Source organism: Acetobacter sp. P5B1, assembly GCF_018811985.1.
In the GTDB taxonomy this organism is placed as follows: Bacteria; Pseudomonadota; Alphaproteobacteria; order Acetobacterales; family Acetobacteraceae; genus Acetobacter; species Acetobacter cerevisiae.
Window position 1 is genome coordinate 115,344 of sequence record NZ_JACRVS010000001.1, and the last position, 57,671, is coordinate 173,014.

Annotated in this window: 50 protein-coding genes (2 of these 50 cut by a window edge); 24 read left to right on the forward strand and 26 right to left on the reverse strand. The window is 60.3% G+C overall.

The genetic code is table 11. The features are described 5' to 3' along the window. The 3 genes in view from KP703_RS00515 to KP703_RS00525 are tightly spaced (each overlapping or abutting the next) and all read right to left on the reverse strand, a layout consistent with a single transcriptional unit that may run on beyond the window. Positions 1–1,219, reverse strand: partial view of an ATP-binding protein gene (locus KP703_RS00515; RefSeq protein WP_215753463.1) — the 5' portion only. 152 nt of this gene lie to the left of the window's left edge; only the first 1,219 of its 1,371 coding nucleotides appear in the window; its start codon is at positions 1,217–1,219; its stop codon lies beyond the left edge, outside the window. Further along, complete coding sequence (locus tag KP703_RS00520) at positions 1,206–1,958, reverse strand: response regulator transcription factor (RefSeq protein WP_062272527.1); 753 nt, start codon at positions 1,956–1,958, stop codon at positions 1,206–1,208. Before KP703_RS00520 ends, KP703_RS00515 begins: the two co-directional genes overlap by 14 nt. Then, on the reverse strand, positions 1,955–3,235 hold the full coding sequence (locus tag KP703_RS00525) for a DNA recombination protein RmuC (RefSeq protein ID WP_215753464.1): 1,281 nt from the start codon (positions 3,233–3,235) through the stop codon (positions 1,955–1,957). The genes KP703_RS00520 and KP703_RS00525 overlap by 4 nt, the downstream gene beginning before the upstream one ends. Positions 3,236–3,410: 175 nt before the next feature. Between KP703_RS00525 and KP703_RS00530 the strand changes: the two genes are divergently transcribed. From KP703_RS00530 to KP703_RS00540, 3 genes are all read left to right on the forward strand, one after another. Next, the gene (locus KP703_RS00530) at positions 3,411–4,703 is read left to right on the forward strand and encodes a dicarboxylate/amino acid:cation symporter (RefSeq protein WP_215753465.1); all 1,293 of its coding nucleotides are present in this window, start codon (positions 3,411–3,413) and stop codon (positions 4,701–4,703) included. Between the two features lie 71 nt (positions 4,704–4,774). Next, entirely contained in the window at positions 4,775–6,037 is a 1,263-nt protein-coding gene (locus tag KP703_RS00535; protein ID WP_062249865.1) for an MFS transporter, read from the forward strand. Positions 6,038–6,166: 129 nt separating this feature from the next. Continuing rightward, complete coding sequence (locus tag KP703_RS00540; RefSeq protein WP_062272520.1) at positions 6,167–6,571, forward strand: hypothetical protein; 405 nt, start codon at positions 6,167–6,169, stop codon at positions 6,569–6,571. A 40-nt stretch (positions 6,572–6,611) separates the two neighbouring features. On the opposite strand, the gene bcp is transcribed toward KP703_RS00540, so the two are convergent. Next, positions 6,612–7,103, reverse strand: coding sequence for a thioredoxin-dependent thiol peroxidase (gene bcp / locus KP703_RS00545; protein WP_215753466.1), 492 nt, complete (start codon positions 7,101–7,103; stop codon positions 6,612–6,614). 70 nt (positions 7,104–7,173) lie between these two features. Continuing rightward, on the reverse strand, positions 7,174–10,320 hold the full coding sequence (locus KP703_RS00550; protein WP_215753467.1) for a bifunctional [glutamine synthetase] adenylyltransferase/[glutamine synthetase]-adenylyl-L-tyrosine phosphorylase: 3,147 nt from the start codon (positions 10,318–10,320) through the stop codon (positions 7,174–7,176). Between the two features lie 38 nt (positions 10,321–10,358). Between KP703_RS00550 and KP703_RS00555 the strand changes: the two genes are divergently transcribed. Continuing rightward, complete coding sequence (locus KP703_RS00555; RefSeq protein WP_252353718.1) at positions 10,359–13,616, forward strand: AsmA-like C-terminal region-containing protein; 3,258 nt, start codon at positions 10,359–10,361, stop codon at positions 13,614–13,616. Here the strand turns inward: KP703_RS00555 and KP703_RS00560 are convergent. Genes KP703_RS00560 through aat form a run of 4 tightly spaced genes read right to left on the reverse strand, consistent with a single transcriptional unit; the run spans position 13,574 to position 16,586 of the window. Then, positions 13,574–14,218: a hypothetical protein gene (locus KP703_RS00560; protein ID WP_215753468.1), complete on the reverse strand. Its 645-nt coding sequence runs from the start codon at positions 14,216–14,218 to the stop codon at positions 13,574–13,576. The two genes, KP703_RS00555 and KP703_RS00560, sit on opposite strands and share 43 nt — an antisense overlap. A gap of 34 nt (positions 14,219–14,252) precedes the next feature. Next, on the reverse strand, positions 14,253–14,948 hold the full coding sequence (locus KP703_RS00565) for a hypothetical protein (protein ID WP_215753469.1): 696 nt from the start codon (positions 14,946–14,948) through the stop codon (positions 14,253–14,255). Beyond that, the gene (locus tag KP703_RS00570) at positions 14,945–15,853 is read right to left on the reverse strand and encodes a hypothetical protein (protein ID WP_062270838.1); all 909 of its coding nucleotides are present in this window, start codon (positions 15,851–15,853) and stop codon (positions 14,945–14,947) included. The genes KP703_RS00565 and KP703_RS00570 overlap by 4 nt, the downstream gene beginning before the upstream one ends. Before the next feature lie 55 nt (positions 15,854–15,908). After that, positions 15,909–16,586, reverse strand: a complete 678-nt coding sequence (aat, locus tag KP703_RS00575; RefSeq protein WP_062270840.1) for a leucyl/phenylalanyl-tRNA--protein transferase — start codon at positions 16,584–16,586, stop codon at positions 15,909–15,911. Positions 16,587–16,746: 160 nt separating this feature from the next. Here aat and KP703_RS00580 point away from each other — a divergent pair, with 160 nt between their 5' ends. After that, positions 16,747–17,721 carry a D-glycerate dehydrogenase gene (locus KP703_RS00580; protein WP_215753470.1) on the forward strand — a complete coding sequence of 325 codons (975 nt, stop codon included), beginning with the start codon at positions 16,747–16,749 and terminating at the stop codon, positions 17,719–17,721. Positions 17,722–17,734: 13 nt separating this feature from the next. Next, a complete protein-coding gene (locus KP703_RS00585; RefSeq protein WP_062143259.1) occupies positions 17,735–17,917 on the forward strand; it encodes a hypothetical protein in 183 nt (60 codons plus the stop codon). A gap of 80 nt (positions 17,918–17,997) precedes the next feature. Here KP703_RS00585 and KP703_RS00590 read toward each other — a convergent pair whose 3' ends face one another. Next, positions 17,998–18,834 (reverse strand): EcsC family protein, encoded by an 837-nt coding sequence (locus KP703_RS00590; RefSeq protein WP_043552205.1) that lies wholly within the window; start codon positions 18,832–18,834, stop codon positions 17,998–18,000. Positions 18,835–19,204: 370 nt separating this feature from the next. On the opposite strand from KP703_RS00590, the gene KP703_RS00595 reads away from it, so the two are divergent. Further along, entirely contained in the window at positions 19,205–19,909 is a 705-nt protein-coding gene (locus tag KP703_RS00595) for a hypothetical protein (RefSeq protein WP_062270843.1), read from the forward strand. Between the two features lie 123 nt (positions 19,910–20,032). On the opposite strand, the gene KP703_RS00600 is transcribed toward KP703_RS00595, so the two are convergent. Next, complete coding sequence (locus KP703_RS00600; protein ID WP_252353719.1) at positions 20,033–21,061, reverse strand: threo-3-hydroxy-L-aspartate ammonia-lyase; 1,029 nt, start codon at positions 21,059–21,061, stop codon at positions 20,033–20,035. Between the two features lie 102 nt (positions 21,062–21,163). Between KP703_RS00600 and KP703_RS00605 the strand changes: the two genes are divergently transcribed. Continuing rightward, complete coding sequence (locus KP703_RS00605; protein ID WP_215753471.1) at positions 21,164–21,499, forward strand: TIGR01244 family sulfur transferase; 336 nt, start codon at positions 21,164–21,166, stop codon at positions 21,497–21,499. Positions 21,500–21,598: 99 nt separating this feature from the next. Here the strand turns inward: KP703_RS00605 and KP703_RS00610 are convergent, their stop codons facing one another. Continuing rightward, the gene (locus KP703_RS00610; RefSeq protein ID WP_215753472.1) at positions 21,599–22,015 is read right to left on the reverse strand and encodes an EVE domain-containing protein; all 417 of its coding nucleotides are present in this window, start codon (positions 22,013–22,015) and stop codon (positions 21,599–21,601) included. A 2-nt stretch (positions 22,016–22,017) separates the two neighbouring features. Further along, a complete protein-coding gene (locus KP703_RS00615) occupies positions 22,018–22,311 on the reverse strand; it encodes a YciI family protein (RefSeq protein ID WP_215753473.1) in 294 nt (97 codons plus the stop codon). A gap of 170 nt (positions 22,312–22,481) precedes the next feature. Between KP703_RS00615 and KP703_RS00620 the strand changes: the two genes are divergently transcribed. From KP703_RS00620 to KP703_RS00660, 9 genes are all read left to right on the forward strand, one after another. Beyond that, positions 22,482–23,270 (forward strand): heme ABC transporter permease, encoded by a 789-nt coding sequence (locus tag KP703_RS00620; RefSeq protein ID WP_061492022.1) that lies wholly within the window; start codon positions 22,482–22,484, stop codon positions 23,268–23,270. Next, entirely contained in the window at positions 23,267–23,428 is a 162-nt protein-coding gene (locus KP703_RS00625; protein WP_167347358.1) for a hypothetical protein, read from the forward strand. Before KP703_RS00620 ends, KP703_RS00625 begins: the two co-directional genes overlap by 4 nt. Next, positions 23,425–23,973 carry a cytochrome c maturation protein CcmE gene (ccmE, locus tag KP703_RS00630; protein ID WP_062143234.1) on the forward strand — a complete coding sequence of 183 codons (549 nt, stop codon included), beginning with the start codon at positions 23,425–23,427 and terminating at the stop codon, positions 23,971–23,973. The genes KP703_RS00625 and ccmE overlap by 4 nt, the downstream gene beginning before the upstream one ends. A gap of 121 nt (positions 23,974–24,094) precedes the next feature. Further along, positions 24,095–26,080, forward strand: coding sequence for a heme lyase CcmF/NrfE family subunit (locus KP703_RS00635; protein WP_215753474.1), 1,986 nt, complete (start codon positions 24,095–24,097; stop codon positions 26,078–26,080). Further along, positions 26,077–26,652, forward strand: a complete 576-nt coding sequence (locus KP703_RS00640; RefSeq protein WP_215753475.1) for a DsbE family thiol:disulfide interchange protein — start codon at positions 26,077–26,079, stop codon at positions 26,650–26,652. Before KP703_RS00635 ends, KP703_RS00640 begins: the two co-directional genes overlap by 4 nt. Continuing rightward, the gene (locus KP703_RS00645) at positions 26,646–27,122 is read left to right on the forward strand and encodes a cytochrome c-type biogenesis protein (protein WP_215753568.1); all 477 of its coding nucleotides are present in this window, start codon (positions 26,646–26,648) and stop codon (positions 27,120–27,122) included. Before KP703_RS00640 ends, KP703_RS00645 begins: the two co-directional genes overlap by 7 nt. 4 nt (positions 27,123–27,126) lie before the next feature. Further along, on the forward strand, positions 27,127–27,858 hold the full coding sequence (gene ccmI, locus KP703_RS00650; protein ID WP_062270848.1) for a c-type cytochrome biogenesis protein CcmI: 732 nt from the start codon (positions 27,127–27,129) through the stop codon (positions 27,856–27,858). 158 nt (positions 27,859–28,016) lie between these two features. After that, a complete protein-coding gene (locus KP703_RS00655; protein ID WP_215753476.1) occupies positions 28,017–28,457 on the forward strand; it encodes an N-acetyltransferase in 441 nt (146 codons plus the stop codon). A gap of 227 nt (positions 28,458–28,684) precedes the next feature. Beyond that, a complete protein-coding gene (locus KP703_RS00660) occupies positions 28,685–31,477 on the forward strand; it encodes a DUF4132 domain-containing protein (protein ID WP_252353721.1) in 2,793 nt (930 codons plus the stop codon). A gap of 9 nt (positions 31,478–31,486) precedes the next feature. Here the strand turns inward: KP703_RS00660 and KP703_RS00665 are convergent, their stop codons facing one another. Next, on the reverse strand, positions 31,487–32,743 hold the full coding sequence (locus KP703_RS00665) for a dicarboxylate/amino acid:cation symporter (RefSeq protein WP_215753477.1): 1,257 nt from the start codon (positions 32,741–32,743) through the stop codon (positions 31,487–31,489). Between the two features lie 324 nt (positions 32,744–33,067). Between KP703_RS00665 and KP703_RS00670 the strand changes: the two genes are divergently transcribed. Continuing rightward, positions 33,068–34,045: a hypothetical protein gene (locus KP703_RS00670; RefSeq protein WP_252353722.1), complete on the forward strand. Its 978-nt coding sequence runs from the start codon at positions 33,068–33,070 to the stop codon at positions 34,043–34,045. On the opposite strand, the gene KP703_RS00675 is transcribed toward KP703_RS00670, so the two are convergent. Further along, on the reverse strand, positions 34,046–34,573 hold the full coding sequence (locus KP703_RS00675) for a hypothetical protein (RefSeq protein WP_062140857.1): 528 nt from the start codon (positions 34,571–34,573) through the stop codon (positions 34,046–34,048). 115 nt (positions 34,574–34,688) lie between these two features. After that, positions 34,689–35,063: a YidB family protein gene (locus KP703_RS00680; protein ID WP_215753478.1), complete on the reverse strand. Its 375-nt coding sequence runs from the start codon at positions 35,061–35,063 to the stop codon at positions 34,689–34,691. Positions 35,064–35,317: 254 nt separating this feature from the next. Here KP703_RS00680 and KP703_RS00685 point away from each other — a divergent pair, with 254 nt between their 5' ends. Continuing rightward, a complete protein-coding gene (locus tag KP703_RS00685) occupies positions 35,318–37,501 on the forward strand; it encodes an FUSC family protein (RefSeq protein WP_215753479.1) in 2,184 nt (727 codons plus the stop codon). Between the two features lie 137 nt (positions 37,502–37,638). After that, positions 37,639–39,807: an FUSC family protein gene (locus KP703_RS00690; RefSeq protein ID WP_373687409.1), complete on the forward strand. Its 2,169-nt coding sequence runs from the start codon at positions 37,639–37,641 to the stop codon at positions 39,805–39,807. A 21-nt stretch (positions 39,808–39,828) separates the two neighbouring features. Here KP703_RS00690 and KP703_RS00695 read toward each other — a convergent pair whose 3' ends face one another. From KP703_RS00695 to KP703_RS00740, 10 genes are all read right to left on the reverse strand, one after another. Further along, complete coding sequence (locus tag KP703_RS00695; RefSeq protein ID WP_231866215.1) at positions 39,829–40,701, reverse strand: ion channel; 873 nt, start codon at positions 40,699–40,701, stop codon at positions 39,829–39,831. 256 nt (positions 40,702–40,957) lie between these two features. After that, entirely contained in the window at positions 40,958–41,893 is a 936-nt protein-coding gene (locus KP703_RS00700) for a hypothetical protein (protein ID WP_215753481.1), read from the reverse strand. Further along, positions 41,890–42,840, reverse strand: coding sequence for an MlaD family protein (locus KP703_RS00705; RefSeq protein WP_215753482.1), 951 nt, complete (start codon positions 42,838–42,840; stop codon positions 41,890–41,892). The genes KP703_RS00700 and KP703_RS00705 overlap by 4 nt, the downstream gene beginning before the upstream one ends. Continuing rightward, positions 42,840–43,541, reverse strand: a complete 702-nt coding sequence (locus tag KP703_RS00710) for an ABC transporter ATP-binding protein (RefSeq protein ID WP_215753483.1) — start codon at positions 43,539–43,541, stop codon at positions 42,840–42,842. Before KP703_RS00710 ends, KP703_RS00705 begins: the two co-directional genes overlap by 1 nt. 1 nt (position 43,542) lies before the next feature. Next, positions 43,543–44,436: an ABC transporter permease gene (locus KP703_RS00715; protein WP_062249818.1), complete on the reverse strand. Its 894-nt coding sequence runs from the start codon at positions 44,434–44,436 to the stop codon at positions 43,543–43,545. Further along, the gene (locus tag KP703_RS00720) at positions 44,433–46,757 is read right to left on the reverse strand and encodes an adenylate/guanylate cyclase domain-containing protein (protein ID WP_062270857.1); all 2,325 of its coding nucleotides are present in this window, start codon (positions 46,755–46,757) and stop codon (positions 44,433–44,435) included. Before KP703_RS00720 ends, KP703_RS00715 begins: the two co-directional genes overlap by 4 nt. Before the next feature lie 178 nt (positions 46,758–46,935). Beyond that, positions 46,936–48,426, reverse strand: a complete 1,491-nt coding sequence (locus tag KP703_RS00725; protein ID WP_062270858.1) for a Ppx/GppA family phosphatase — start codon at positions 48,424–48,426, stop codon at positions 46,936–46,938. Positions 48,427–48,517: 91 nt separating this feature from the next. Beyond that, entirely contained in the window at positions 48,518–50,788 is a 2,271-nt protein-coding gene (locus KP703_RS00730) for an RNA degradosome polyphosphate kinase (RefSeq protein ID WP_215753484.1), read from the reverse strand. A 268-nt stretch (positions 50,789–51,056) separates the two neighbouring features. Then, the gene (locus KP703_RS00735) at positions 51,057–53,156 is read right to left on the reverse strand and encodes a S46 family peptidase (RefSeq protein WP_215753485.1); all 2,100 of its coding nucleotides are present in this window, start codon (positions 53,154–53,156) and stop codon (positions 51,057–51,059) included. 85 nt (positions 53,157–53,241) lie between these two features. Then, positions 53,242–54,009, reverse strand: coding sequence for a chromosomal replication initiator DnaA (locus KP703_RS00740; protein ID WP_252353723.1), 768 nt, complete (start codon positions 54,007–54,009; stop codon positions 53,242–53,244). Between the two features lie 102 nt (positions 54,010–54,111). Here KP703_RS00740 and purM point away from each other — a divergent pair, with 102 nt between their 5' ends. From purM to rpe, 4 genes are all read left to right on the forward strand, one after another. Next, positions 54,112–55,194: a phosphoribosylformylglycinamidine cyclo-ligase gene (gene purM, locus KP703_RS00745; protein ID WP_215753486.1), complete on the forward strand. Its 1,083-nt coding sequence runs from the start codon at positions 54,112–54,114 to the stop codon at positions 55,192–55,194. Further along, positions 55,191–55,817: a phosphoribosylglycinamide formyltransferase gene (purN, locus tag KP703_RS00750; protein ID WP_215753487.1), complete on the forward strand. Its 627-nt coding sequence runs from the start codon at positions 55,191–55,193 to the stop codon at positions 55,815–55,817. Before purM ends, purN begins: the two co-directional genes overlap by 4 nt. A 75-nt stretch (positions 55,818–55,892) precedes the next feature. Next, on the forward strand, positions 55,893–57,221 hold the full coding sequence (locus tag KP703_RS00755; RefSeq protein ID WP_215753488.1) for an RsmB/NOP family class I SAM-dependent RNA methyltransferase: 1,329 nt from the start codon (positions 55,893–55,895) through the stop codon (positions 57,219–57,221). A 63-nt stretch (positions 57,222–57,284) separates the two neighbouring features. Further along, a protein-coding gene (gene rpe, locus KP703_RS00760; protein WP_215753489.1) for a ribulose-phosphate 3-epimerase crosses the window boundary here: on the forward strand, positions 57,285–57,671 show its 5' portion. The gene runs 285 nt beyond the window's last position; only the first 387 of its 672 coding nucleotides appear in the window; its start codon is at positions 57,285–57,287; its stop codon lies off the right edge, out of view.

Below are 57,671 nucleotides of genomic sequence, written 5' to 3' on the forward strand. Positions count from 1 at the left end.
AGCGGTAAAAGCGGGACAGCACCGCGCCCCGTTCTTCCGGAGCGATACCAATGCCGGTGTCGGTCACAGTCAAATAGACTATGCCGGCCTGACGGCTTACACTCACCGTCACTTCCCCACCCTCCGGGGTAAATTTGATGGCATTATCCACCAGATTGACCAGCAGTTCGATCAGCAGATGCCGGTCCCCATCCAGACAGACCGGCACGGTGGTCGGCTGCATAACCAGCGTCACCCCCTCCGTTTCCGCAATCGGTTCATAGAGATCAACCACGTCAGCACCCAGATCGTTCAGGTTCACGGTTGCAAACCCGGCACGACGGCGGCTGCTTTCCAGCTCCGCAATCCGCAACAGGGCGGTGATAATGCCCAAACACTGGTCCAGATTGCCCACAGCCCCACTGACGGCATCTTCCAGCGCCTCGCGCTCGCCACCAGAGGCCAGGGCACGCTCCAGCTTGGCGCGCACGCGGGAGAGCGGTGTGCGCAGGTCATGCGCAATATCGTTGCCGACCTCCCGCATTCCGTCCATCAGGTGCTCCAGACGGTCGAGCATGCGGTTCACGCTCCCTGCCAGACGCTCCAGATCATCCCGTTCCTTCCCGGCAGGCAGGCGCTCGTGGATATCGCCCGCCATGATCAGGTCAATGGCCTCGTGCATTTCCTTCACCCGGAACAACGCACGGCGACTCAGCACCATGCCCAGCAACAGGGCGAATAACAGAGTGGGAATAGCCGCCACCACCGTGGCATGCCGCAGCATCAGCTTCTGCTCAGCCAGCAGGTGAAAGCTGCGCCCCAGCACCAGAATGGTGCCATCCGGCAAGGTCTCGGCCAGCAGGCGCAGCGGATAGGCAGCGCCCTCCTCCGGGTAGATTTCGATATTATGCGGTTTGCCGTCCGCTACGAGCCCTTTGGGCCATGCGTGCAGATCCCCGGCAATCAGGGCACGGCTGGCGTCAAACAGTCCGGCACTGCTGATGACCAGCCGCAGATCATCCGTTGCGCGTTTGCGGATGACATATTCCAGATGTTCCGGCGTCATCTGCGCCAGTAAATGGGCCTCGCCACGCAGCAGTTCGGTCGAGCGACGGGATTCCACCGCTTCCATCTGGGTATAAACCAGCCCGAACTGCATCACCATCACGCCTGCCATGGCCGCCAGAGCAGCCAGTGTGAGGCGGAAGGTTGCGGTGCGGAAAAGCTCAGTCAGGAACACGCAGCAGGAATCCTGTGCCGCGAATGCTGCGGATCAGCGGCTCTTCTCCGGGCGCATCCACCTTGCGGCGCAGCTTGCCGATATGCACATCCACCAGATTGGTGCGCGGAATAAAGCGATACTGCCAGACATCTTCCAGCATCATGGAGCGGGTCAGCACCTGCCCGGGCCTGCGCATGAGATATTCCAGCAACCGAAACTCGCGCGGCAGCAGCTCAATCTCCCGCCCATCCCGCCAGACGCGTCGCTCGATCAGATCCATGGAGAGCGGCCCTACCCGCAACTGGGTGCTGCGCGTATCATCCGGGCGGCGCAGCAGCGCTTCCACCCGGGCCATCAGCTCTTCCATGGCGAAGGGCTTGGTCAGGTAATCATCGCCGCCTGCTTTCAGACCGGTCACGCGGTCATCCACAGCGGAGAGAGCGGACAGCACCAGCACCGGCGTGCGGATGCCGCGCTGGCGCACCGCCTCAATCACGCTCAGGCCATCCATACCCGGCAGCAGGCGATCCACCACCATGACGTGCGCCTCACCCGTGAGGGCTGCCGTAAGACCAGCATCGCCGGTTTCCTCGTGTCGCACCTCAAAACCATGGGCCGTCAGTTCGCCCACAATTTCCTCAGCAATCGCGCTGTCATCTTCTATCAGCAGCACAACGCCTCTGGACTGCTCGGGGCCTCGGGGCTGGCCGAGCTGTGCTGTATCCGGATCTGTGTTCAGTGCTGTCTCTTCCGTCATAACTGTCCTGATGCTGTTTTCCCCGGTTCAGGGCCAGTAAATTCCATTTCAGGATTAAGCGCTACGTCTTCCGTCTCCGGGGCATCCAGTTCCCGCAATCGGCGGCTGACCACACGCGTGCGCCTGCGGGCTTCCTCAATGGATGTTGACATAGCCTGCGCATTGCGCGCCAGTTTTTCCAGCACGCCATCCATGCGGATCATTTCCTGTCGGGTTGCGCCCAGCAGGCGGGCAATGGTTTCCGTCCGGTCTTCCAGCGCCAGCGTGACATAACCCAGATGCACCGTGCGCAGCAGAGCGGGCATGAGAGCGGGCCCCATAATCATCACCCGGCAGGTCCGGCCAATTTCATCAATCAGGCCGGGGATGCGGGCCGCTTCCGCATAGAGGCCGTCGGTTGGCAGATACAGCACGGCAAATTCCACCGTGCGCGGAGGGTGGATATATTTGGTCGCAATTTTTCGTGCTTCCAGCCGCAAAGTGCTTTCCAGAGACTTGCGGGCGGCTTTCTCAGCCACCGCATCGCCGTCCTCCACGGCGTTCAGCAAACGCTCATAGGCTTCGGTCGGGAACTTGCTATCCACCGGCAGCACCGGCGGTGTGCTGGAGCGCACCGGCATGCGGATGGCAAATTCCACCACATCATTCCCCGGCCCCAGCCGCACGTTCGATTCGTAAGACCCTTCCGGCAGCACATCATCCAGAATGGCCTTGAGCTGCGCTTCCCCCCAGCCGCCACGGGTCTTCACGTTGCCAAACAGGCGCTTGAGGTCGCTGATCTGCGCCGTCATCGCCCGCACTTCGCCCATGGCCTTCTGCATGGCGCTAAACTGCTCCAGCACACGCTGGAAGGAGGTCTGCATCTGCCGCTCCACGGCCTCATGCAGCTGATCCGTCACCGCCACACGAATGGCGGACAACTGGCGGGCGGAGGTTTCCGCCATTTCCCGCAAGGCCTCGGCCTGCGCAGCCCGCACTTCGGCCTGCTCCCGCCCCATACTGCCAACCATGCCAGCCAGACGTTCAGCCAGCTCGGAACGCACCTGCTCAATGCGCCCGGTCATCACCCGTTCCAGTTCCGACAGATGCGTTCTCTGGTGCGCGGCTTCCGTCCGGGCAGCGGCGGTTTCCTGCTCCACAAGCACATAGAGCCGGGCCAGCAGATCCGCATCCGCCCCGCCCTGCCCCTTGCGGCCACCACCCAGCAGCCAGGCCAGCACAGCTCCCACCGCAAGTGCTCCCAAAGCCACAACAACCAGCATTATTCCATCATCCATCCGTGATCCGTCTCATTTTCTCTCGGCAGGGAGGCCGGTTCGTGCTGATCTGGTCCCCGTAATAAATTATGACGCCAATGCAACGAAGAGCCTGTATACAACAGCATTCAGGTTTGCCGCGCTGCTCCAGCGTTGACAAGAATAATGAACAAACCGGGAAAATACCCTTTTCGCCATGTCTCATCCTACCACTGCTTCCGCCCCCTCCGGCTCCTCCCGCGCGCACCTGTTTTATATTCAGGTGATTATTGCGGTTATTGCGGGCATTCTTGTTGGCGCCTTCTTCCCCAACATTGGCGCGGCCCTGCGTCCGCTAGGGGATGGATTTGTCAAACTCATCAAGATGGTCATCGCACCAGTCATTTTTCTGACCGTCTGCACCGGCATTGCCGGGATGGCGGACCTCAAACAGACAGGCCGTGTGGCAGGTAAGGCCATGGCCTATTTCCTGTGTTTTTCTACGCTGGCGCTGATTGTCGGCATGCTGGTGGCCAATATCGCCCGCCCCGGCGCGGGGCTGCATATCCAGCCTGCCTCGCTGGATACCGGCTCCGTCGCCAGTTTTGTGAGTGAAGCGCATTCCCACTCCTTTACGGAGTTCCTGATGCGCATCATCCCCAGCACCACCGCCGGGGCCTTCACATCGGGCGAGATTTTGCAGGTGCTGCTGATTGCCATCCTGTTTGGCGTCAGCCTCGCGCAGATGGGTGAAAGTGGTCAGAAAGTTCTCACCCTGTTCCGCAGCCTGACGGAACTGGTCTTCGGCGTGGTGCGACTGGTGATGTATGTCGCCCCCATTGGGGCCTTCGGCGCCATGGCCTTTACGGTGGGCAAGTTTGGCGTGGCGTCCATCGGGCATCTGGTCGGGCTGGTTCTGGCGTTTTATCTGACGGCCATTCTGTTCGTCTGCGGTATTCTGGGGCTAGTGACCCGCATGATGGGCTTCAGCATTTTCCGCCTGCTGGCTTACATCAAGGAAGAGTTGCTGATTGTTCTGGGCACCAGTTCCTCTGAATCTGCGCTGCCGGGGCTGATTTCCAAGCTGGAAAACGCTGGCTGCCCGCAAGGGATTGTCGGGCTGGTGGTGCCCATGGGCTATTCCTTCAATCTGGATGGCACCAATATTTACATGACCCTCGCGGCCCTGTTCATTGCACAGGCGACCGACGTGCATCTGGGCCTTGGGGAACAGATTGCCCTCCTGCTTGTTGCCATGGTGAGCTCCAAGGGGGCTGCCGGCGTCACAGGGGCCGGGTTTATTACGCTGGCGGCAACACTTTCCGTGGTCCCCAGCGTGCCGGTCGGTGGCATGGCGCTTATTCTGGGAATTGATCGCTTCATGTCGGAATGTCGTTCTCTGACCAATCTGGTCGGCAATGCGGTCGCTGCCATTGTTATTTCCCGTTGGGAAAACTCTCTGGACACACAGCAACTCCACAAAGCCCTGAGCGGAAAATCAGACACCTGAAGCCACCCCTCTCCTTTTTTTCAGCCTTTAAAAGCCTCTTATCAGATGCGAGATTTTACATGAGAACCGGAATGACAACGGCGCAGCGCCTTCGTGGCATTCTGGCAGGCTCTGCCGGGAACCTGCTGGAATATTACGACTGGTATGTCTATTCCTCCTTTACCATCTATTTCGCACACGCCTTCTTCCCACGTGGCAACCAAACCGCAGAGCTGCTGAATGCCGCAGCCATTTTTGCCGTTGGCTTCTTCATGCGTCCGGTGGGGGGATGGCTGCTTGGTATGGCGGCGGACCGTTATGGTCGCCGCACCGCGCTGACTTATTCCGTCACAGCCATGTGCTTTGGCTCGCTGGCCATTGCCGTCTGCCCGACCTATGAGCAAATCGGCCTTCTGGCGCCAGCCGTGCTGCTGCTGGCCCGACTGGTACAGGGCCTCAGTCTGGGTGGGGAATATGGAGCCTCCGCCACCTATCTGGCGGAAATGGCTACCCCGGAACATCGCGGGTTCTGGTCTGGCTTTCTGTATGTCACGCTGGTTATGGGGCAATTGCTGGCGCTGCTGCTTCTGCTGCTGATGCAATATGTCCTGCTCACACCGGAACAGATTGCGGCATGGGGCTGGCGCGTGCCGTTCGTTATCGGGGCGCTGGGAGCGTTGCTGGTGTTCTGGCTGCGTCGCCACATGCAGGAGAGCGAGCGTTTTGAAAAGACGAGCACACAAAAGGAAAAAGGAGGACTACGCGTCCTGCTTCAGCACCCGCGTGCCGTACTGACGGTCTGTGGCATGACGCTGGGTGGCACGGTTATTTTCTATACCTACACCATCTATATGCAGAAATATCTTGCCAACACGCTGGGCTTTCCCAAAGAGACTGCAACGCTGATCTCTTCTGCCTGCCTGATTATTTTTGCAGCCATCCAGCCTGCGTTCGGGGCGTTGTCTGACCGCATTGGTCGCCGCCCGCTGCTACTGTATTTTGGCGTCTGCGCCACGCTGGGCACCGTCCCGCTGCTGACCATTCTCTCCGGTGTTCACTCTGCATGGGCCGCATTTGGGCTGATCACGGGCGCGCTGTTCATCGCCTCTGGCTACACCTCCATCAATGCGGTGGTGAAGGCGGAGCTCTTCCCCACCCGCATCCGCGCGCTGGGTGTGGCGCTGCCTTATGCTGTTACGGTGTCCGTCTTTGGCGGCACAACGGAATATGTCGCGCTGTGGTGCAAGCAGGCGGGGCACGAGATGTGGTTTGCCTATTACGTGTCCGCCTGCGCCCTTGTCACACTGCTGACAGTGCTGACACTGCCCCGCACAACCGTGATTGATCAGGGATAACAGTCGTCCTTTTTTAAGGGACACAAATTGCCCGGAAGCGGCCTTGAAATTGCCATGAGGCAGCGCGTTATTAGGACGTGAAGAGGAGACGCTCCGGTGTTTCCTCTGTCAGTTTCGAGGAGGCACACGATGCGCCGTATGACAAAACTTCTTCTCGCCCTGCCCCTTATTGCAGGCACGACACTGGCGACACTGCCCGCCGCAGAGGCGCATCCGGGTGGCGGCTGGGGCCGTCCCGGCTGGGGTGGTCCGCCTCCGCCGCCGCGTGGTGGTTACTGGGGTGGTGGCCCGCGCAGAGGCTGGCACCGTGGCCCCGGTGGCGGTGCCATTGCCGGCGCGCTGATTGGTGGTCTGGCTGTTGGCGCTCTGGCCGGTGCTGCCATGGGCAATGCCGCACCGCCGCCGGTGGCTTATGCGCCGCCACCTCCGCCTCCGCCCGCTATGGGCTATGCCGTGCCGGTGGTGCCCGCAGTGCCGGTGGCTCCTGCTCCGGGCTATTACGCCGCCCCCGGCAGCTATTACTCCGGCTGGTAACCCCAGCCGGATTGAGGGCCTGATTGCAGGAGGCGTGCTGTTAAAGAGCCTTCGCGGCGTCCAGCACAGCCTCCACATGGCCCGGCACTTTCACCTTTTTCCAGATACGGGCGATTTTGCCATCCGCCCCAATCAGGAACGTGGTGCGATCAATCCCCATATAGGTTTTGCCGTAGAGGGATTTTTCGACCCACACGCCATAGGCTTCCGTCACGCTCCCTGCTTCATCTGAGGCCAGCGGGAATGTGAGGTCATATTTCTCAGCAAATTTATCGAGCGCTTTGAGCGGATCGCGCGAGACGCCGATCACGGTCAGCCCCGCCCCTTCAAACTGCCCCAGAGCCTCACTGAAGCCACAGGCTTCCTTGGTACAGCCGGGCGTATCCGCCTTGGGGTAGAAATACAGCACAAATGGTTTGCCTTTCAGCTCAGCGAGACTGACCGTGCGCCCCCGACTGGCCTCCATTTTGAAATCCGGAGCGGTATCGCCCTCTTTCAGGCCGTTTTTTGTGGTGTCCTGCGTATCTGTCATGCTCGGTTCTTTCCTTGAAAAATGATGTATCGGAAAACGCTGCCTGAAAAGTTTCCCTGTCAGACAGCCTTCAAAACTCAACGGCTGAGGGTGCGGAACGTTCTTCAGCAGCTTTTCCCGCAAAGCTGGCCTCCCCACCAAGCGGCCCGACGCGGTGCTCAAAGATCTGCCGCACAGCCTGCGCCAGATGCGCGGTGCGCGCCATCAGGTCCGGCAGAGTGGCTTCTCCCATCACACGCAGCAGAATTCTTACCGCGCCGGGCGCCAGTCCCCGCTCCAGATCAACAGGTGGCACAGGGCCGCACAGCAGCCGCAGCAAACATTGCAGCTGTCGCCAGACGGCATCGGCCTCCAGCAGCAGTTTTGTTTCCGCCGCACTCAGCAAACCACCTTTTTTCAGCAGAGCCAGCGCCCGCCGTGTGCAGGGGTTTCTGGCATCTTTCGTGCCTGCCACCAGTTGCAGAATCTGGGCGATGAACTCGACCTCCATCAACCCGCCGGCCCGGCGTTTGATATCCCACGGGCTGGAGGCTGGCAGATCCCGCGCCAGACGGGCGCGCATGTGCCGGGCATCCTCCAGCAGCGTTTCGGCAGAGGGTCGGGGCTTGCGCAAATCACCGTTCAAAATCCGCACCAGATCGCCCTGCAAGCGCGCCTTGAGTGCCACGGGGGCCGTAATCACACGGGCGCGGGTCAACGCCATGCGTTCCCATGTCCAGGCGGCGTCTTCATGGTATTTCAGGAACGCGGTGCGGAAGACAGCGACCGGCCCCGCCGCACCAGAGGGACGCAGCCGCATATCCACCGCATAAAGCGGGCCTTCCGGGCCGGGAGCGGTGAGTGCTGCAATAAAAGCATGGGCCAGACGGGTATAATATTGCGACACCGCCAGAGACCGGGGCGCACGCACCGGCAGACCATTCTGAAGTCTGAGTGCATTCTCCGGCACCTGACTGACCTGCACATCCTCCGGGTGATCAAACACCAGCAGCAGATCCAGATCAGACCCCGGCATCATCTCCCGAGAGCCCGCCTTGCCCAGCGCTAACACGGCCATGCCGCCACCGGGCACACGTCCATAGCGCTGCTGATGCTCCTTTTCCACGGCCCGCATCAGCACGATCATGATGGTATCAGCTAATGCGGTCCGCTGCTTCTCAGCTTCATTTTCTCCCAGCCGACCTTCCAGAACAGCCACGGAGAGACGAAACTCCTCCCCGCGCAGCAGAGGCCGCAGGGCCGTCACCAGCAGTTCCGCTGAGTCTACTTCCGTCGCCAGATGCCGCAGGCGGTCCAGCACGTTGCGGCCTTCTTCGGGCTCGGGTTCCAGCAGCCCTTCCAGGGCAGAGGGCGTATCGGCCAGATGGTTCGCCAGAAAGGCCGAGGAATCAAACAGGGCGGCAATCCGGTCAATCAGTGCCGGGTTCCGCTCGAACAGGGAGAGCAACTGCACCCCCGCATGCTGACGCGCCAGCAAGGCCTCAAACCGCCGCAGGCAGGCCAAGGGGTTACTACGCGCTGCAAAACTGGCCAGCAAGGCAGGCAACAAACCACGCAGCAAGGCCCGGGCCCGCTCGGAACGCAGCGCCCGCAGGCTGTTGGTCTGCCAGCGGGCCAGCACCTGCACCGCCTCTTCTGTCTGAGCAGCGGGAAAACCCAGACGTTCCAGCAAGGCCGGAGAATTTTCATCATCCGGGGCCACGGCCAGAAGGGTCGCATCCTGTGCGGGGGCGCTCACCTGCGGGGTGGCAAAATGCCGCTCAAAAATACGCCGGGCTTCCCGCATGCGGGGCAGCATTTCCAGCGCCAGTGCCTCGCCATCCGTATAATTCATGAACACGGCAAAGGCATCAAACGCCTCCGGGCGGTCCGGCAGGTCATGCGTCTGATGGTCAGCCCGCATCTGCAACCGATGTTCCGCATCCCGCAAAAACCGGTAGGTCCGCGCCAGCACTTCTGCTTCCTCTCGCGGGAGGTAGGCGGACCCCACCAGTTTTTTTAGTGCGCCAAAGGTTGTACGGTCTCGCAATGCAGGCACGCGCCCACCCCAGACAAGCTGCATGGCCTGCGCCAGAAATTCGATTTCCCGAATCCCGCCCTGCCCCAGCTTGACGTTATGGCCCAGCAGCCAGTCACGGCTGGCTGCCGGGTCCGCCAGCACCGCATCAGGCAGGTCTGCCAGCCCGGTGCGCCCCGCCTTGCGGTAGCGGTCAATGCGGGCCTTCATGTCATGAATATCGTCAATCAGCGCAAAATCGAGATGCCTGCGCCAGACAAACGGGCGAATGGCCGCCAGAAACCGCCGCCCCAACGCCATATCGCCTGCAACCGGCCGCGCCTTGATCATGGCGGCGCGCTCCCATGTCTGGCCCAGACTTTCATAATACTGGATGGCCGCCTGCACGGAGACTGCCGGAGGCGTGGAGGACGGGTCTGGCCGCAGGCGCAAATCTGTCCGAAAAACGTAGCCATCCGCATCCCGCGCTTCCATGAGGCCCACAAGATCGCTAGTCATACGGATAAAGACGCGCCGCACGGTATCAGGCTGAGACTGCACGGACGGATCGTACAGCACCATCAGATCAATATCCGAGGAGAAATTCAGTTCCCGTGCCCCTAGTTTTCCCATTGCCAGCACAACAAAACCACTGGCATGCGCCGGACGTTTGGGGTCTCGTAACTGAATCTGCCCAGCCTGATGAGCACTCCACAGCAAATGTCTGACAGCCACTTCCAGCGCCGCGTCCGCCAGCCGACTGAGCGTTTGCGTCACCTCCTCCAGCGACCAGAATCCCCCAAGGTCCGCCACAGCGCATATCAGGGCTGTGCGTTTTTTGGCCTCACGCAGGAAGCGGGCAACACACTCTCGCCCCGATGTGATGTCAAAATCGGCAAATGCTGCAAACACGTCCTTCGCACAGGGCTCCGGCCCGCTTTGCACCAGCGTTGCAAAAAACACCGGGTCCTGCCGTGCCAGATCAGACAGATACGGGCTGTTGCCCCCAAGACAGGCAACCAGCCCTTCAGCACCCGGCAGGTTCAGCACATCGCCCGGCCCTCCGGCCTCCTGCAAAGCCACCGTCATATCCTGCGCAAAATGCGTAGCCGCCTGCGCATCAGCGGGCGCGGCCCAGTTCGCATCGGGCCACAGACGTGTGCGGGCGCCACGCGGCGCCCGCACATCCCGGAAGTAAGAAGAAACAACACTTGCTGTCATAATCTGACCATTCTTATTGAACGCAAAGGGTTGCTGCGTTGACTTCCACGGGTCAAGACCTCCCGCGCCCCCTGCACAAGCGGGCCCTGCGCGTTCTGACTGTTCTGGCAGTGGGTGTGCTGGTGCTGCCGGTGCTGTGTGTGGCGGCGTTGCTGATGCGCATGCTGTTCGGGCCGGTTAACGTCACCCCTTTTGTCCGGCCCTTCCTGCCGGTTGCAGTCCTCAACGGGCAGCCCGGTCAGCCCGCCGCCGCGACCCTCACGCTGCGGCGGGCCGATTTGGCATGGAATGGTCTGCGGGACGGATTGAGCGTGCCTGTTATGCTCTCATTGCATGACGTTCGCATTCTCAAAGCCGACAAGACCACAACCGACACCATTCAGTCCGCCAACGTCACGCTCGACCCGCTGGCGCTGATCCACGGCAGCGTGGCACTGAATACGGTGGATCTCAGTGGCGTGCGCATGGCCCTGCGGCGTGAGAAAGATGGCAGCGTCGGACTGGATGTGGACGCCCCCCCCACACCTGCCACGCCGCCTGACAGTACCAACACGCTCGACCCCAGCACCCTGCAACGCATTGGCCTGACCGACGCACAGGTTACGATTGATGACCGGCTGACCCATACGCAGTGGATTGCCTCGCCCATCACCTCTACCCTGCATGCCGTCAGCCTGCATGGGGGCAATGGTCTGACCGGCTCCGTTGCCCTCACCTTTCAGGCAGAGCAGGACAGCACGGAACGGCTGAGTGTCACGGCACAGGGCACACAGACCGATAACGGCACCATCCAGTGGCATGCAGCCCTCGCCCCCGTGCGCCCCAGCACCTTTGCCGGTCTGGCCCCGGCTCTGAAAACGCTGGATGTGCCGGTGAGCCTGACGGCGGATACCGTCTTTGCACCCGCCCCCCACAGCAGCTGGCTACTCCCGCAGGGGCTGGACCTGAAAACCGATCTCGGCGCAGGCGAACTTCAGGGCGGTGGCTCCACCTATCTGCTCAATCATGGGTCTCTGCTGGCCCATCTGGCCCTTGACCACCGCTCTGCCACCCACACGCCCGCCACCATCACGCTGCAAGGTCTGACGCTGGACCTGCTGAACCCGGAACATCCGGAAGATGTGAATGGTGGCATCACCGTCAGCCTGACGGGCCAGCTGAATGCGTCCGACCTGTTCAGCCCCACCGTGCTGTCTGGCCAGATGGCACTCGATATTCCCACCATTCCGTTTGGCGATATTGCCAATTACTGGCCCGCCAAAGCGGCAAAAGGTGGCCGGAAATGGGTGGACACCAACATTACCGACGGCACAGCGCATGACCTGCACACCGCCGTCACGCTGCATAGTGATAAAGGCTGGAACGGCATCAAGCTCACCTCCATCAAAGGGAGCGTGGAAGGGTCAGATCTTACGGTGCACTGGCTGCGCCCCATCTCGCCGCTGCATCACCTGGATGCGCATCTTGAGGTGAATGATCTCGATAAACTAACCATCCATTTCGACCACGCCTATCAGCTGGTGGACCGGGCCGATAAGAATGTGGGGGCCACCGGTATCGGGCGCGTCGCTGCAGGTCCCGGCTCCATGGAAATTACCGGTCTGTCCAAAAAGGACCAGATGGGCACCATTGTCACGGAGCTGCACGGCAATCTGCGGGATCTTCTGGCCATGCTGGCTGAACCGCGGCTGCATCTGCTGGCCCGCCACCCCATCAGCTTTACCAGCCCCTCCGGGCAGGCCAGCGCCAAATTCTCCCTGACCCTGCCGCTGGAAAGTGATGTCACGACGGATCAGATGATCGTGGACGCCCACGCACAGGTCAGCCACACCCATCTGGGCAATGTTGTCGCAGGCCGCGCCATTACCAATGGCACGTTCCAGATTGCCGCCACCACGCAGCAAATGGATCTGAACGGGCATGGCGTGCTGGGTGGCCTGCCGTCAGACATTACCTATTTCATGAATTTCCGCTCCCTGCAGCCGCAGGAAATTGCAGAAAAGGCGCATCTGTTCACCCGCATCACGCCGGAAACGGCGACCGCTGCGGGCATCGACACCAGCTCGCATTTCTACGGCAACGCCGATCTCGGTGTGGATTATGCCCGGCAGGCGAACAAGCAGGGCACGGTTCATATCAATCTTGACCTGAAGCATTCCCGCATTGTCATCCCCCTCTGGCATAAGGCAGCAGGCCGCACGGCACAGGTCACCGCCACCCTCGCCTTGCTGGACGGGCGAATTACCTCCGTTGAGAAAATTTTTGCCACAGGGCCGGAACTGGATGTGCGGGGCCGTGCCGTGCTGCGGGAAAAAGCAGCACCGGAACTGCTGATTTCATCCTTCAAAATCGAACGCTCCTCCGGCCATGCCCGCCTTGTGCTGCCTTATGCCTCGCAGGACAAAACCATTCAGGTGGGGGTCTATGCCGATACGCTGGACCTCGCCCCCCTGATGGAAGGCGACCCGAACGCCCCCAAACAGGCCGCCTCCCCCGGCCTGCATGTGCCGGAAGCGGCGACAGGCAAGCTGCACGGGCCGCCGGGCAACGCCTGGACCATCGATATGACGGCCAACGCCCTGTATTACAGCCAGACCAAGCAGCCCCTGCGGGCCGTCACCGGACATTTTGAAGATAACGGCCAGCGTCTGGAACGCATGCGTTTTGCCATGCGCGGCCCCTCCCCCGTCACCATGACGCTGGAACCCAAAGGGGCCACCCGCGCCCTGCATGTGACCATTCCGGACATGGGCGGGTTTCTGGCAGCCCTCAATATCCTGCCCAACGTGCAGGGCGGCCACGCTACGCTAAATGGTGCGTTTGATGACACACAGGCTACAGCACCCTTCAAAGGCACGCTGCATGTCAGCCCGTTTGTGTTGAAGAAAGCCCCTGCCACGGTGCTTCTGGCCCGCAATCTGTCGCTCTATGGCTGGGTAAATGCCCGCAAATCTCCAGAATTTGAAGTCTCCACCCTGACCATGCCCGTCGCGTTTTCTGACGGCGTTCTGACTATTGAGAATGGCCACATGGGGAATGACGCACTGGGGGCCACGCTGGAAGGCAAGATTGACCTGGACCACAGCACACTGGACCTGAACGGGACCGTGGTGCCGGTTTTTGCGATCAACAAACTCCCCGGCAAGCTCCCCGGCATTGGCAAACTGTTCAGCCCGGAAAAAGAAGGCGGCCTTGTTGCCATGACCTTTGGTATTGCGGGCAAGCTGGAAAACCCGGATCTGAGCGTAAACCCCTATTCCGTTCTGCTGCCCGGCGTTTTGCGTAAGCTCTTCTGATCCCAGCCGGTGCTGTGCGCCCAGTCCGGGCCCATGCTGTTATCGGGTTCTTCGGGGATATCAGCCTGCGTTTCCGTCAGCGCGACAGTTTCTTTCAGGGTGCCCTGCACATGGGCCGTAATGGCCCCTGTTTTGACAGCACTGCGAAACGCGTCGGGTTCTTCCTCAAACGACGTATCCACGCCATTGCCGCTGACTTCCCCCACCGGATGTAACACCACAGCCGCCTGAGGCCGCACCGGGTCCACCAGCCAGTGGCGCGTGCGGGACACCAGCGTGGAGGCATCCGCACCGCTACAGGGCTGCATTTCTGTCAGCGTTACGGTTTCTGTGGTGACAACGGCTTCCATCTGCGCACTTTGCCGACGGCCAGACGGCGCAGCCTGACCAACCAGCACAGTGCCGGAGGGTATGACCAGCAACGTATCCCGCGCCGCTCCCGGCGGAGGTTTGACACAGATGGAAACGGCCTGAGCCCCGGCGGATGTGCCTGCACCAGCATCTTGAGGTGCATGGTCCACCGACTGTCCAGATGCCCTCTCGCCGGGCGCAATCAGCGCGCCGAGCGCCAGACCCAGCACAACAGGGTAACGCAACCGCATACCCTTTCCTTTCCGTCGTAACGGTCCGGGCGGATTACGGTCTGGCGGGGGCCTCCTGCTTCAGGCCCGATGGAATGGCGAACACATCATCAGGCTGGGCCACCCGGCTGACACGGAGCGCCCGGACGGTAATCTGTCCCTGCTGTGCAACCTGCAACAACAGACCATCCGCCGTGTAACAGACATCACTTGCATGTCCGTCGGCATCTTTGGTGCGCCAGATAATGCAGCTTTCCCCCGCCACCACGGAACCACCCAATCGTGCATAGGTGCCAACCATGGCCGGGTGACCGGGCGGCGTGAGGCCCTGACTGGGGGCGGGCATCACGCTCTTCCGCTTGCGGCTCGGGTCCACCACGGTCAGCGTGTGCTCGGGCCAGGAGGTGATCATGAACAGGTCAGACCCTTCCGGGTCCAGCCGCTGACGGAGGCTGCCCACCTGCCAGCGCATCCGCTGCTTCATCACCGCATCCCCGGTGGGCGATGTCAGTTCATACAGCACATCCGCATCCACAGACGGCGTGATAAACGGCGCATCCTGCGGGGCGACTGGCGCAGGCCCAGACGCAGGGTTGGCACCCGCCTGAGCACCGCTCGCACCTGCGGAAACAGCGCTGGCTGCGTCGGTACCCGTAGCTGACGTTTGCGCCTGCGCCACGGGCAGAGAGGCCACACCCATCATAACACCCAGCCCGGCACCAAGCAGCCGCCGCGTACGCAGCCCGCTCATGGCGTATTGCCTGACGCATCATGCGCGTTGGAATCGGTGGATGGCAGGGTCGTTACAGGACCAACGCCCGGCACAACGCCTGTGGCGGAGGGCACGCTGGAATGCTCCTGCTGCTGCACACTGGTTGGCCCCCGCATAACGGAAGGGGGGGCTGAACCGTCCTCATTCCCACCAGACTGAGATCCCGGGGAATGTGGCGTGACTTCCTGAAAACCCGCAGGCGGCTGGAAAGAGGTAGCGGGCACGTCATCATAGGAGACTTTCATCGCCTTGAGGTGGCCGTTCAGACCATCCACATCCACGCCGTCCTGCTCCAGAATAAAGCCGTCATCCGTCACGCAGGCAGTCCCATTCCCCTGGGCGGAGACCACGCCCCAGAGGGTGCAGGGCTGGCCGATGACTTCGGATTTGCCTTTGCGCGTAAAACTCATCGACATATCCAGCAGGAACGGACTGCGCGCCACCTCCTGCTGCACCAGCCGGGTATAAATCTTGCGGTCGTTCAGGATAATCATCACTTCCTGCGCCGCCCGGTTGATGATGACCGCCCCCCGGCTTTCCGGCCCGTCCATGCTGAGCATGTAGTTGATCCGCATCAGCCCGCCATCACCGGAAAACAGAACCTGCACATGCCGGTCCTTAATCGGCAGGGCCGTTGCGGGGCCCCCACCCGCAGGCGGGCGCGGCTGAAAGACGTAATCAATAGTGGCATCACGTCCGGGCATCAGGCGCGGGTGGTCCATCTGCGGGGCGGGAGCCGGTGCGCCTGCCGGGGCCGCAGGAGTTGCTGCTGTCTCGGCGGCATGGCCTGGCTGGCTCAGCAGTCCTGCCGCCAGCGGTGCGGTGGCCAGAAGGCTGCAAAGGGTCAGCATACGGCGCGTCCGGGCCGGCTGGCAGTGTGTCATACGTCTTCGTCTTTCCTGTTTCTCATCCAGACCGCTCTGCTCCCAGAGCTGGTCCCTAACTGTCCTGAGAGTCTGCCGCCTGCGTCTCTGCCCGCATGGCACGAATTTCAGCCTCCAGCTCATCTGCAGGAATGCTAGCCTGCCAACATGGCATCATCTGGACAGCGCGTTCCAAGGTTGCCTTATACAGGCTTGCCGGAATTTCCTCCCCGCCAAAGCGGGCGAGATGGTCTGTTCCAAACTGGGTGTCTAGCACGATAAAGCCGCCAATCCGCAGCCGCGCCACCAGATGCACTAACGCAACCTTGGAGGCATCGGTCGCACGGCTGAACATGCTTTCCCCAAAAAATGCGCCGCCCAGCGCCACGCCATATAAGCCGCCTACCAGCTTTCCGTCCTGCCGACATTCCACGCTATGCGCGTATCCCATGTCATGCAGGGCACAGAACAGGCGGAAGATCTCACCATTGATCCATGTGTCCTCACGCCCCGGTGCGGGCGCTGCGCAGGCCTTCATCACGCCGGGAAAATCCTGATCCACACTGACATCAAACCGGCCTGACAACACCGTGCGTTGCAGACGGCGCGAGAGGTGGAAACCACGCAGAGGCAGGATGCCGCGCGGGTCCGGATCATACCATTGCAGCTCGTCATCATCCGCATCGGCCGCCATCGGGAAAATCCCGGCCGCATACGCGCCTAAAATCAGTTCCGGCGTCAGCGCGTCAGTCATGTCGCCTCCTTTGAACAGATGAGATCTGCGTTCTTTATAACGCTCGCGCCTGATCCCGCGTCCGTTTCCGTCGTTATACGCTCGTCATGGCTTTTCTGAAGGGTCATGCTAGTCTGTCATTACGGAAACTCAATCTGTCCCACTGAAAAAAGGAACGCCCATGCCTTCCGAAAAGCCTCGCCTGATCCGTGCCGTCCGGCTGCCTGCCGCTGTTGAAAAGCGGATTGAGACCGACTTTACCGCTCCCCCTGCCCCCGACGCGCCGCTGGATACCGCCGCCATGCTGGCGCTGGCGGAAAAGCAGCAGGCGTTTGCCATGCTGGTCACGCATCATTGCCCGCTGAAAGGCGCGGATGTGGCGGCCATTCCGGACTGTGTGAAGCTGGTGGCGACCGTCAGTGTCGGGCTGGACCATCTGGATGTGCCCGCCCTGCTGGCACGTGGCATCAAGGTCTGCAACACGCCGGATGTGCTGACCGATTGTAATGCCGATCTGACCATGATGCTGATTCTGGCCGCCTGCCGCCGCGCTGCGGAATACTACACGCTGATGAAGAACGGCTGGGGCCGCACGCTGGAAATGGATGAGATGCTGGGCATGCGCGTGACCGGCAAGACGCTGGGCATTGTCGGCATGGGCCGCATCGGGCAGGCCGTTGCGCGCCGGGCGCGTGGTTTTGACATGAAGGTGCTCTACCACAACCGCCGCAAACTGGACCCTGCGCAGGAGGAAGGCGCGACCTATTTTGAAAATCTGGAAGAGATGCTGCCCCACTGCAACATTCTCACCCTGCACATGCCCGCCACCGCCGGCGCACCGCCGCTGATGACAGCCAAAATGTTCGGCCTGCTGCCGCGCGGCAGTGTGCTGGTGAACGCGGCGCGCGGCGCACTGGTGGATGAGACGGCTCTGCTGGACGCCCTGCGTTCCGGCCATCTGTTTAATGCCGGGCTGGATGTTTATCAGAACGAACCCAACCCGAACCCCAGCATTCTCGCCTTGCCGAAGATTTTCATGACGCCCCATACCGGCAGCGCCACAGTGGAAACCCGCACGGCCATGGGCATGCTCTCGCTGGACAATGTGGCCGCTCTCGCCGCCAATAAGCCGCTTGTCACCCCTGTAACGGCCTGAACCGGAGAGACTGATGACCTTAAGAATAGCCTGCCTGCTGGGTATTCTTGCCTGCGTGGTGGTGAGACTGATCGACTTCCACTACCAGCAGACCTGCATGATTGTGGGCGGGTTCATGCTGTTTCTTGCCGTCATCGGCACGCTGATTGATGAAGAACCGCCGCCGGTCAAAAAACAGAAAGAGCCAGCCTCCTGAGGGGAAGCTGGCTCTCTGATAAGACCGTTTGAGACCACGCCGGAGGATCTGCCTCCGGCTTTTTTAATGCCTCAATACCTTCAGGAAACGCGACCGTTACGCGTTGCGACATGATCCCGCAGAGCCTCAGCCGTATCCCGCACCACCGGACCATGTTCACGCTCCAGACGACGGATGGTGAAATGCGCCCGCGCCAGTGCCCGGTAATGGTTAAGGAATGCCGTATTGAGCGACGCCCCACACAGCGCACCGGCCACCGGCATAAGCTGAAGAGATACTTTCTGCCCCAGAGCCAGACCGTAATGCGAGGCAACTTCCGCAATCAGCATCACAACCGGGCGGCCACGCAGCAGCGCGCGGGCTGAGAAATAGCCCAGTTCGCTATCCTCCGCCTTCCGCGCATTGGGGAAGGCCCGCAGTGCGAATACTTCCAGACAGGCGCGGCGTGCATCCGGGTCGGAAAGATCCTCGCCTTCTTCGCGCGCAATGCGGCCAATCTCACGCATGATGGTCAACGTGGTAAAGCTGATATCCGGGGCCAGACCGGCCAATCCAGCAAAGCCACCTACCGCGCCGGAGACGGCAACAGCCGCCTGCAACGCCGGGCCACGCCAGGGCTGCGGTTCCGCCAGAGCATCACCGGGGCTGCGCAGCCCGACAATGGCAACATCAAAGGCACGGGCAATGGCGCTTTCCGCCAGACCACGCAGCTTGTCTTCCATGCCGGGAGCCATGCCCAGCCCGCGCAGGCCCAGCCGCGTGGCGTGGCCAACAGCGCCGCCCATCAGGTCCGCCAGACGCACCAGAACGCCTTTGCCAGATTCGACCTGTGCGAGGGCGTGTTCCAGCTCTCCCAGATCGTGACCACTGAGCTTGAGCGTCACCATCTCGCTCCCTGTCATGTCCTGCGTACTCATTTGCGCCCTTTCTGCTTGCTCTGCCCTGCCGTGAAAGGCCGGGCCGGGGCGCAGTCGAGCGCCCGCAATAGTCTGTTTTGTAAAGGAGAGTGTAGCATAGCACGCCCGAAAAGCGACACGGGCCGCCCCTCGTCCGGCATATGCCTCCCATCTCCTGAACAGCGATGTCCACCTTCCCTCACAAAAGCCCCACGGGCTAAGAAGTTGCCTCCTATCCCTTTTCCTTCTTTGATTTTTGCTGTGGTTTTCCGGCGTGCGTTCGCCCTTTGGGCGTCAGACTTCACGGTGGTTGTCACGTGCATCGGAACACCTTACACAGCCGAAGGTGAGACCATCCCGGCGCAGATTGTGCGCCAACAGGAGTTTTTCCATGTCGCACACCACGCCTTCCTCCCGCCCGGCCCGTACCCCACGCTGGCAGCATCTGTTGCGCGCTGGCTCCGTTGCCGCCGTTCTGGCTGCCACAGGCTGCGCCCAGACCCCGCAGCAGCAAGCCTATCATTCTGCGCTGGAACATGCGCGGACGGACCCGTCCTACTGCTATTCCCACCAGTATGACACGCTTCTGGCCGAAGCCATGCAGCGCGACCACAGCCTGCAATCCAGCAAGACGCCGGACCGGGATGACAAACCGGATTCCTCCTTCCAGCCGACCATGCAGATCAGCGTGACGGGTGCCACCGCCATGCCGGACCTCAGCCTGCCGCCGTATTTCCATCGCGTCTGCCGCCTGAGCACCAAGCTGCCCAATGGCACCACGGAAAACGGGTTTCTGACCTTCACCTACCTGATCCGGGACAACAAGGTGCAGTCTGCGCTGAGCGAATGGTATTCCGATGCGGAAGTCACGCAGGAATACGATGCAACCATGAAGCAGATTGAAGCTGGTCTGGACATGAACAATCCGGATCTGAAATCCTGCATCCAGCGCTATCCGGCTTTTGATGCACCGTCCAAAGACCCGATCGTGCAGCAAGGCGCGCTCGACCTCCGTGCCCATCTGGTCCGTCGCTGCCTGGCCAACAAGGCCGCACTGAAAGACCTGTATTCAGACCTGTACTTCATTCATCGCTAAAACAGGCTTTACAGCCTACACATCGCCTGTCCGGGACAAGAGGGACAATTATCCCTTATCCGGACAGGCGTTTTAAAAATCCCTTAAAATTTAGCGCGACTAATTTTTCAGTCTCCGGCTGTGTTACGCGCCCTCCTGCATCAGTCTGGAAAACCGTGCCATATCGACATTGCCGCCGGAAATAATCACGCCAATACGCTTCCCGTTCCATTCGGACGCAGCCGCAAGAGCGGCAGCGACGCCAAGGCAGCCCGTCGGCTCCACGACAATTTTCATCCGCTCCGCCAGGGTGCGCATGGTCGCAACCAGCGTGGCATCGTCCACCGTGACAATCTCCCGCAAAAGCCTGCGCATAATCCCAAAAGTGAGCGGGCTGATGGCTGTGGTCTGCGCTCCATCCGCCAGTGTTTTGGGCACCTCAATCTGCACGATGTGACCTGCGGCCAGAGACTGTCGCGCATCATCCCCGGCTGCCGGTTCCACCCCAATTACGGTGCACCCCTTCGAGACCACATGCGCAACCAGCGCACAGCCTGAGGCAAGACCACCGCCGCCAACCGGCACAAACAACGCATCAAGCGGTCCGGTTTCTTCAAACAATTCCAGCGCTGCGGTGCCCTGCCCGGCAATAATATCCGGATGGTCAAACGGAGGGAGCAACGTCGCCCCTCGCTCCGCGGCCAGTGCGCCGCCTATCGCCTGCCGGTCCTGCGTGTAGCGATCATACAGAACCACTTCCGCCCCGTACCCTCGGGTCGCGTGCAGCTTCATCGCGGGAGCGTCTTCCGGCATGACAATCACGGCGGGAATCCCGGCCTGCTGCGCCGCACAGGCCACACCCTGCGCGTGATTACCGGAGGAATACGCCACCACACCCCGGCGACGCACCGCTTCCGGCAGGGCCAGAATAGCATTCAGCGCGCCTCGGAATTTGAACGCCCCCACACGCTGGAAATTTTCCGCCTTGAAGAACAGCTCCGCCCCGCTCACTCCGTTCAGATAGCGAGAGGTGAGAACCGGCGTGCGATGCGCATGCCCTTTCAGACGCACCGATGCTGCCACAACATCTGCAAAACCCGGTTCTTTCTGCATGTCCCGCCGCCCTTCTTTTTTCTGATCCACGCCCACCATGCCGGATTTCAGGGCAGGCATACAGCCAGAGCAGTATGCCCCCCTCTTTCCGCCTGCTCTGTCCGGGCCTACAAGGTCAGGGAGCTTGTGAGCAGAATGCTGTCTGAAAGGACTTTATTGACCATGAACTATCGCAGCCTGTCCCCCGATTTTGTTGTTGCCCCGCAGATTGCCGTCAGCGACATCCCCGCCATTAAAGAGGCCGGGTTCAAAACCATCATCTGCACCCGCCCGGATGGGGAAGACCCCGGCCAGCCGAGCGCTGAAACCATTGGGGAAGCCGCCAAACAGGCTGGCCTGTCCTTCATCTCCATTCCGGTTGCTGGCGGTCAGGCTCCGTCTTCGGATGCCGTGATCATCATGCAGGAATCCCTCAACACCCTGCCCGGCCCGATCTTCAGCTATTGCCGCTCCGGCAACCGCGCGGGCCAGCTCTGGGCGCTTGCCACGCAGGGCTAAGCCGCCCTGACTACGGCCAACAAAAAAGGGAGCCGCCCGGTCTGGGTGCTCCCTTTTTTATTGATGCGGCGGGAACAAAGCCCGGCCTGCTTCTGGTCGTCAGTCGCCAGACCAGCCGCCCATGCGGCACAGATACTGCCAGTGTTCCGCAGAAACCGGACACACTGAAAGGCGTGACTGCCGAACCAGAGCCATATCCGCCAGCGCCTCATCCTGCTTGATATCCGCCAGCGTAACCGGGCTGGGCATGGGACCGACGGTTTTCACGTCCACACACACCCAGTTGCCGCTGTCCGCCGTGGGGTCCGGGTAGGCTTCGCGCACAATTTCCACCACCCCCACAATCGCGCGCTGCACGTTGGAATGGTAAAAAAAGGCGCGGTCTCCCACCTTCATGCCAGCAAGATTCTTTTTGGCCTGATGGTTGCGCACCCCGGTCCAGGGTTCCACATCATTGGCCACCTGCTCATCCCAGCTAAAGGCGTCCGGCTCGCTTTTAATCAACCAGTAGGCCATGGCTATTCCACCAGCGCGCCATCACGGAACACGATGCGCAGGGGGCGCACAATCACGCTTTCAAACAGATTAACCTCGGCATACGGATCAGCCGCAGCAAAGCCTTCCGCCGCCGCGCGATCGGGCACATCCAGCAGCACGAGGCTGCCGCAGGGGGTGCCGTTCACGTCAAGTTGAGGTCCGGCGAACTGAATCGCCTGCTTGTAGTTTTCCAGAAAAGCCAGATGTTTCTCTCGCGTAGCCTTACGTATTTCAAGGGCTCCGGGGCGATCTGTGCAAATAACGGCAAACAACATGTCTTCTCTCCGCTGTGTTGTCGGGACAGGACGCCCATGAATAACTGCCTCGTGTCAAGATGCCCCGAATGATGTAAAAGGTGCGCGAGCGCATGTCTGGGCAGGAAACTCCTGCACGCAAGGCCCCTGCAAGCTCACGTGATTTGTTGAGATACGGAACGGACTGACATTTGAGCGCCACACCGACCCTCGTCGCGCGTGCCGGGACATTCTTCCATCGGTATGCCAATCCCGGCCGGTTTCTCAAGCTGGGCGCACGCCTGCAGCCCTGGCTGACATGGCCAGCCCTGCTGCTCACCCTCGCGGGGCTGGGCTGGGGGCTGTTTTTCTCGCCTGCCGACTGGCAGCAGGGCGATTCTGTCCGCATTATGTATGTGCATGTGCCCGCCGCCATGCTGGCCTCTGCCGGTTATGCCGGGCTTGCCGTATGCGCCGTACTGTCACTCGTCTGGCGGCACCCGCTGGCGGATCTGGCTGCGGTGGAAATCGGCCCGGTGGGCGCCTGCATCACCGCACTGTGTCTGGCCACCGGCTCCCTGTGGGGCAAGCCGATGTGGGGCACATGGTGGGTGTGGGACGCCCGGCTGACCTCCGTGCTGGTGCTGTTCTTTTTGTATCTGGGCCATATCGCGCTGATCCGCGCGTTTGATGACCCGCAGCGCGGCTACAAAGCTGCGGCCATTCTCGCACTTGCGGGCGCTGTCGATCTGCCGGTGATCAAATTCAGCGTGCAGTGGTGGAACACCCTGCATCAGCCGGACAGCATCACGCTGACGGGCGCGCCCACCATGTCCTCTTCCATGCTGTGGCCGCTGGCTTTATCCACGCTGGGCTTCTCGCTGGGGTTTGCCGCCATTGTGCTGGCCCGCACCCGGGCCGCCGTGATGGAAAGCCGCATCCGCAGCCTGCTCTCCAGCCCGCGCCGCCGCGCTGGCAATGCTTCGGGAGACGCCGCATGACGCATCTGCCCTATATTCTGGCCAGCTATGGTCTGGCCACCGTCATTGCCCTGACCCTCTCCATCGGGGCGGCCCTCCGCCTCAAAAAGGCCCGTATGCGGCTGGCCGTTCTTGAACGCCCCTCGGACCGCACCACAGGAGCCACTTCGTCTCTATGACCCGCAAGACACGTCGCCTCTGGCTCGTTATCGCCTGCGTTGCCTGTCTGGGGGCTGCCGCAGCCCTCATGCTCAAGGCGTTTTCCTCCGATATTGTTTTCTTTGTCACGCCTTCTCAGGTCGCAGCATCCGCGCCTCCGGCAGACCGCACCGTGCGGCTGGGTGGCATGGTGGTCGCTGGCTCCGTCAAACGGGAAAAACGGGGCGAAACCCCAATTGCCCGCTTTGACGTCACAGATGGTCAGGCCGCTGTAACCGTGCGGTATGAAGGCATCCTGCCCGACCTGTTCCGCGAGGGGCAGAGCGTGGTGGCCGTCGGCACCATGCACAAGGACGGTTTTGTCGCGAGTGAAGTGCTGGCCAAGCATGACGAAACCTATATGCCGAAGGAAGTGGCGGAAGCCCTGAAAAAATCCGGCAAGTGGGACCCGCGCTTTGGCCCGCCGCCCAGTGCAGCAAGCTGGAACAGCATGACGGTGCAGGACGCAAAGAAAGGTCTTCCCGCGTCCGACGCTCCTGCGCCCCCTGCCCCGGCTGGCAACTAAAACCCTGTGTTACGCCGCACATCCCCTTTTGCGTCTTTTGCCTCTGTCTGGCAGGTCTCTTTCCCTGCCAGCGTCTTTTACGCTGTTCTGACAGCCCGCCACCCGGAGACATCCCTCTGACATGCTGAGCCCTGAACTCGGACATTATGCGCTGGCCCTTGCCTGCATCCTTGCCGCCGCGCAGGGCATTCTGCCTCTTATCGGTGCCCAACGGCGCGACAGGCGGGTGATGATGCTCGCGCCGGGGCTGGCCGTCGGGCAGCTTCTGGCCTTGCTGATGGCCTTCCTCTGTCTGGTGTACGCCGCCGTTACGGATGATTTCTCGGTCCAGAACATTGCGGCCAACAGCGCAGTCTCCAAACCGCTGCTGTATAAAATTACCGGCGTCTGGGGCAATCATGAAGGCTCCATTCTGCTCTGGGCGCTTATCCTCGGGATCTGCGGCGCTGCCGTGGCTGCCTTCGGGCGCAACCTGCCGTCTGCTCTGCGCGCACGGGTCATTGCGGTTCTGGGGGCTGTGGCTGCCGGGTTTGAACTATTCTGTCTGACTACGTCAGACCCGTTCGCCCGCGTCTGGCCCGCCCCGATGGATGGGCAGGGCATGAACCCGCTGTTGCAGGACCCGGGCCTCGCCTTCCATCCGCCCATTCTCTACACCGGCTATGTCGGGTTTGCGGTGCCGTTTGCCTTCGCTATTGCGGCCCTGATTGAAGGCCGTGTGGATGCCGCATGGGGCCGCTGGGTGCGCCCGTGGGCGGTGGCGGCATGGTGCTTCCTCACCTGCGGCATCGCGCTGGGCTCATGGTGGTCCTATTACGTGCTGGGCTGGGGCGGTTACTGGTTCTGGGACCCGGTGGAAAACGCCTCCCTCATCCCCTGGCTGACCGGCACGGCGCTGATCCATTCCGCCATTGTGGTAGAAAAGCGTGAAAGCCTGAAAATCTGGACGGTGCTGCTGGCCATTGCCACGTTCTCGTTCTCGCTCTCCGGCACGTTCCTCGTCCGCTCCGGCATTCTGAACTCCGTGCATGCGTTCGCGAATGACCCGGCCCGCGGCATCTTTATTCTCGGGCTGCTGGCGGTGGTGATCGGTGGCTCTCTGGCCCTGTTTGCCTATCGCGCGCCCACGCTGACGGCAGGTGGCCTGTTCGCTCCCATCTCGCGGGAAGGTGCGTTGGTGCTCAACAACATCCTGTTGTGCTCCCTGTGCGCCGTGGTGCTGACCGGCACCATGTATCCGCCCTTCATGTCTCTGCTGTTTGACCGCACCATTTCCGTTGGCAAGCCGTTCTTTGACGCCACGACCATTCCGCTGGCCATCCCGCTGTTCATCTTCATGGGCTTTGGCCCCATGCTGCCATGGAAGCGCGCCCAGCTCTGGCCGGTGCTGCAACGGCTGTGGATTGCTGCTCTACTGGCTGGTGTCGCGTTTGCAGTGTTTACCTTCGGCATGTCCGGCATTCTGCCTATCCTGTGCAGCGCGCTGGCGGTGTGGGTCATTGCGGCCTCCGTGCTCGATATCACGGAGCGTATGCGCCTGTTCCGCATGCCGCTCTCCGGCAGTCTCCAGCGTGCCCGCATGCTGCCCCGCTCCATTTTTGGCACGGCCATTGCCCATGCGGGTGTGGGTGTGACCATTCTTGGGCTGGCTGCCATGTCTCAGGCCCAGCACAAGATTGTGGAAGTGCCGGTTGGCACCACCGAGCATCTGGCCGGGTATGACTGGACGCTGACCAAGGTGACGCAGGAACCGGGGCCGAACTATTCCGCTATGGTTGCAACCCTTGAGGTGCGGCATAACGGCAAGATTGTCACCATCATGCATCCGTCCAAACGCAGCTTTAACAGCCAGAACCAGACAACGACGGAAGTCTCCATCCACACCAATCTGCTGGCTGATCTGTATGGCGTGCTGGGGGACAAACACGGCACAGACGCCGCCCCTACCTATGTGCTGCGGCTGCATTACAACCCACTCGCCCCATGGATGTGGCTGGGCGCGCTGATTATGGCCATTGGCGGCGTGCTTTCCCTTTCCGACCGGCGCATGCGCGTGGGTGCACCGCGCCGTGCCAAAACTTCCCCCAATACGGTGACGGCAGCATGAGCAACCCTCCTGAAAACATGACGCGCCGGCGGCTGCTGATGGCCGCCCCTCTGGCCGGGGCCGCGATTGTTGGTGTTGGCTTCTGGAAGATGCTGTCCGGCATGCAGCACGGCTCCTTCAACCCGCATGATATCAACGCGCCGGTGCTTAACCGCCCGGTGCCTGATTTCAGCGTGCCGGATCAGGCGCCCGGTCAGGGCTTCAGTGCGCAGGATCTGCGGGCACTCACGCAGCCGGTTCTGGTCAACTTTTTTGCCTCATGGTGCATTCCCTGCCTTGCAGAAATGCCCACCCTGATGGGCCTGAAGGATGACCTGACGATGTGGGGCATTGCCTATAAGGACCGTCCGGAAAATGCTGCCGGGTTCCTGAGGCATTCAGGCAACCCCTTCACCCGTCTGGGCAGTGACCGCGACGGCCGTGTGGGCATCGACTGGGGTATTTCCGGGGTGCCGGAAACCTTTCTGATCGGCCCCGGCGGTATTATCCGCTGGCACAGCGCCGCCCCGCTGGATGTGGACACCATCCGCGGCACGCTGGTGCCCCTGCTGGAAAGCCTGAAAAAATCATGATGCTGCGCCGTCTGTCCGCCCTGTTTCTGGGCTGCGCCCTGCTGCTGGCCCCGGTTCTGGTTCTGGCCGTGGATGACCCTGCCGAAATGCTGCCCAACCCGCAGGAAGAAGCACGGGCCGAGGCCATTGGCTCTCAGCTCCGCTGTCTGGTCTGCCAGAATGAATCCATTGAGGACAGCAGCGCCGGGCTGGCGCGGGACCTGCGCCGCGTGGTGCGGGAGCACGTTGCCAAGGGCGAGAGCAACCGCCAGATCATGGACTGGATGGTGAACCGCTACGGCAACTTCATCCGCCTCAGCCCGCCGCTTTCCAATGGCACACTGCTGCTATGGAGCATGCCGGTTCTGGCCCTGCTGCTGGGCCTGACTACTGCATTTTTCGCCTATCGCCGCCGCAATGCGGCCCCCGCTGCCCCCCCGCCGCTGACAGCGGAAGAAAAGGCCCGTCTGGCCGACCTGACGAAGGACTGAGCGCATGATCTGGCTTTCCATTGTGCTGTTAAGCTGTCTGGCTCTGGCTCCGGCGGCCCTCCCCCTGTGGCGGCGCACGCGGCAGGTCCGGGATGAACGGAGTGCAGCACTCTCGCTGCATGAAGCGCAGCTTTCTGAAATTGACCGCGATCTGGATATCGGCCTGATTGCCCCGGTGGAGCATGACATTGCCCGGCTGGAAATCCAGCGCCGCATTCTGGTGGCCGACACCGCCCCCACCCATGCGGACGATGCCATTCCCCCCGTGGCCGTATGGAGCGCATTGGGGCTGATCCCCATTGCAGCAGTTGGCCTGTATCTGACCAATGGTGTGCCCTCTCTGCCCGCGCAGCCGCTCGGCCCGCGTCTGGTGGCGCAACATGAACAGAATACGCGCGGTGATGCCGTGGTCCAGCGCCTGAAAGCCACACTGGCCATGATCCCCGCAGGCGACCCCAACCTGCGACAGGGCTACCTGCTGCTTGGGCAGGCCGAAGCGACCCGCGAACATTATGCAGAAGCCGCCGAGGCGTGGAACCACGCCCTCTCCCTCGGCTTTGACGCAGAAGTTGCCGCCCGCACCGGCGAGGCCCTGACCCGCGCAGCAAGCCACGTCACCCCGCAGGCACTCGACCTGTTCCGCAAAGCGCTGGACGCCGCCCCCAAAGACGCCCCCTGGCGCGGCGCCATTCAGGCCCGCATTGCTGAGGGCGAGCATGAGCAGGATAATCCGTGAGACTGTTCTAAACGGGAAAATGGAATAGCGGTGATCATTGTGTGATGACACAAAGCCGCATTCATTTAGCCTGATATTCTGAAAAACATTCAAAAACTCAGAGCAATATCAATACAGCGGCCGGGAGCAGGAAAGTCCTTATGATTTCGTTCAGGCCCATGCAGGAAAACGAATTTTCTCTTTATACTGAGTATTTTATAGCCGATTACGCGCGCGAGATCTCAGAAAATTATGGTTTGCCGCTCGCAGACTCTCTGGAGCAGGCGCAGAAAACGATAGAGACCAGCTTTCCTCAGGGTACCCAGACCGAAGGCGAAGCTCTTCTGTGCATTGTAAAAGCCCGGAAAATTATTGGTTATATCTGGTACCGTCCTGACCCCACCGGCACATCAGTCTATATTTATGATTTTCATATTCTCCCCGACCAACAGGGGCAGGGTTATGGAAAACAAGCGTTAAAAACGCTGGAAGATAATCTGAGCCAACAAGGTTTCAAACAAATCAAACTGCGCGTCGCAGCCGACAACAAGCGCGCTCAGCATGTCTATGAAACAAGTGGTTTTCGTGTAACTGGCATCAACATAAATAAGACTATATAAAAACAGATCCTCATCTTATTCATGCTTAAATTTTAAGCCAAATATTAAATAGCCCTCCGAGCACAAAAACCTTAGATTAAAAGACATGTTCTGGTGTCTTCTTTTTATATTTCCTGACGTCTAACAGACTACTATGACGGATATGGCCATTCCCGGCAAATAACGGGCTTGTCGTGTTCTCTTTACCTTCATACAGTCAAAGTAATTTCCGACATCAGGCCGATAGAATGACAATGACGCAGCATGATTTTCTGAAAACCGATCTGGCAAATGCAAGACTGGTTTTAGTCGAAATGGGCCGGCTTGAGCGCCAGTTGACCAGCTGGATGGCGGAAATGATCGAGATCGACGCCAACATTTTTGAAAAACTACAAACCGCCTGGGTAGAACGGTACCGCACGGATATCAGTCATCATTGCGGCATTACTCAGCAGCCGTTACTCGATAATATTTCCAAAAATCATATGCCGCTGGAAGCCTGTATGATGACGGATCTCCTGAATATCGGTCCTCTTCCCGTCCCTCCGGAGTGGTTCCGCCGATACGCCAGCGAGGAAGTCAGTCACACACTCGGTTTCGCAATCTCAAAACTTTACGCCACGTCATCACGACTATCTGCAACAGCCGCGCTTTATGCCCCAAAAAGCGGGATGCTAGAATATTTACGGTCATTTAAAAGTTCACGAACAAGCTTGCCTGACGAAAAATGGTTTGAGCAGGCTCTCAAGGATTATGACAATACGTTCCGTGACTTTCCAAGTCTTTATTGGCTAGCACGCGAGATCGCACTCCGGGAAAATCCGGAAACGCCGCTCGATCTTATGGATGGCCGACTAGAGTTCTGGCAGGTACCAGACAAGCCACGACCATCACAAAAAATCTTAGCCCGTTTTTTGGCAAAACTCGCAGAACCAAATGGGCAGCATGAGCTGGATTTTGCACGATGCTTTCTCCACGAACATCGTCAATTTTCCCTTTTACACAGAACGTACTTTGGCTTACTCGGAACTCTGCCTCTCTATCGTGCTGCCATCCTCCCGCGCTTTGTCGCGCTCTTAAATCTGATGCTGACAAAAGCGGGGTCTCCCTCCAAAGCTGCCGAGATTATTCTCCACACGCCCCAGCCTTACAGCTTCCGTTATGGTCGCCCGCAGGATTCCGGCATCATGCGCCTTGGCAAAATCGGTCCTCTGCGCACCAAATTTCCGTCCACCCCAAAACATGTGAAAAAACCATCCCCTTACGGATGCACCCTGACAGAATCTGAAGTTTCAGAACATATTGCCACTGGTTGCCTCTGGATGATTGCAGCCGCCCGACAACCCTCTGATCTTGACTGGCTGCTAGAGCACAGCGCTTCTGCTCTGCAAAATGAATTCGTCGCGGACTTCAACCGCCTTGTAAGCACAATTGGTGAAATTGGCACGGCTGAAGGTGTTCGCGGTTTGGTGCGTCTGCGGTCAAAATTACGGCATGCGACCATGCTGTCTCATCTCAACGCAACACTTGCGCTCACTGCTGCCGCCATGGGGCTGACCACGGTCGAGGCAGAGGAACTTGTTGCGCAGGATTATGGTCTGGATACACACCACCGCCGTAAAGAGGCTTTGACGGATGATTTTGCAGTAGTCCTGAGCATCACCGGCTCCGGGCAGGCGGTAATCCATTATGAGGATAACAACGGGACGGTTTCCAATAAACTTCCGGCTGCTGTGCGTAACGCCACAGGCTGCGAAACAATATTACGCAACGCACGGTCTGACGCCAAACAGCTTTCAGCAGATATGTCCACTCATCGCCAAAGGCTGGAAGGCTCCTGGCTAACAGGGCAGACATGGTCATGGAAGGCGTTTGAGGAACGCTGGCTCCGCCACCCCGTTCTTGGGTGGCTGGCACGCCGGATGATCTGGATGATTGCCGAACCTGATGGAACCATAAAAACCTGCCTGATCCGTGATGACGGCACGCTCTGCGGCCCGGATGGAAAAGAAATACCGTCTCTCCCGCCAGAAGCCCTTCTCAGCCTCTGGCACCCCCTGCATTCAAAAAACCAGAAAACCATCACGCAGTGGCGCGGAACGCTTGAACACCTGAAGGTGACACAGCCAATTCGTCAGGCGTGGCGGGAAACCTACACGATCACGCAAGCGGAACAGGAAAGCTCACCAGCCTCGTATCGTTACGCACGCCGTATTCTCAGTCAGGCGCAGGTTGTTGAAGTGGGGCGACAAAAGCAATGGCGCATCCGCACACTGACAGGCCATCTGCCTTCCAGTGAGAGCGCCCCCTGGTCACTCAGGATACCCGCCCATGGCATTTATGCAGACTTACGGACTGGCGGCGTTGGAGAGCACTTCACGCCTGACGGGTCTCTGGTCTTTAGCTATGTCATGACGGACAGAATCCGGTTTTGCGTTCTGCAGGATGAGGGAGACTGGCAGTATGACGGCGGCCGTAAGCTGAAAGAGACGACAACCCCCGTGCGTCTGGGCAGCGTTGACCCCATCGTCTTTTCAGAAGTGATGCGCGATGTTGATCTTATGGTCAGCGTTGCAGCCCGTAACATCCCATTCGATCCGGGCACGCTCTTGTCCATCCCTGACCTTGCGGAATGGCGACGCCACGATGGACTGGGCGACATTCAATGTTCCGCAGAGCCGCATTTTGGGAACCTCGCCCAAAGCCGCAGAGAGATTATCGAGAGCCTTTTACCCGAACTCGGAGCAGGAGACGCTGTCACGCTCGAAAAACGGCATGTTCTGGTTAAAGGCAAACGCTATCATTACCGCATCCACCTCGGCAGCGGAGACGTCATGGTTATCCCGCAGCAGCGGCAAATCGTCATTCCCGATAAGAAAACGACTGCAGCCCAGAACAAACTCTCTGACTACCAGCCGTTGCATGATGATGAACGGCTGAACTCAATCCTGCAAAAAATCACCATGCTGCTCCGGGATGATCGAATCCGGGATCAGACCATACTGGACCAGCTCAATGCCCTCGATGCCTCCGGAACATAGAGAGACCTCTTACAGCCTGTCTTCCGTCGGCCCGTCAGACAGCACCCCTTCCCACTTGGCGGAGATGGCGGCGGCGTAGCCGTTGCCCAGCACGTTGGTGGCGGTGCGGGCCATGTCGAGGAAGTGGTCGATACCGAGGATCAGAGTAATCCCCGCTTCCGGCAGGCCGAACTGAGGCAGGACGGCCACCAGTGTCACGATGGAGGCGCGCGGCACACCGGCAATGCCTTTGCTGCTCAGCATCATGACCAGAACCATGGTGAACTGCTGCATGGCGGACAAGTGGATGTCATACACCTGCGCGATAAAGAGCGCGCCAAAGCTCTGGAACAGGATGGAGCCGTCCAGATTGAAGCTGTAGCCCAGCGGCAGCACAAAGCCGCTGATGCGGGTCGGCACACCAAAATTTTCCAGCTTTTCCAACAGCAGCGGATAAACGGATTCACTACTGGCCGTGGCGTAACCCAGAATGAGCGGCTGAATGAGTTCACGGATCAGGTCTTTAATCCGGGGGCCAAGCACCAGAAACGCCAGCGTGGTCAAGACAATCCAGAGCACCAGAATAGTGCTGTAGAACTCAACCAGAAAACGACTGTACTGGATCAGCATCCCGCCGCCACTATGCGCAATGCTGCCCATAACGGAGCCAAACACGGCCATGGGGGCAAGCAGCATGACCATGTCGGTCATCCGCAGCATGATATGGCCCAGTTCTTCCGTCCAGCCCAGCATGGTCTTTCCGGCCTTGCCCGCAGCAGGCAGGGCCAGACCGAACAGCACGGAGAACACCACAATCTGGAGGATGTCGTTGCGGGACATGGCATCGAGAACGCTGGTCGGCACAATATGCAGCAGGAAATCCACCGGCTGGAACGGGTGCTTCAGGCTGGCCAGATCCTCCACGGCCGGAGGCTCAAACCCGGCACCCGGCTGGAAGATATTCCCGGCCAGAAGCCCGATCAGCAGCGAGACAAAAGACATGCTGATGAACCACAGCAGGATTTTGCCGCCAATGCGGAAAACCTGACTGTCATCACCCAGCTTGCCAATCCCGCTCACCAGCGTGGCAAAAACCAGCGGGGCGATGACCATCTTGATCAGCCGCAGGAAAATCCCCGTCATCAGGGTTGCGGCCTGCTCAGCAAAATGAATGACAGCGGGTGAGAGCGTGTGAATGAAAAGCCCGCTCAGCACACCCAGAACAAGGGCTATCAGAATGGCATAAGTCCGCCGTCTGGTGTTGACCGGCTGCGTCCCAATGGCCATTGCGTTGTTCCCTGTTCTAATTTTTTGTCACTATTTTGCCGGTTTCTACGCTACTGGCGGCAATATTTGAAGACCACACAGCGCTCAAATCATGAATTCTTCCCCACAAAGAAGACTCCATGAAATAGATAAAGCATCGCAACAATAAAGTTTCGATATCTAAGTGTAACGAAATAAAATTTCCACAAGACCCGCAGAAAACTCAGACTCTTTCAATAAGAGCCATCAAATCTTTCGTTAAAACTTCCGCCTGTTCTTGATCTTAAACACATTTGCTGGCCTTCTGCGGCCCAGGAGAAAAAAAATAAGGCGTTTTTAACGGTTATGGTCAGACTATCGTTCCCTCCCTGCTCCCGGTCTTTGTGTGCGGTGCTGGTCGGATCATGCCTTGCAAGCCTCTCCTCCTGCCCGGCGCATGCTGCACAGTGGTACACCGGTTCTCTGGTCTCGCCGTCCGGCGCAAAGTCTCATGCGGGAGATCTGGGGATCGAGCCTTATTATACCTACAGCCAGCCGGTCGGCACGTTTGCATCAAACGGCACCAGTCATCCCCTCCATCCACGGCAACAGACCTTTAGTAATTCCACCTTGTGGAAATACGGCATTACGGATGACATCAGCATTCAGACCCATACCGTCATCAGTTATGGGTGGAAGCACACCGCCGGCCATTCGCATGGCCCGCAATTTGGGGATTTCCCGGTCGATTTCATCTGGCGGTTTCTCCACCCGGACCCCAAACGCTTTATCCCGGACCTCAACCTGTTTGCCGGTGTCGTCATGCCAACGGGGGCCTATTCCCGCCTGCGCACCACGCAGGATGGCACGGGGACCGGTGCCTACGTCTTCCGCGTGGCCGTTACCGAGCAATCCACCTACACCCTTCCCGGCAACCATGCGCTCCGCCTGCGTGTCTGGAACTGGTGGCGGCATGCTTTAACCAGCGCACGCCTGCACGACATGACCACTTACGGCACCTCAGCGGGTTTTCATGGCACGGGGCGTCCGGGCATGAGCGGCCAGACCGGGTTTTCTCTGGAATACGGCATTAACCAGCGCTGGGTTCTGGCAATGGATCTGGCGCGGGACTGGGCCAACGGATCGCACCTGAAAGGCTGGACCGCTGCGGGCACACGCGTAAACAAGATCAGCGCAGCCTCAACGGACTGGCAGATTGCACCGGCGGTTGAATATAACTGGAACCCACGCTGGGGCGTGATTGCAGGGGCTGCTGTTTATTACGCCGGGCATAATACCGGGGTTAAAGTCGCCCCGCAGTTTGCCGTGAACGCGGTATTCTGATCAGCTGTTCCCGGCTTCCTGCAGCGGGGTCCGCGCCCAGATATCTTCCCGCGCGCGGCGTTGCGGCGGCCGGGGCTGGCAGGAAATGAAATACAGCCCCACCACAAACACGAGGTTGGAGAGGGCGTTAAACCACATGGGGAGCTGGAACGGCGCAGGGGCATCATACGCCTGATACAGCACGTAGGCCGTAAACGGGATGGACACCAGCCGCACCCCCACCAGCATATAGCGCAACGGGTTGGGCCTGCCGGGCTGCACCAGAACACGCATGCGGTTCAGGCCGATAAAGAACGTCACGCACAGGCCCCAGACCAGCACGTTGAACATCATGTTGGTGATGTCTTCCATCCCGCCAATGACGAACACGGCGATAATGGACACGGCAGAAAACAGGAGGGAGCCAAGCTGGCAGCTCATGCCAACTTCCAGCGCCGGCATGCGCTCGGGCAGCCTGTCTGCAAGAGGCTGACAGAGGTCATCCAGCAGCCAGCTATCAACACGTGTGATGCGCTCACCAAGGTTCATGCGGGCATCATAACGGATTGTCTGGCTTGATGCACCTTTCAATCGTGCAAGTTTGCCATCTCAGTGGCAAAGCCCCACCCCCGGCGCATGGAGTAGCCGGGGGCAGGTAAAAGCCTCAGGCTTCTTTTGTTGCGTCGGCCGGAGCCGGCAGCGTGCCTTCCGGCGTCTTTTTATCCACGGCCTGCGGCAGGAAGTGGGCCAGCGTGGTCAGAACGGCATCAGCCGGCAGCCCGGTGCGCTGCACCAGATCATGCACGGTGCTGCTGCCCAGAATATCGCGGATTTCATCAGCCGTTGCAGGCACATTGGACCCCTGACTGATCCATGACCGAACCTTGTCACCCAGACCGGCCTGATCAGCCTGCGTCAGAATGCTCTGGAGCGTATCAGGCTGGAGCAGTTTCTGGAGCTGCTGCTGCATTTCCCCCTGAAGACTGACGCCAAGTGCGCCTTCCACTTTTCCAACAAGGTTCTGAATGAAATCGGACATGTAAAGCCTCTCTGCTTTTCCATTAAGCCTGTGTGTAAGTCTTACACTATTCCAGGCGGGCATCAGTTAAGATCATCATGGACCAAATAGCAGTCATGTGCGAGATCAATAACTGCCTTTCTTATCATCCCGGCACCCCACTGAGATGGACCGATAGCTGATATGCGTCTGACACCTCAAGGAAAATTCAGGGAATCGGGCTACTTTGAAAGTCTGAAACGCTTCAAACAGCCGCAGCCGAAAAAGTAGCACCTTTGCCCAGTCTCCCCGTCTTCCTTCTCGACCGCATCGGCCCCTTGCGCCATCTGCGCCCGCTGCGCCGCCCCGGCGAGCAGCAGAGTGGCCGGCTGCGATGGCTGTTTGCCCCGTCCCTTCCCGCACTCGGCTTTGCCGTGCGCACCACCGCCGCGGCGCTGATCGCCCTGATCATTGCGCTGTGGATGGAACTGGATGACCCGCAATGGGCCGCCATGACCGTCTGGATTGTGGCGCAGGGTTCCCGCGGGGAAAGTATTTCCAAAGCGAAATGGCGACTGGTCGGCACCGCCATTGGCGTGGTGATGTCCATCACGCTGATTTCCGCCTTTATCCAGCAGGCCTGGCTGTTCTTCCCGGCTCTGGGGATCTGGGTAGGGCTTTGCTGTACGATGGCAACGCTGGTCCGTAACTTCCGCTCTTACGCGCTGGTTCTGGCCGGGTACACCTGCGCCATCATCGCCATTGGAGCCATTCCAAACCCGGCCAACGTGTTCATGACAGCCATGTCCCGCGCCACGTATATTGTGCTGGGCATTACGTGTGAGAGCGTTCTGGCGGGGCTGTTCGCCCATAATCTGGCCGCCACAGCCCGCCGGAACATCCGTGACAAACTGCGCACAGCGCTCGGGAATGTCTCCGGCTCCGTCTCAAGCCTGCTCTCCGGGGATGATGAAGCCCTCGTGCGCTCCCGCGCCATGTTCGGCCCCATTCTGTCCATCAATGACCAGATTGAATTCTCCGAAGTGGAAATGGGCCCGCACGGGCATGAGGGCGACCACGCCCGCGCTGCCCTCGCCGCTGTTTCCGTGCTGCTTTCCCGCGGTCTGGGCATGGCCGTCCGGCTGCAATATGTGGAGACGGACCAGCCGGTTTTCCGCGCCACAGCCGCCAGAGTCAGCGCTTTTCTCAACGCCCTGCCGCCCCAGCTGGAAACTGACGATACCGTCCAGCATCTGCTGGAAAACCTGCGCCTGATCCGGGGGGAATGTCGGCAGCAGATTGTGGATGCGCTGACGACCGAAATCAGCATGCAGCAGGTCCGCGTACAGGATAATCCGGAAATTCAGGCGCTGCTGGATGGCCGTATTCTGCACAACGCGCTGGATGAATTGCTGGGTGAGCTGGAACAGGCCATTCGGGAATATGACGCCAGCCAGCACTTTATCCGCGGAGACCACTTCCACTTCCGCCTCCAGTCCCATGTGGACAAGCGCGAGGCCATGTATAACGGCATCCGCGCGGCGGTCGCCATTACCAGTGCGGGTCTGGTGTGGGAAGTCACCGCATGGTCCGCAGGCCTCGGCTTTATCACCTTTGTCGCCATTGTCTGCGGCCTGTTCGCCACCCGTGAAAATCCGGTTGTCGCCACCACGCAGTTCATGGTGGGGAGCCTCTGGGCGGCCCTCGTTTCCTTCTTTCTTGTGTTTGTGGTGCTGCCCACACAGGAAAATTACGAGATGCTGGTCGCCTCCCTTGCCCTGCCCATGATTGCAGGCGGGCTGGCCAGCCGGAATGCTGGCACGGCCCTGCACGCCGCCGCCTATACCCTGCTGCTGCCCAACTTCGTTCACCCGTTCAATCAGGGACGTGAAAACGAAATTGCCTGGTTCAACACCACCGCCGCTATTCTGCTGGGGGTGGCGTTTGCCGTTATCATGTTCCGGGCGGTCATGCCGTTCAGCAGTGCAGCAGAACGCTGGCGCATGCGCCGCACGTTGCTGCGCGACCTGCGCACACTGGCCTCTGCCGAACCCATTCCGCTCAACCAGAACTGGATCGGCCGGAATATTGACCGCTTTGCGCGGCTGATCCGCCATGCAGGCCCAACGCCCTCTCCTACCATTGAGGGCTGTTTGCAGGGCACACTGGCCGCCATGACCATCGGCCTCAACATTATCCGTCTGCGTAATCTGCTTGAACGTAACCAGATCCCGCGCTCAGCCCGCAGACCGATTGAAGTCGTGATGGCCCGCATGAGCCGCTTTACAGGTAAATATGGCCGCACCGCCCAGAGCGCGCGCCTCGCCACCAATACGCTGCGCCGTATCGAAGCGATGGAACCCAACATCACCACCCGCATCGAACTGACCCGCGCCATTGCGTATCTGATCGTCGTCTCGCACGAGCTGGATGCCAATGCCGTGTTCCTTGATGCCTCCAAGCCCTACAAGGCGGCGTAAAGGGGAACGCATTTCTCCCCGTTTTGAAAAACTATTTTAATATGTACCGGACCCTCACCTTCATGTTATAACAGAAGGCTTGGAGGAATAATCGGTCCGTGCATGTGTCTTCATTCTCTGATCGCCTTTCGCAGCAGATACGTGCGTGGGCTACCAGACTCTCACAGGGCCGAACCGGTCTTTCAGAAAATGCCCCCCTCGCCTGGCTGATTGCGCCCTCCCCGGCCAATCTGGGGTTTGCCCTGCGCACAACCTTTGCAGCCTTGCTGGCATTGAGCCTTGCGCTGTGGATGGAGCTGGACAGCCCGCAATGGGCCGCCATGACCACGTGGATTGTGGCGCAGAATTCGCGCGGACAAAGTATTTCCAAAGCCAAATGGCGACTGATTGGCACCTGTATTGGTGCGATATGTGGCATTGCCTTTCTGGCCGCCTTTCCGCAGGAACCCTGGCTACTGTTCCCCCTGCTGGCCTTAGGAGCCGGGGCCTGCTGCGCGGAAGCGACGTTTCTGCGCAACTTCCGGTCCTACGCGCTGGTTCTGGTGGCTTTTACCTGCACCATCATTGTGCTGAGTGCGGCGAACCAGCCGGACAATGTGTTTATGATCGCCATGTCCCGCACCACCTACATCACGCTGGGCATTGTGTGTGAAAGCACTCTGGCGGGCCTGTTCGCCCCGCGCCTGAATACGGTGGCGCATGAAGAAATTCGCAGTCACTTGCAGGATGCTCTCAGCGGCGCCTGCCTGAGCATGACCGGCCTGCTTCTGGGGGAAAAGGATGGCCTGTTCCGCTCCCGCGCGCTGATGGGCAGCATCCCCTCTCTGGCTGATCAGGTAGAATTCAGTGAAATCGAGTTAGGCCCGCACGCGCATGTGGGCGACCACGCCCGCGCCGTGCTGGCCAGTATCTCGACCTTTCTGGCGCGTGGGCTAAGCATGCATATCCATATGGAAGCCGCTGCCCCGCTGCCGGAAACGTTTAAAAAATCGCTCTCAGACTTTGCACAAATCCTGAAAACTATTCCGGATCACTTCAAAGATTCTGATCCGGTAGACGCAGCGCGACAGATCCGGGCAGACCTGTATCACGCCCGCACAAACTGCCTGCAAACTGCCACGGATACACTGATCCTTTTTGAACAGGCGAGAACGCATCCCAACAGTTCCGAAGAGCTGATGCGTGACCTGCTGGAAAGCCGCATTCTGGCAACCGCTCTTGCAAAGCTCATTCTGGAACTGGATGAAGCCCTTGAGCATTTTATTGCCACGCAGGAACCCAGCCCCAAAGACCACTTCCGTTTTGCGCAGCACATTGAAAAAGATCCTGTTCTGGCGCTCAACAATGGGTTGCGTGCAGCGGCTGCCATTTGCATTGGTGGTCTGATCTGGGAAGTCACAGCCTGGCCGGATGGCTCCACGCTGTCCATGTTTGTGGCCGTGACCAGCACGCGCTTTTCCTCTTTTGAAAATCCTGTTCTGGCCTCAAGCGGTTTTCTGAGGGGGGCCGTCTGGGCTGCCGTTGTTTCATGGGTTCTGGTGTTTCTGGTCCTGCCGGATCAGGCCAGTAATGAGACCCTGCTGGCCTCCCTGTTTTTCCCCATGCTGGTGGGCGGTCTTGCCCTCCGTGCCCCGAATTCCATTGGTACCGCCGCAGCCTATAACAATTTCATGCCGTTCATGATCGGCCCGGCCAACCATAGCCGCATGAATGAGATTATCTGGTTCAACACCACCCCGGCTGTTGTTCTGGGCATTGCGCTGGGGGTGTGGGCCTTCCGCCTTGTGCTGCCATTTGATGCCGCTGCCGAACGCTGGCGCCTGCGCCGCAAACTGGTGCGGGATTTACGCAGGCTGGCCGCGCAGAAAAGCACCTTTAGCCCGGCAGAATGGATGGCCCGCTCCTGCGGACGCATTGCGCAGATTATTCATCACGCCGGCGTTAAACCCGATGCGCTGACGGAAGCCTATCTGGCCGGGGCAATGGGGATCATGACGGTCGGGCTTCTGGTGCTGCGTATTCAGCATGTGCTGGAGCATCACGACCTATCGCCAGAACAGACTCAACTCTTGCAGTCTGTGATGCATAGTATCGCCACGCTGCATGGTCACACCACACGGCCTGCGGAGACCGCAGCCAAAGCGCTGGCGGAGCTACGCCCTGCCGCATTGCGGGAGCCAAACCTATCCTTGCAGATGGACCTGACCCGTGCCGTGGGCAGTCTGGAAGTGATGAAGCGGGAACTGGCGGACAATGTCACCTTTCTGGACACAACCCGCCGCTTTCACCTGCCAACGGCGGCCTGAAAGACCGCTCTGACGCGGCCTTCAGTGTTTTTCGATATCGTGAAAGCGCGTGTAATCCACCGCAATCCGTCCATCCGGGCGGGAGAGCACGATATCCACAAACCGATGATTGTGGTGTACGCGGTCAAATCGATACGCGGTTCGGGCAAACACGGTCTGGCCCAGCGCCTCGTCCGTGCCGGTTACGGTCACGACAATTTCGGCTTCTTCCTTTTCCAGTTCCGCCATGCTTTTGCCGTGCAGCGGGCTTTCCGGCCCGATGACATGCGCCATGACAAACGCAAACCGCAGCACCGGCACATGCGACTGCACCAGCAAAAGCTGGTCAAACTGCCGCACCAGATGCCCGTTTTCACTCATGACCAGTCGGGACAGCGAGACTTCCACATCCACGGATAAAATGACGCTCAGCCGCAGGTTTGCAATGCGAATACAGAGCGCCGGAATACCGTTTTCATTACTGATAACCGCTGTATTACTGAACATGATGCGCGCCCGTGGGCGGGCAAAACGGGCAAACACAACGCCTGTTGCCAGCGCGTTGATCATCATCCCCACCAGCACTTCAAACGAGACCACAATGTTGGCATAGGGCCCCACCGGCACCATGCCGCCATACCCGACGGTCGAGAGGGTCTGCACGCTAAAGAAGAACAGGGAAAGCAGCGTATGCTGGCCATCCCCCGTCACCTGAGAGGGCGCGATCAGATACAGCAGGGCAAAGAACAGATTGATCAGAAAATAGAAAATAACTGATGTATAAACAAAAGCCGTCCAGCTTGCCGTCAAAGCGTGGTGATACAGGTCCGTCCAGACACTATCGGACAGGCCGACACGTACCACATCACGATGGCCTTTTTCTTCCACCAGCGCATGCGCCCGGAACCGGCGCATGGCTTCCTTGGTGGTGAAATGAGACTTCTTGCCTGTCTCTTCAAGCGGTGTATCATCCAGCCTGTTGTAACGCGCCGTCAGCCGCGCCTGGCGCTTTTCCTTCAGCTTTTGAAATACGCTTTTCATGTCCGCCCTTCTGGTCTGAAAGGCCGCCATGCCGCGCGACCCTGCGATCAGACGGTGATACACGGCCTCAGAAAGGCTTGCTTCCATCAATTACGCATAGCAAATCCGCATCACTTTGCAGCGATTTTGCTTATTGCTTCTTCGGCTCCGCAAACGGATGCAGAGAGACGCCACCCGCCAGATGCGCCCATTGCGCCGCATCGCTCTCTGCTGTTGTCGCCCCGCCGCGCAGCAGACTGGAACCCTGCGTGACGGTTGCGGCATCCACCGTATTGGCGGAGTTAGCCTGCATGGAGGCGCTCTGTGCAGCCCGCGCCCACAAGCTGGCGGCTTTCTGGTGGTCGCCACTGCGATCTGCTGCCTGCCCCGCCAGAGCCAAGGCACGAGACATATCCCGATAAGAGGCGTCATCCCGCCGCAGGGTCGCAGCCTGCTCAGCCAGTTGCTCCGCCTGCGCCGGGTTGGACGCCAGAACGGCACGCGCCTGAATTTCCGCCTTATCCGCCTGCTCCGTGCGGGACAGCGGCGGCTTCAACCCGTTGAAATAGGCCAGAGCCTTCTGGAACGCCGTTGCATCCTGCCCCGCATCCGCCGCCAGCCCCAGCACGAGGGCGGAACGGGCGGCATAGGCTGTATCGGTGGAGGCCATGCCGCCAGATGCCAGCGCAATCGCCTGCGGATATTGCCGCAGACGGTACCGGGCCGCCGCTTCAATCAGATCAAATTCCGGGCGTGCAGTCTGCCCGCGCACAGCCGCAGCCTGCCGGGTGGTCTGCACGGTTTCAACCGCTGCTGCCGGGTCATCCCCCGCCAGTTGCGACACGGCGAGGTCATACCCTGCTTCGGACGCCGCGACGCCATCATCCCGCAGCAAAGCCAGATCGGCTGCCTTGCGATACTGGGTAATAGCGACGCTGTAGCGCCCCAGCTCAAAGGAATCCTGCCCGGCCGTCATCGCCTGATCCCACGCGGCGTCATCCCGCGCAGAGGGCGCTTCCACAGCCCCTCCGCCGCACCCTGCCAGCAGCAAGGGCGCAAGCAGGGTCAGTGCGCCAACGCGCCTCATGGCCGCACCTGCCGGGGGGCAAGGCGGTTTTTCTTGCTGGTTTTCTGGCCACCCAGCAGCCACATGCCACGCAACTGGTCAGTCAGCTTCTCCAGCCCGTAAAGCGTGGTTTGGGCCTGCGCCAGCAATGCGGGCAGATCGGCCGTGCTGGCCTCCACGCTGCCTGCAATAGCGGGCAGATGCGGGGTGGCCCCTTTCAGGTCATGCGAGGCAGAGCGCAGATTGTTCATGGTGCCATCCGTCTTGGTCATGATGCCGGACACCTGCTTCTCAATTGGCTTGAGGCGATCAATCACGGTGTTCAGAGAAACCGCTGCTGCCTGAGCCTGCTTGAGCAGTTCATCATTGGTCAGCAATTGCCCCACGGTGCCCTTGCCCGCGTGCATGTCCGTCATGGTGGCATCCAGCTCGGCCATCATGTGCCGGGCACTGGCAATAGCAGGCATGATCTGGGCCTGAATATCATTCAGCGTGGCTGTAATCTGGTCCGCCGGGTTGGGAGCGGGTGTGGCGCTCAGCACCGCATAGCTCCAGTCCATCGCATCCCCATGCCCGCGGCTGAGTTCCAGATAGGAAGAACCTGTCACAATAAACTGCTTGCGGATAATGGCCGTGCTGTCCCGCCGGATAAACGGCTTGGCCTGCGGGTCCAGGTCCACCTGGGCATACATCTCACCCGAGGGGTTGAGCTTGACGGCGCGAATGGTGCCGGCATGGGTGCCGAGCAGCTGCACGTCGCTCCCCACAGTCAGGCCGCCCACGCCAGAGGCTGGCAGCGTGACGTGCAGCCGCGCTGGCGGTGTCAGCCAGTTTTGCAGCACCCCGGCCTCAACCACGGCGCCAGCAAACAGCACCACGCTGAGCAGCACGAGGAACCCAACCCATTCATCCGCATAGCGCAGAGAAATGAGTGGTTTGACTTTCTGTCGTAAGCGGATCTGGAACATTATGCCGTCCGTACTTCTACAAGCCCGTCATCAGTCAGGCGCCACATACTCGTAATCCCCTGTCGGTAGCCCTGCCAGATGGCATTATTACGCACCAGCCAGATTACACCAGCCCCCTTGTCCCGCGCGTCCGTTATCGCACTGAGAAACGGATTTTGCAGTTCCACAGGACTTGCTTCCAGCGGGTCTTCCAGAAGCAGCAACCGGGGGTGCCCTATAAAAGCCCGCACGCAGGCCGCCCGCAGCAAATCGGAATCGGACAACCGGCTGGGCGGCAAAACCGGCAGGCCGGGCAGACCAAACCATTCCGCCAGCCGGGCCGCTTCCGCCACAACCTCATCCATCGGGCGAGTGGTATGGTGCAGTTGCTGCAGGGTGATGGCAAGGTGCGTGTTCAGGAACTCTGGCCAGCTGGGCCTGCGGGTAATACGACCTATGCGCCCACGCAGGGCATTCATTTCCCGGTCATGCAGGTCTGACCAGTCGAGCCCCATAAACTTCACAATACCTGCGTCCAGCGGCACAAGCCCGCAGCACAGATCGGCAAACATGGTGGCGCGGGAACTGGAGCGGGTTTCCACCACCATACAGTCCCCCGGCATCAGCTTCATGCTGAAGGGCACGGGCGGCAGGCCGCTTTCCTCAAAAGAGGGCACAGCCTTGTTCAGTTCCAGCAGCGGTCCGGCAGTGCGTGTATCCATCTTACAAGTCCAGACTGAACAGCACGCTGACAGCCATCACAATCAGCATCCCGCGGGAGAAGCCACGCGGCAGGAGGGTGCGCAGATTATCTTCATTGGTGGCGGTCAGCCCGGTCAGGCAGCCACCAAGCCCCACCACAAACCCGACGGTGATGAATTTGAGCGGGATCACCAGATAATCCGCGTGGGACATGGCGGTAATCACGTCATAGAGAAACGTCCAGACCGGATTGGTCACCACACCGGACATGCGGCTGATGATATAGCCCGTCACCAGTGCGGCGAAGGAGAACAGTATCCCAAGCGTAAAGCCGCCCACGGTAAACGCCAGCGTGCGCGGCATGACCAGCAGCAGAAACGGGTCCAGCCCCTGCGCCTGCATGGAGCGGATTTCTCCCCCTGTTGTCAGCAGCCCCAGCTCCGTGACGGAGAGCATGCCGTTGCGGCCCAGCAGCAGGATGCCCACCAGAATGGGCGCAATTTCCCGAATGACCACATCAATCAGAATGGTGCCGGTCATTTTCGCCATGCCCGCCAGACCCAGCCAGTAAATGGTCTGCGAGACCGCAGCCACGCCCGTCAGTGTGCCCGCAAACATGGTGGCGATCAGGCCGCCACCAATCACGCTGTTGAGGGTTGTGCCGAACTCGTAGCGCACGGTCCGCCGCCAGGAATGAGAGCGAAAACTCTCAAAGATAACGCCCCAGCTTGCCCCCAGCATGATCAGGAAAAAGCGGATCTGCCGCCGCGTCAGGCGGCCTGTCCAGGCCAGCTTCTCCCGCACCCACTCATGCAGCACGAACTTCTGCCTGTGCTGCGGATGGGTGGAGGCATCTGCCTCTAAAATCGGGTCCCGCTCACCCCCCGGACTACGTGGTTCGTTCGAGCCACTCATCGGCGCGCCGCCAGAACATAGGCCCGACCCAGCCCAAGATGCGGCGCAAAGAAGGACCCGCGAGAGCGGAACAGATACCGGTCACGCAGCGCCTGATACACCCGGTCTGTCACCTGAATGGTGCCGCCATCTGTCGCGCCCTGCGCCATCAGTTCTGCCAGAGAGACAGTCTGCCCCCACAGGTTGAACACTTTCGGCTCTTCCCCCACAGCGCCACCAAAAGCTGCGCCGTAATCCAGCCCCATGGCAAACACGGGTTCCAGATTAGCGGCCGCAAGTGCCGCCATGAAGGTTTCCCGCATGGTCAGCGCAGCATCGGCAATACGGATAATGGCGGTCGGATCTTCCTCTGTGGTGCAGCCCGCCATGCAGATCATGCGATGGCCGGCCACTTCCACGCCAAACAGGCCGCGCTCCTTGGAGATGCGCTGCACATCCGTGGCCAGTTGGTTGATCAACGTCAGGAGAGCCTGCGTTTCCGCATCCCCATCGACCACCGGATCGGAGAAAGTGATGACCAGCACGGCAACGGACGGATAAATCCCGGACGTCGTCACGCCAGCCACCTGCGGCGCACGCATCAGCATATTATCATACTGCGGTGGCGGCTGCGGTCTGGCGGAATTGACCGCACCGGGAACTTCATCGGCAGGCAGGCCGTGCCCGGTGGTGGTATCTTCCGTCGTTTCAGCCAGTCTGACCCCGGCAATAGACGCCATCAGGTCCACAAAATACACCAGATGCGGGGCCATATGGGCATCTTCCAGCACCACGGCACCGATAATGCCTTTCGGACCATGAATGGGGTAAATGGCGAGCATACGGGTGCCCAGCTCACGCATGACCAGCCGCTCGAACTGCGTTGTCCGATTATCCGCCGCCGCGTTTTCAACGCTCAGCACATCACCGGATTCAATGGCTTCAAAAAACGCCCCCAGCTCCGCGCGGGACATTTCAAAACCACCGGAATGCGCATCCTGTTTCTGATCATAGGAATCTTCACAGATTAGCGCCTGCCCGTCATGCAGCAGGCGCCAGATGCTGGCCCGGCGCGCATCCGTCACGTGCGCAAGCTGTTCTGTGAGCACCAGAGGTTCGGCAGTCGGGTCAAACAGACGCGGCGTGACGGCCACCTGCTGCACTGCGGCACTTTCATGCGTAATCTGCACGCCCTGCTGCGCCAGTTTGCGCGCCATTCGTTCCGAACGCCGCACCTGCCGCACAAGGAACCCGGCCAGCGCCAGCGAGAACACTATGATAATCCCGGCAAATTGCAGGCTCTGCTGGCTGCTCTGGCGGGCAAAACTGGCAAAGTCATTTTCCGGGGCGGACAGCAGTAAAATCCAGCCCTCGGCAGAACTTTTCAGCGGTGAGGCAATGGTCACATAGCGTTTGCCGTTCAGCTCAAAACTACGCGGGCCAAAGCCCCGCACCCGGTAATGGTCATACCCACGGGCAAAAACCGGATGGGTCTTGGGGTCCAGCACCATCTTGTTCGGGTCCCACCCGGCAGCTTCTGCCTGCTGCATGATGTTACGCCCCGCCATAACCCGACCCTTGCTGTCCAGAATAATGGCGTTCCCGGTCTTGCCGACCTTCAGATGATCCAGAAACGTGCTGAGTTCATTCAGGGAAATATTGGTGGCAAAAACATAGGTGTGCCCGTTTGCGGCCTTAAACCGCAGAGAGCTTGTCATGACAAACTGGCGCGCGGAGGGGAACAGATAAGGCTGCGTCCACTGGACGTCCGTCTTACCTTCCGTATTGCTGTACCACGGGCGCTTGCGCGGGTCATACCCGGTTGCGTCCGTGTATTCCTCACCCGTTTTTACGCCGTCATTCGTATAGAATTCGCGGTGATAGACCTGCTTGCCATCACGCACTTCAAACGTGGTGCGTTCCTCATTTTTGCCATCAGGCCCACGGGTAATCAGGCGGAAATGGCCGTCTTCATCCCCCAGATAGAAGGACTGCAACTGCGGCACGCTTTGCAGCATGGCCGCGCCATAGGAATTAAATACCCGGTCCGCCACCTGCGGCGGCGCATGCGCAATCATGCCACTGGCGATGACGTTCCCCGCCACGGCGGGCATGATGTAATCAGACACTTCCTGAGAAATATTCTGCTGGACCGCGCCCAGAAGCTCATGGGTCAGCGAGACCACACCGGCCCGCGTGGAGCGGTAGGAATGCAGCCCAATGGCCACAATTGCCCCTACAACCAGCAGTAGCGAGCCAAAAGGCAGGACCAGATGCAGCAGGACACGCCGCACGGACGCATCATTCTGCACTGTCGGATCGACTATCTCATCAGAAGACACGTCACTTTTTCCCCTGACTACTGGTCATAAATCCCCATCCCCGGCAGATGTCTGAAATTTAAGGTGCCCAGAACGCCGCAGCTTGTCCAGTCCCATGACTGTGCCCGCCGGCGCAGAGCCTCTATGCCCTGCTCCCCACACACATCTGCTCCTGACAGAGAACAGGCAAAAGGCTGTATCAGGCTTCCAGATCAGACTCAAAGCGGGTGGAAACATCCAGCGCCTGCCCCAGCCGGGCCAGTCCACGCCCCACGGTTTCCCCCCGCACAGCCACACGGGATGACACAAGTTTGAGCACAAGCTCCTTGCGCTGCCACAGCAGAGCCGTGCCATCCAGCAGCACCGCCGTCCCACCGGAAAGGGAATACGCCAGACGCAGCGCCTGCCCCAGCACGATGGCGCGCCGCCATGCGGCCTCACTCAGCAGCGTGCGGGACGTTCCCAGAAACTCTGCATTGGTATCCGCCGCATAGCGCACGGCCAGTGCCAGAGAAAGCCAGGCCCGCGATTCATGATCAAACCCCACGCCCTGCATGCGCAGGATACGCCAGTAGGTCTGCTCTGCCCGATATTCCGGGTGATCGTGACTGCCAACATCCGAGAGAAGGCAGGCAATGCGCCGCAGATGCTGCTCCTGCCTGCTTTCCTTGGGCAGCAGGCCATCCGTCCAGCGGCACAGCACATCTGGCAGCGTATTGCTACGGCCCAGACGGGCACACATATCCCGCGCCACGATGTCCATCGGGTCCTGCGGCAGGCAATCCGGGGCGACATTCAGCATGTACCACCCCTCCCGCAGGCCATCCACGCAGAACACCACCCGGTCCGGCTGCACCTTGCGCAGCAATCTGCGCAGCACGGTGGCGGCAAACGGCACATCATCCAGACGTTTTTTGGGGGCACCGGGCAGACGTTCCAGACTGCGGCGCTGCGCATGCAGCAGCCAGCCGGTCATCTCGCGCGCTTCTTCCAGCCCCAGCGTATAATAATGCACGATATTCAGCGGATACTGCATGCGGGCAATATGCAGGCGGGCCAGCGCACGGAATGCCCCGCCAACCAGATACAGCGTGTTCCCCTTGACCTGAGACAGCCATTTGACGCGCCCGATATCCTCATCCGCCAGCGTGCGCGCCACGCCGAGGTCTCCCTTGGCGCGGTCACTCAGGCGGATAACGCCCAGCGGCAGGGTATTGGCATCATGGCGGCCATCTTCCGCCAGACGGATCAACTCCAGAGAGCCGCCGCCCACATCGGCCACCAGTCCCTTTGCGCCAGGAATGCCGCACATCACGCCAATGGCGGAGTGATCGGCCTCTTCTTCCCCGCTCAGAATACGGATGGGCACACCCGGCATGTTCCTGCGCAGGGCGTCGACAAATTCCGGCCCGTTCAGCGCATCCCGCACTGCAGCAGTCGCCAGAATTTCAAACGGGTCCGCATCCATAGCACGGGCAATAGCGTGGAAGCGGCTGAGCACTTCCATGGCCATCTGTACGCCTTCTTCATTCAGCTTGCCTGTTGCTGTCAGGCCCCGACCCAGACGCAACACTGCCTTTTCATTAAAGATAGGCACAGGGTTGCGCGATACGCCCTCGAACACCACGAGGCGCACAGAATTGGACCCAAGATCAACAACGGCCGAGCGGCGCGGCATATCAGTCTGCATGGGCGGCACTCTACTCCCGAAAATCGTTCACGAAAACCGAGAACAGATGCCAAAAGCACGCATTCTGCTTTTCCCGCCCTGCTGACTGAAATCAGTCATCAAACATCAGGTCTTTTGACGTCGGCAGAGAGGCCGGTGCACGCAGTGGCGTTTCATGCGCAGCGGAGCCCCGGCCCGAGAGCGACGGGTGCGTCATGAACCATTCATGCGCAGAAAAAGGCCGCGCCCCCGGCGTTAGCCTGCGCCATGTGCCGCTGGCTTCCAGCCCCCAGGATTGCAGATTGTCCTTGAGGTTGGAGACCATGATCTGCCCCAGCATCTGGGCATGCACCGTCGGATTGGTGACGGGCACCATGCTTTCCACCCGCCAGTCCATATTCCGCGTCATCCAGTCCGCAGAAGACAGATAGACCTTGGCATAGCGAGACGGCAGGCGATGGCCGTTGCCGAACGCGAAAATGCGGGAATGTTCCAGAAAGCGCCCGACGATCGATTTGATGCGGATGTTTTCAGAAAGCCCCGGCACACCCGGCCGCAGGCAGCAGATGCCCCGGATCACACCGATAATCCGCACCCCGGCACAGGAGGCACGATAGAGGCAATCGATCAGATCAGGGTCCACCAGCGCATTCATCTTCAGCCAGATGGTGCCCGGACGCCCGGCTTTGACATGCGCAATTTCTTCCTCAATCAACTCCCGCAGTGTGCTGCGGATAGTGATGGGCGAGAAGGAAATGGCTTCCATCTTAGCCGGCATGGCGTAGCCGGTCACGTAATTGAACAGACGTGCGGAATCCCGCGCCAGTTCCGGCTTGCAGGTAAAGAAGGAGAGGTCCGTGTAAATCTTGGCGGTAATCGGGTGATAGTTGCCCGTGCCAAAATGCGCGTAGGACCGCACCTGATTACCCTCGCGCCGCACCACAAGGCTGAGCTTGGCGTGGGTTTTCAGGTCCGCAAAACCGAACACCACTTGCACACCAGCGGCTTCCAGCGCGCGGGAGAGGCGAATATTGGCTTCTTCATCAAACCGCGCCCGCAGTTCCACCATGGCGGTAACGGACTTCCCGGCCTCAGCGGCTTCAATCAGCGCCTTGACGATGGGGGAGTCGCGGGACGTGCGATACAATGTCTGCTTGATGGCAATCACGTTGGGGTCGAGCGCTGCCTGACGCAGGAACTGCACCACCACGTCAAAGCTTTCAAACGGATGATGAACCAGCAGATCCTTCGCCCGGATGGCGGCAAAACAATCACCATTGAAGTCCAGAATCCGCTCGGGGAAGCGCGGCGTGTAGGGCGGGAACAGCAGATCGGGGCGGTCATCCACAATCATCTGCTTGAGGTCCACCACACCGATCATGCCGGAATGGACGGCAATTTCTTCCGGCGGCAGGTCCAGCCCGGAGGCAATGGCGTCCGCCAGTTCCGTCGGCACGCGCTTTTCCATATCCAGGTGGATCACCACGCCACGGCGACGGCGTTTGAGTGCGCTCTCATAAGAGCGGACAAGGTCTTCCGCCTCATCCTCAAACTCCACATCGGTATCGCGCACCACGCGCAGCATGCCGCTTTCCCCCACCACAAGGCCGGGGAAAAGCTGTTCCATGCACAGGGTAATCAGGTTTTCCAGACGGATGAAGCGCACCGTGCGGTTGCCTGCCCCGTCCTTGCTGGGCAGGCGAATAAACCGCTCAACCTGCGCAGGCAGCAGGATCAGCGCGTTCATGGCAAACGCGCCGTTTTCCGCCAGCAGCAGACGCAGGCCGAGCGCAAGCCCCATGTTGGGGATGAAGGGCAGCGGGTGCGCGGGGTCCACCGCAAGCGGCGTCAGAACCGGAAAAACGCGGTCCATAAAGCAGGTATGCAGCCAGGCGCGGTCGGCTTCATCCAGATCAGACGGCTCACACAGCACCACGCCGGCCTCCGCCAGCAGGCCGCGCAGTTCTACCCAGATACGCTGTTGTTCACGCAGAAGCTGCGCGCAGCGTTCCCGCACGGCATCCAGCTGCTCGGCCGGGGTCAGGCCATCGGGCGAGAACGCCACCAGCCCTTCCCGCACCTGCCCGACAAGACCGGCCACACGCACAGAATAAAATTCATCGAGATTACTGGCACTGATGGACAGAAAACGCAGGCGCTCCAGCAGTGGATTGCGCGCGTTATCCGCCTCTTCCACCACACGCTGGTTAAAGGCCAGCCAGGAGAGTTCGCGGTTGATAAACCGCTCGGGCATGTCCAGCGTCACCTTTTTCTGGACCGGCTTTTTTCTGGTTCGACGAACTGCCGGCGTGCGTCTGCGGGCGGGCACTTTGGCTCCGGCTGATTGACCCGTCTTTTTGTCCTGCCCCGTCGTCACACCCATTCTCCCCTGTTTGCCCTCATCCTGCCCGCATCAGCCCTGCGGGCATAGGGCTCATCGTCTCTTAAGACTTAACATCATACTGTAGAGTCTTCTGACTGGAAAAGAATGACACATGTTACGGTTTTATGTCGCTCGCATTCCAGAGAGCCTGCACAGAACGCAAAACAGGCCCGCAGAGCCATTGCCCCGCGAGCCTGTTCCTCCTGCACGCTACCCTACAAAACCCGGTGCCCTATACGCCGAAGCCTTGCAGATCAGCCGTCAGGCCTCAGAGATGCCCCTGAGACAGTTCGTTAGCCAGCGCCTGATTTTTATAAACTACCTTCAGCGCTTCCATGATAGCAGCCGTATCGACAGCAACCGCACGGTTGGTGGTTTCATCGTAATAGAAATCCCCACCCAGAGAGTGGATGTTGCCATCAAAAATCAGACCCACGGCATGGCCCTCAGAGTCGATGACCGGAGAACCTGAGTTGCCGCCAATAATATCATTGGTAGAGACAAAATCGTACGGGGTTTTCATGTTGACATGCGCCTTGGCGTCCAGCCAGGGCTTGGTCAGCTTGAACGGGTCAGACCCGGTTGCGCGGTCATACAGGCCGGAGAAATAGGTAAAGGCAGGCACGGCTTTTCCGTTTTCATCCCAGCCCTTGACCTGACCGAAAGACAGACGCTGCGTAAACGTGGCATCCGGGTAGGACGATACACCATCGCGCTCAAAGCGAGCCTTGGCCATCGCTTCGCTCGCCTGACGAGACGGAGCGGCTACTTCATCATCCATTTGCTTACGCAGGGCACGGGTCTGCGGTTCGATGCTGCGGGCCAGCACAATCATCGGGTCCTTGGAGGCGGCAATGGCGTCTGCCCCACCTTTCCAGAGCTCCAGACGCACCTTGGGGTCTGCCAGTTTCGTGCCTTTGACCAGCGTTTCAGCCAGATCATCCGGCGCAGCTTTACCCAGAACCAGCTTCACCATCTCATCATCCGCGCCCAGCACCTGCCGCAGCTTGGTCAGAGAAAAGGCGAGTTCTGTCTTTTCAAGATCAGGATAGACCGGGGCCGTGGAACCGAGTTCGGCTTCCAGTGCCGGCAGGCGGGCATCATGATACGCGGTCAGACGTTCAGCATCCGGCTTCTGGCGTTCGTTCGCAGCGCGCACCAGCAGCTTGGCATACTGGAACAGTTCACCCTGAATACCAAAAGCGCCTTCAAGCATCACGTAAGGTTTGAAAATACGCTTCTTGACGGTCAGCGCCTGTGCGTTTTTCGCCCACGGGTCGCCATAGGCTTCCTTGCGTTTGGGGTCAGCGTTGATCCAGTCGCGCAGGCTGGCTTCACTTTTTGCCTTGGCATCCAGCAGTTTGGGGTCAGACAGAACGTCTACGCGGCCACGATAGACTTTCAGGCTGTTCTCAATCCCGAAGACCCGTTCCTGCGCTTCCTGATGGTGCGCCGTGCTTTCCCGGCTGTACTGCCACAGCGCACCGTCCAGTGCGGAATAGTTATCAATGATGAACGGCACCGTCACGTTTCTGGAAAATTCCAGATCCGCCAGCGGCACTTCACGTTCTGTGGACCCCGGATTGCCGGAGGTGAACACCAGTTCCCCTTCTTTCGGCCCTGCGGCGTCAAACGGCAGGAAAGCCTCAACCTTGGCGGGCTTCCCGTTTTCGTAAACACGCATGAACGCCATATCGAGATCGTAGCGCGGGAAGTTGAAGTTATCCGGATCCCCGCCAAAGAAGGCTGCGTTCTGATCCGGCGCCATCACCATGCGCACGTCCTGATAACGGCGGTAACGATACAGCGCCGTGCGACCACCATGATACAGGCTGATGACATCGCAGCGCCATTTCTTGGGGTCATCCTTGGCGCATTCTTTTTCAATGGCGCTTTCCTCGGCCTGACGCGCCGTAGTGTAGGCCGCACCATCCTTGCCGCGCAGGGCCGTCTGCATCCGGTCCGTTACATCGGTGATGCTGTCCAGCTGGTTCAGCTCCATGGCGGGGCAGCGCTGCTCATCCGCAGGGCTTTTGGCACTGTAGCCATCCTGAAAGTAGTTCTTCCCTTTACCGGAAAGCTGCTGGAGGCATTCATTGGCGCAGTGGTGATTGGTCATCACCAGCCCATCGGCGGAAACAAACGAGGCCGAGCAGCCCAGCGCCAGACGGGCGGACGCCTTGGTCACACGCTCCGTCCAGGCGGCGGTCGGGGTAAAGCCGTAACGCTGCTTCATCAGGTCTGCGGGCAGATGGTCCATGGTCCACATCCCCTCATCCGCATGCGCGAAGGGGATGGAGGGAAGGACCGCCGGAGCGCACGCCAGCACCGCCAGAGGCAACAGAGAACGCTTGAAAAAGCTGCTCATGATGCAGAAACCACTTTCAGGTTAATGTTACACTATAACGAAATCGTTCCGCACAGTGACGCAGACACGCCCGCAGAGCAAGACGTTAAGAGGCCCCTGCGTCGTCTTCCAGCAAGGATTCCAGAACGCCTGCGGCCAGAGCGCGCGTCACTTTTTCACCAGACGCCAGGGCGGCCTGATCCAGCCGGGCGGCCATATCCCGAATCGCCCCCGCATTGCGGGGCAGCCGCCGCAGCAGCCATTCCGTCACAGGCTGAGCCACCACCATCTGCCGTTCCGCCAGCAAACGCAGGAACAGCCGCCGCAGCAATTCCTCCTCCGCCTGCCCAATGGGCACAGAGGCCGTGGCCCGCAGGCGGCTCGCCAGATCCGGCAGAGAAACACGCCACCGCGCGGGGGAAGCCCGGCCAGCCATGAGCAGCGCCATCCGCCGCTCCCGCACCAGATTGATCAGATGCAGAAGGTCTGCCTCTTCCCGCACCTGATCGGCATTATCCAGCGCCAGCGCGCGAAACCCACCTTCATGAAACAGATTGGCCACATCCTGCTCATTCAGGCGGCGGCCTTCAATAACGGGCGCACCATGCCGCGCCGCCCAGACGGAGAGCAGATGCGTCTTGCCGGTGCCACTTTCCCCCCACAGGGCCATGCGGCCTTCCGGCCAGCGCCACATTGCTTCTGCATCCAGCACCCAGCCGCGCGCTGCCGCATTGGAGGGAGCCGCCACAAAGTCTGAGCGTCCGAATCGGGGGCGGTGCGCGAACGGCAGAGCAATCTGCCCGCTCACTCCACCCTCCTTTCCGTCCGCCACAGGCTGCTGTGCGGCCTCTTTTGTTTCCGTAATCCGTTTCATGCCGCTTTGCGTGTTGCTTCACCTGCCGTAAAGACTGTCCTCAGGGATTCCTACCCTACCCGATCCGTTACATCGACCCCTTTCAGACCAAGAGCACCTGTCATGACGTCTTCTTCCAGTTCTCCCTCTTCCCGCCTCACCTATCGTGACTCCGGTGTGGATATTGAAGCCGGAGAAGCTTTGATTGACGCCATCAAACCCGCAGCCAAAGCAACAGACCGCCCCGGCACCATGGGTGGCCTTGGCGGATTCGGTGCGCTGTTCGACCTGAAGGCCGCAGGCTTTAAAGATCCGGTGCTGGTCTCCTGCACGGATGGGGTCGGCACCAAGCTCACGCTGGCCATTGAAACGGGTCTGCATGAAACTGTGGGGATTGATCTGGTCGCCATGTGCGTGAACGACCTGATTGTGCAGGGCGCGGAACCGCTCTTCTTCCTTGATTATTTTGCAACGGGCCGCCTGTCTGTTGAAAGTGCCGCCAAGGTTGTGCGCGGCATTGCGCAGGGCTGTGAACAGTCCGGCTGTGCGCTGGTCGGTGGTGAGACGGCAGAAATGCCCGGCATGTATGCCGATGGGCATTATGATCTGGCTGGCTTCTCCGTTGGTGCGGCAGAACGCTCCGCCCTGCTGCCCGCTGGCATTGCAGACGGTGATGCGCTGATTGCCCTGCCCTCCAGCGGTGTGCATTCCAACGGCTATTCTCTGGTGCGCCGCATTGTGGCCGATGCCCATCTGGCCTGGACGGACCCGGCAGCCTTCGCACCGGGCAAAAATCTGGGTGAAGCCCTGCTGACCCCGACAAAACTTTACGTCCGCACGGTGCTGGACCTGCATCGCGCTGGCCTGCTGCATGCCGCAGCGCACATCACTGGCGGCGGCCTGCCGGGCAATCTGCCCCGCATCCTGCCCGACGGGCTGGACGCTGTGATTGACGCCGCATGGCCGGTGCCGCCCGTCTTCAACTGGCTGGCCCGCACGGGTGACGTGGCGAATGAAGAAATGCTGCGCGTGTATAACTGTGGCGTGGGCATGGTGCTCATCACCCCCAAACCGGACGAAGTGCTGGCCCGCCTGAAAGAACTGGGCGAAGAGGGCACGCTGATTGGCCATATCGCCAAGGCTGCTGACCGCGCCGCCAAAGCTGGCCTGAAGATGGTTGCGTCCCCGGATTTTCACGCAGCATGAGTGAGACGCCTAAAACCCCGGTCGCCATTCTGCTCAGTGGCCGGGGCAGCAACGCCACGGCCCTGATTGAAGCGTGCAAACAGCCGGACTTCCCCGCCCGCATCTGCCTTGTGCTGAGCAACAAACCAGACGCACCGGGGCTGGACATGGCTCGCGCCGCAGGGCTTGAGACCGTGGCGATCGACCACCGCCTCTATAAAAAAGACCGTGACGCGCATGAACGCGCCGTTGATGCCGCCCTGCGGGGCGCCGGGGCGGCAGTCGTCTGTCTGGCGGGTTATATGCGCCTGCTCACCCCGTTCCTCACCACCCAGTGGGCGGGGAAAATGCTGAATATTCACCCCAGCCTGCTGCCCGTGTTCCCCGGCCTGCATACGCATGAGCGGGCGTTGGAAGCCGGCGTACGCATCCACGGCTGCACCGTGCATCTGGTCACAGAAGGCATGGATGAAGGCCCCATTCTGGGGCAGGCAGCGGTTCCGGTTCTGCCGGGTGATACGGCTGATGCCCTTGCTGCGCGCGTGCTGCGGCAGGAACACCAGCTCTACCCCGACGTGCTGCGCCGTTACCTGAACAAGAGCCAAGCCCCGACATCAGCAGACGCCGCCCTGCTGGTGGCGTAATGCTCCGGCAGGTCTGGCCTGCCACTTCCCCCGCCTTTATGGCCTGACCTGATTGCCTGAACAGATAGTGAGCTGATGACAGCAGAACCCCGCCGCCCCCGTAACCCCAGACGCAATGCAGCGCGCCGGAACAACGCCCCCCAGCCTGCTGACCCCACGCGGGACGTTGCGTTTGATATTCTGTGCGGCGTGGTGGAACACCGGCGCATGCTGGAAACCACCCTGTCCCGCTCCGCTAACGAGCACGAGGCCCCGCCGCGTGACCGTGCGGCAGCACATCGTCTGGCTGCCGCTACTCTGCGCCACATGGGCACGCTGCGCACCGTGCTGGAACCGTTCCTGCGCAAGGAACCGCCGGAGCCTGTACGTGTAGCGCTGATGATGGGCTGTGCGCAGTTGCTGTTTCTGGAAACACCGCCGCATGCCGCCGTTGGCACCACGGTCTCTTTGCTGCGCCGCCGCAAGCTGGCCCCGTTTGCGGGGCTGGCCAATGCCGTGCTGCGTAAGGTGGCCGATAAGGGCCCCGCTCTGCTGGAAGGACTGGATCAGCCACGCCTGAATATCCCGTCATGGCTGTGGAGTTCCTGGAACACGCTGGGCAAAGGGGCCGCGCGCGCCATTGCGCAGGGGATCAGTCATGAAGCCCCGCTGGATATCACCCTCCGCCCCGGCGCGACTGCCCCGGAAGGCGGCGTGGAACTGCCCAACGGCTCCATTCGCCTGCCCGCTGGCACCCGCGTGACGGAACTGCCGGGATATGAGAACGGCGCATTCTGGGTGCAGGACGCCGCTGCAACCCTCCCGGCGCGCCTGCTGGCCGCCAAGCCGGGTGAACGCGTGGCCGATCTGTGCGCCGCCCCGGGCGGGAAAACCGCGCAGCTTGCCGCCACTGGCGCAGACGTGACTGCGGTGGAGCAAAACGCAACCCGCCTGTTGCGCCTGCAGGAAAACATGGCCCGGCTGGCCTACCCTGTGCAGATTGTGCAGGACGACGCCGCCACATGGAAACCGGATGCTCTGTTTGACGCCATTCTGCTGGATGCACCCTGCTCCGCCACCGGCACGGCGCGCCGTCACCCGGATGTGCTGTGGGTCAAACGCCCGCGTGACCTGAACGCGCTGACAGCCGGGCAGGATCGGCTGCTTGCTGCGGCCAAATCCATGCTGCGCCCCGGTGGCCGGCTGATTTACGCCGTCTGCTCCCTGCAGGATGAGGAAGGCCCGGCCCGCGCCCGCGCTGCGCAGGAGATGGGGCTGATCCCCTCTCCCTTTACGCCGGAAGAACTTTCCTTTCTGCCAGAAGCTCTTACGCCGGAAGGCTGGCTGCGCACCCATCCCGGTATGTGGCTGGACAAAGGCAGCATGGATGGGTTTTTTGCAGCCCGCTTCATCGTGCCTGCGTAACAATCTTCCAAACGCGCTTTAACAGAGTTGCGTCGGGCGGCGGGATTGCGGATAACAAAAGTTATGCACTCTGTAACCCGCCCCCTTATTGCTCCCAGTGTTCTCGCCGCCGACTTCGCCCGTCTGGGCGAGGAAGTGCAGGCCGTGGCCAAAGCCGGGGCAGACTGGATTCATCTGGACGTGATGGACGGGCACTTTGTGCCCAACATCTCCTTCGGCCCGCAGGTGGTCAAAGCCCTGCGGCCTTACAGCACGCTGCCGTTTGACGTGCATCTGATGATCGAGCCCGCTGACCCGTATCTGGAAGCCTTCGCCAGGGCTGGCGCGGACCATATCCTTATTCACATTGAAGCCGGGCCGCATGCCCACCGCTCGCTCCAGCATATCCGTGCGCTTGGGGCCAAACCCGGCATTGTGCTGTGCCCGGCGACGCCGCCAGAAGCGGTGAGC

Excerpts from the sequence above, each read along its gene's own strand:
- KP703_RS00520 (WP_062272527.1), bottom strand. The coding sequence starts at position 1,958 with ATGACGGAAGAGACAGCACTGAACACAGATCCGGATACAGCACAGCTC.
- KP703_RS00525 (WP_215753464.1), bottom strand. The coding sequence starts at position 3,235 with ATGGATGATGGAATAATGCTGGTTGTTGTGGCTTTGGGAGCACTTGCG.
- KP703_RS00530 (WP_215753465.1), top strand. The coding sequence starts at position 3,411 with ATGTCTCATCCTACCACTGCTTCCGCCCCCTCCGGCTCCTCCCGCGCG.
- KP703_RS00535 (WP_062249865.1), top strand. The coding sequence starts at position 4,775 with ATGACAACGGCGCAGCGCCTTCGTGGCATTCTGGCAGGCTCTGCCGGG.
- KP703_RS00540 (WP_062272520.1), top strand. The coding sequence starts at position 6,167 with ATGCGCCGTATGACAAAACTTCTTCTCGCCCTGCCCCTTATTGCAGGC.
- bcp (WP_215753466.1), bottom strand. The coding sequence starts at position 7,103 with ATGACAGATACGCAGGACACCACAAAAAACGGCCTGAAAGAGGGCGAT.
- KP703_RS00550 (WP_215753467.1), bottom strand. The coding sequence starts at position 10,320 with ATGACAGCAAGTGTTGTTTCTTCTTACTTCCGGGATGTGCGGGCGCCG.
- KP703_RS00560 (WP_215753468.1), bottom strand. The coding sequence starts at position 14,218 with ATGCGGTTGCGTTACCCTGTTGTGCTGGGTCTGGCGCTCGGCGCGCTG.
- KP703_RS00565 (WP_215753469.1), bottom strand. The coding sequence starts at position 14,948 with ATGAGCGGGCTGCGTACGCGGCGGCTGCTTGGTGCCGGGCTGGGTGTT.
- KP703_RS00570 (WP_062270838.1), bottom strand. The coding sequence starts at position 15,853 with ATGACACACTGCCAGCCGGCCCGGACGCGCCGTATGCTGACCCTTTGC.
- aat (WP_062270840.1), bottom strand. The coding sequence starts at position 16,586 with ATGACTGACGCGCTGACGCCGGAACTGATTTTAGGCGCGTATGCGGCC.
- KP703_RS00580 (WP_215753470.1), top strand. The coding sequence starts at position 16,747 with ATGCCTTCCGAAAAGCCTCGCCTGATCCGTGCCGTCCGGCTGCCTGCC.
- KP703_RS00585 (WP_062143259.1), top strand. The coding sequence starts at position 17,735 with ATGACCTTAAGAATAGCCTGCCTGCTGGGTATTCTTGCCTGCGTGGTG.
- KP703_RS00590 (WP_043552205.1), bottom strand. The coding sequence starts at position 18,834 with ATGAGTACGCAGGACATGACAGGGAGCGAGATGGTGACGCTCAAGCTC.
- KP703_RS00595 (WP_062270843.1), top strand. The coding sequence starts at position 19,205 with ATGTCGCACACCACGCCTTCCTCCCGCCCGGCCCGTACCCCACGCTGG.
- KP703_RS00600 (WP_252353719.1), bottom strand. The coding sequence starts at position 21,061 with ATGCCTGCCCTGAAATCCGGCATGGTGGGCGTGGATCAGAAAAAAGAA.
- KP703_RS00605 (WP_215753471.1), top strand. The coding sequence starts at position 21,164 with ATGAACTATCGCAGCCTGTCCCCCGATTTTGTTGTTGCCCCGCAGATT.
- KP703_RS00610 (WP_215753472.1), bottom strand. The coding sequence starts at position 22,015 with ATGGCCTACTGGTTGATTAAAAGCGAGCCGGACGCCTTTAGCTGGGAT.
- KP703_RS00615 (WP_215753473.1), bottom strand. The coding sequence starts at position 22,311 with ATGTTGTTTGCCGTTATTTGCACAGATCGCCCCGGAGCCCTTGAAATA.
- KP703_RS00625 (WP_167347358.1), top strand. The coding sequence starts at position 23,267 with ATGACGCATCTGCCCTATATTCTGGCCAGCTATGGTCTGGCCACCGTC.
- ccmE (WP_062143234.1), top strand. The coding sequence starts at position 23,425 with ATGACCCGCAAGACACGTCGCCTCTGGCTCGTTATCGCCTGCGTTGCC.
- KP703_RS00635 (WP_215753474.1), top strand. The coding sequence starts at position 24,095 with ATGCTGAGCCCTGAACTCGGACATTATGCGCTGGCCCTTGCCTGCATC.
- KP703_RS00640 (WP_215753475.1), top strand. The coding sequence starts at position 26,077 with ATGAGCAACCCTCCTGAAAACATGACGCGCCGGCGGCTGCTGATGGCC.
- ccmI (WP_062270848.1), top strand. The coding sequence starts at position 27,127 with ATGATCTGGCTTTCCATTGTGCTGTTAAGCTGTCTGGCTCTGGCTCCG.
- KP703_RS00655 (WP_215753476.1), top strand. The coding sequence starts at position 28,017 with ATGCAGGAAAACGAATTTTCTCTTTATACTGAGTATTTTATAGCCGAT.
- KP703_RS00660 (WP_252353721.1), top strand. The coding sequence starts at position 28,685 with ATGACAATGACGCAGCATGATTTTCTGAAAACCGATCTGGCAAATGCA.
- KP703_RS00665 (WP_215753477.1), bottom strand. The coding sequence starts at position 32,743 with ATGGCCATTGGGACGCAGCCGGTCAACACCAGACGGCGGACTTATGCC.
- KP703_RS00670 (WP_252353722.1), top strand. The coding sequence starts at position 33,068 with ATGGTCAGACTATCGTTCCCTCCCTGCTCCCGGTCTTTGTGTGCGGTG.
- KP703_RS00675 (WP_062140857.1), bottom strand. The coding sequence starts at position 34,573 with ATGAACCTTGGTGAGCGCATCACACGTGTTGATAGCTGGCTGCTGGAT.
- KP703_RS00680 (WP_215753478.1), bottom strand. The coding sequence starts at position 35,063 with ATGTCCGATTTCATTCAGAACCTTGTTGGAAAAGTGGAAGGCGCACTT.
- KP703_RS00695 (WP_231866215.1), bottom strand. The coding sequence starts at position 40,701 with ATGCGCCGGTTCCGGGCGCATGCGCTGGTGGAAGAAAAAGGCCATCGT.
- KP703_RS00700 (WP_215753481.1), bottom strand. The coding sequence starts at position 41,893 with ATGAGGCGCGTTGGCGCACTGACCCTGCTTGCGCCCTTGCTGCTGGCA.
- KP703_RS00705 (WP_215753482.1), bottom strand. The coding sequence starts at position 42,840 with ATGTTCCAGATCCGCTTACGACAGAAAGTCAAACCACTCATTTCTCTG.
- KP703_RS00710 (WP_215753483.1), bottom strand. The coding sequence starts at position 43,541 with ATGGATACACGCACTGCCGGACCGCTGCTGGAACTGAACAAGGCTGTG.
- KP703_RS00715 (WP_062249818.1), bottom strand. The coding sequence starts at position 44,436 with ATGAGTGGCTCGAACGAACCACGTAGTCCGGGGGGTGAGCGGGACCCG.
- KP703_RS00725 (WP_062270858.1), bottom strand. The coding sequence starts at position 48,426 with ATGCAGACTGATATGCCGCGCCGCTCGGCCGTTGTTGATCTTGGGTCC.
- KP703_RS00730 (WP_215753484.1), bottom strand. The coding sequence starts at position 50,788 with ATGGGTGTGACGACGGGGCAGGACAAAAAGACGGGTCAATCAGCCGGA.
- KP703_RS00735 (WP_215753485.1), bottom strand. The coding sequence starts at position 53,156 with ATGAGCAGCTTTTTCAAGCGTTCTCTGTTGCCTCTGGCGGTGCTGGCG.
- KP703_RS00740 (WP_252353723.1), bottom strand. The coding sequence starts at position 54,009 with ATGAAACGGATTACGGAAACAAAAGAGGCCGCACAGCAGCCTGTGGCG.
- purM (WP_215753486.1), top strand. The coding sequence starts at position 54,112 with ATGACGTCTTCTTCCAGTTCTCCCTCTTCCCGCCTCACCTATCGTGAC.
- purN (WP_215753487.1), top strand. The coding sequence starts at position 55,191 with ATGAGTGAGACGCCTAAAACCCCGGTCGCCATTCTGCTCAGTGGCCGG.
- KP703_RS00755 (WP_215753488.1), top strand. The coding sequence starts at position 55,893 with ATGACAGCAGAACCCCGCCGCCCCCGTAACCCCAGACGCAATGCAGCG.